The 56,497-nt window shown below is 64.1% G+C and carries 54 protein-coding genes (2 of these 54 only partly in view); 29 read left to right on the top strand and 25 right to left on the bottom strand.

The window, feature by feature from the left end:
- Both WG900_RS07945 and WG900_RS07940 read right to left on the bottom strand, forming a co-directional pair.
- Positions 1–1,989: the 5' portion of a TonB-dependent receptor gene (locus WG900_RS07945; protein ID WP_339966159.1), read on the bottom strand. 381 nt of this gene lie to the left of the window's left edge; the window shows 1,989 of its 2,370 coding nt (coding positions 1–1,989); its start codon is at positions 1,987–1,989; its stop codon lies beyond the left edge, outside the window.
- 217 nt (positions 1,990–2,206) lie between these two features.
- Positions 2,207–3,325, bottom strand: coding sequence for an FAD-dependent oxidoreductase (locus WG900_RS07940; protein WP_339966158.1), 1,119 nt, complete (start codon positions 3,323–3,325; stop codon positions 2,207–2,209).
- Between the two features lie 134 nt (positions 3,326–3,459).
- Between WG900_RS07940 and WG900_RS07935 the strand changes: the two genes are divergently transcribed.
- The 4 genes from WG900_RS07935 to WG900_RS07920 all read left to right on the top strand — a co-directional run bounded on the left by WG900_RS07935 (position 3,460) and on the right by WG900_RS07920 (position 7,725).
- Positions 3,460–4,812, top strand: coding sequence for an MFS transporter (locus WG900_RS07935; RefSeq protein ID WP_339966157.1), 1,353 nt, complete (start codon positions 3,460–3,462; stop codon positions 4,810–4,812).
- A complete protein-coding gene (locus WG900_RS07930; protein WP_339966155.1) occupies positions 4,809–5,762 on the top strand; it encodes a ThuA domain-containing protein in 954 nt (317 codons plus the stop codon). Before WG900_RS07935 ends, WG900_RS07930 begins: the two co-directional genes overlap by 4 nt.
- Positions 5,759–6,739, top strand: a complete 981-nt coding sequence (locus WG900_RS07925) for a nucleoside hydrolase (RefSeq protein ID WP_339966153.1) — start codon at positions 5,759–5,761, stop codon at positions 6,737–6,739. Before WG900_RS07930 ends, WG900_RS07925 begins: the two co-directional genes overlap by 4 nt.
- Positions 6,740–6,843: 104 nt before the next feature.
- The gene (locus WG900_RS07920) at positions 6,844–7,725 is read left to right on the top strand and encodes an alpha/beta hydrolase (protein WP_339966152.1); all 882 of its coding nucleotides are present in this window, start codon (positions 6,844–6,846) and stop codon (positions 7,723–7,725) included.
- Between the two features lie 42 nt (positions 7,726–7,767).
- Here WG900_RS07920 and WG900_RS07915 read toward each other — a convergent pair whose 3' ends face one another.
- From WG900_RS07915 to WG900_RS07900, 4 genes are read right to left on the bottom strand one after another with little or no spacing between them, the layout of a single operon-like run.
- Positions 7,768–8,538: a TIM barrel protein gene (locus tag WG900_RS07915; protein WP_339966150.1), complete on the bottom strand. Its 771-nt coding sequence runs from the start codon at positions 8,536–8,538 to the stop codon at positions 7,768–7,770.
- Between the two features lie 18 nt (positions 8,539–8,556).
- Positions 8,557–10,116, bottom strand: coding sequence for a carboxylesterase/lipase family protein (locus WG900_RS07910; RefSeq protein ID WP_339966148.1), 1,560 nt, complete (start codon positions 10,114–10,116; stop codon positions 8,557–8,559).
- 11 nt (positions 10,117–10,127) lie between these two features.
- Positions 10,128–10,958, bottom strand: a complete 831-nt coding sequence (locus WG900_RS07905) for a nuclear transport factor 2 family protein (protein WP_339966147.1) — start codon at positions 10,956–10,958, stop codon at positions 10,128–10,130.
- The gene (locus tag WG900_RS07900) at positions 10,955–11,350 is read right to left on the bottom strand and encodes a DoxX family protein (protein WP_339966146.1); all 396 of its coding nucleotides are present in this window, start codon (positions 11,348–11,350) and stop codon (positions 10,955–10,957) included. The genes WG900_RS07905 and WG900_RS07900 overlap by 4 nt, the downstream gene beginning before the upstream one ends.
- Positions 11,351–11,588: 238 nt before the next feature.
- Here WG900_RS07900 and WG900_RS07895 point away from each other — a divergent pair, with 238 nt between their 5' ends.
- Genes WG900_RS07895 through WG900_RS07885 form a run of 3 tightly spaced genes read left to right on the top strand, consistent with a single transcriptional unit; the run spans position 11,589 to position 13,441 of the window.
- A complete protein-coding gene (locus WG900_RS07895; protein WP_339966145.1) occupies positions 11,589–12,605 on the top strand; it encodes a sugar phosphate isomerase/epimerase family protein in 1,017 nt (338 codons plus the stop codon).
- A 12-nt stretch (positions 12,606–12,617) separates the two neighbouring features.
- Positions 12,618–12,995: a C-glycoside deglycosidase beta subunit domain-containing protein gene (locus WG900_RS07890; RefSeq protein ID WP_339966144.1), complete on the top strand. Its 378-nt coding sequence runs from the start codon at positions 12,618–12,620 to the stop codon at positions 12,993–12,995.
- The gene (locus WG900_RS07885) at positions 12,992–13,441 is read left to right on the top strand and encodes a nuclear transport factor 2 family protein (RefSeq protein WP_339966143.1); all 450 of its coding nucleotides are present in this window, start codon (positions 12,992–12,994) and stop codon (positions 13,439–13,441) included. Before WG900_RS07890 ends, WG900_RS07885 begins: the two co-directional genes overlap by 4 nt.
- A 2-nt stretch (positions 13,442–13,443) precedes the next feature.
- On the opposite strand, the gene WG900_RS07880 is transcribed toward WG900_RS07885, so the two are convergent.
- Positions 13,444–14,445 carry an aromatic ring-hydroxylating dioxygenase subunit alpha gene (locus WG900_RS07880; protein ID WP_339966142.1) on the bottom strand — a complete coding sequence of 334 codons (1,002 nt, stop codon included), beginning with the start codon at positions 14,443–14,445 and terminating at the stop codon, positions 13,444–13,446.
- A gap of 103 nt (positions 14,446–14,548) precedes the next feature.
- Between WG900_RS07880 and WG900_RS07875 the strand changes: the two genes are divergently transcribed.
- From WG900_RS07875 to WG900_RS07855, 5 genes are all read left to right on the top strand, one after another.
- Positions 14,549–15,751: an MFS transporter gene (locus WG900_RS07875; RefSeq protein WP_339966141.1), complete on the top strand. Its 1,203-nt coding sequence runs from the start codon at positions 14,549–14,551 to the stop codon at positions 15,749–15,751.
- A 137-nt stretch (positions 15,752–15,888) separates the two neighbouring features.
- Entirely contained in the window at positions 15,889–16,563 is a 675-nt protein-coding gene (locus WG900_RS07870; RefSeq protein WP_339966139.1) for a TetR/AcrR family transcriptional regulator, read from the top strand.
- Positions 16,564–16,642: 79 nt separating this feature from the next.
- Positions 16,643–18,112, top strand: a complete 1,470-nt coding sequence (locus WG900_RS07865) for an MFS transporter (protein WP_339966138.1) — start codon at positions 16,643–16,645, stop codon at positions 18,110–18,112.
- Between the two features lie 41 nt (positions 18,113–18,153).
- On the top strand, positions 18,154–20,043 hold the full coding sequence (locus tag WG900_RS07860) for an ABC-F family ATP-binding cassette domain-containing protein (RefSeq protein ID WP_339966137.1): 1,890 nt from the start codon (positions 18,154–18,156) through the stop codon (positions 20,041–20,043).
- 10 nt (positions 20,044–20,053) lie between these two features.
- A complete protein-coding gene (locus WG900_RS07855) occupies positions 20,054–20,530 on the top strand; it encodes a GreA/GreB family elongation factor (protein ID WP_339966136.1) in 477 nt (158 codons plus the stop codon).
- 14 nt (positions 20,531–20,544) lie between these two features.
- Here the strand turns inward: WG900_RS07855 and WG900_RS07850 are convergent, their stop codons facing one another.
- The 4 genes from WG900_RS07850 to WG900_RS07835 are packed head-to-tail and all read right to left on the bottom strand — an operon-like array spanning position 20,545 to position 26,421.
- A complete protein-coding gene (locus WG900_RS07850; RefSeq protein ID WP_339966135.1) occupies positions 20,545–20,988 on the bottom strand; it encodes a (2Fe-2S)-binding protein in 444 nt (147 codons plus the stop codon).
- Positions 20,985–23,183: a xanthine dehydrogenase family protein molybdopterin-binding subunit gene (locus tag WG900_RS07845; protein ID WP_339966134.1), complete on the bottom strand. Its 2,199-nt coding sequence runs from the start codon at positions 23,181–23,183 to the stop codon at positions 20,985–20,987. Before WG900_RS07845 ends, WG900_RS07850 begins: the two co-directional genes overlap by 4 nt.
- A 3-nt stretch (positions 23,184–23,186) precedes the next feature.
- A complete protein-coding gene (locus WG900_RS07840; RefSeq protein WP_339966132.1) occupies positions 23,187–25,001 on the bottom strand; it encodes an SUMF1/EgtB/PvdO family nonheme iron enzyme in 1,815 nt (604 codons plus the stop codon).
- 52 nt (positions 25,002–25,053) lie between these two features.
- Positions 25,054–26,421, bottom strand: coding sequence for an MFS transporter (locus WG900_RS07835; RefSeq protein WP_339966131.1), 1,368 nt, complete (start codon positions 26,419–26,421; stop codon positions 25,054–25,056).
- A 137-nt stretch (positions 26,422–26,558) separates the two neighbouring features.
- Between WG900_RS07835 and WG900_RS07830 the strand changes: the two genes are divergently transcribed.
- The 5 genes from WG900_RS07830 to WG900_RS07810 are packed head-to-tail and all read left to right on the top strand — an operon-like array spanning position 26,559 to position 31,291.
- Positions 26,559–27,818: an MFS transporter gene (locus WG900_RS07830; protein WP_339966130.1), complete on the top strand. Its 1,260-nt coding sequence runs from the start codon at positions 26,559–26,561 to the stop codon at positions 27,816–27,818.
- Entirely contained in the window at positions 27,815–28,501 is a 687-nt protein-coding gene (locus WG900_RS07825) for an isochorismatase family protein (RefSeq protein WP_339966129.1), read from the top strand. Before WG900_RS07830 ends, WG900_RS07825 begins: the two co-directional genes overlap by 4 nt.
- The gene (locus WG900_RS07820) at positions 28,498–29,370 is read left to right on the top strand and encodes a polysaccharide deacetylase family protein (RefSeq protein WP_339966127.1); all 873 of its coding nucleotides are present in this window, start codon (positions 28,498–28,500) and stop codon (positions 29,368–29,370) included. The genes WG900_RS07825 and WG900_RS07820 overlap by 4 nt, the downstream gene beginning before the upstream one ends.
- The gene (locus WG900_RS07815; RefSeq protein WP_339966126.1) at positions 29,367–30,284 is read left to right on the top strand and encodes a polysaccharide deacetylase family protein; all 918 of its coding nucleotides are present in this window, start codon (positions 29,367–29,369) and stop codon (positions 30,282–30,284) included. Before WG900_RS07820 ends, WG900_RS07815 begins: the two co-directional genes overlap by 4 nt.
- Positions 30,281–31,291: a zinc-dependent alcohol dehydrogenase family protein gene (locus WG900_RS07810; RefSeq protein ID WP_339966125.1), complete on the top strand. Its 1,011-nt coding sequence runs from the start codon at positions 30,281–30,283 to the stop codon at positions 31,289–31,291. The genes WG900_RS07815 and WG900_RS07810 overlap by 4 nt, the downstream gene beginning before the upstream one ends.
- On the opposite strand, the gene WG900_RS07805 is transcribed toward WG900_RS07810, so the two are convergent.
- Genes WG900_RS07805 through WG900_RS07775 form a run of 7 tightly spaced genes read right to left on the bottom strand, consistent with a single transcriptional unit; the run spans position 31,288 to position 36,884 of the window.
- A complete protein-coding gene (locus tag WG900_RS07805; protein WP_339966124.1) occupies positions 31,288–32,013 on the bottom strand; it encodes a DUF3108 domain-containing protein in 726 nt (241 codons plus the stop codon). The two genes, WG900_RS07810 and WG900_RS07805, sit on opposite strands and share 4 nt — an antisense overlap.
- A 16-nt stretch (positions 32,014–32,029) precedes the next feature.
- Complete coding sequence (locus WG900_RS07800; protein WP_339966122.1) at positions 32,030–32,692, bottom strand: hypothetical protein; 663 nt, start codon at positions 32,690–32,692, stop codon at positions 32,030–32,032.
- Positions 32,693–32,695: 3 nt separating this feature from the next.
- Positions 32,696–33,529 (bottom strand): alpha/beta fold hydrolase, encoded by an 834-nt coding sequence (locus WG900_RS07795; RefSeq protein ID WP_339966121.1) that lies wholly within the window; start codon positions 33,527–33,529, stop codon positions 32,696–32,698.
- On the bottom strand, positions 33,519–34,406 hold the full coding sequence (locus WG900_RS07790; RefSeq protein WP_339966120.1) for a VOC family protein: 888 nt from the start codon (positions 34,404–34,406) through the stop codon (positions 33,519–33,521). Before WG900_RS07790 ends, WG900_RS07795 begins: the two co-directional genes overlap by 11 nt.
- Positions 34,403–35,761, bottom strand: coding sequence for an MmgE/PrpD family protein (locus tag WG900_RS07785; protein ID WP_339966118.1), 1,359 nt, complete (start codon positions 35,759–35,761; stop codon positions 34,403–34,405). The genes WG900_RS07790 and WG900_RS07785 overlap by 4 nt, the downstream gene beginning before the upstream one ends.
- On the bottom strand, positions 35,758–36,579 hold the full coding sequence (locus WG900_RS07780) for an SDR family NAD(P)-dependent oxidoreductase (RefSeq protein ID WP_339966117.1): 822 nt from the start codon (positions 36,577–36,579) through the stop codon (positions 35,758–35,760). Before WG900_RS07780 ends, WG900_RS07785 begins: the two co-directional genes overlap by 4 nt.
- On the bottom strand, positions 36,576–36,884 hold the full coding sequence (locus WG900_RS07775) for an REDY-like protein HapK (protein WP_339966116.1): 309 nt from the start codon (positions 36,882–36,884) through the stop codon (positions 36,576–36,578). The genes WG900_RS07780 and WG900_RS07775 overlap by 4 nt, the downstream gene beginning before the upstream one ends.
- 71 nt (positions 36,885–36,955) lie before the next feature.
- Here WG900_RS07775 and WG900_RS07770 point away from each other — a divergent pair, with 71 nt between their 5' ends.
- From WG900_RS07770 to WG900_RS07725, 10 genes are read left to right on the top strand one after another with little or no spacing between them, the layout of a single operon-like run.
- Entirely contained in the window at positions 36,956–38,179 is a 1,224-nt protein-coding gene (locus WG900_RS07770) for a class I SAM-dependent methyltransferase (protein ID WP_339966114.1), read from the top strand.
- Complete coding sequence (locus WG900_RS07765) at positions 38,176–38,535, top strand: hypothetical protein (protein WP_339966112.1); 360 nt, start codon at positions 38,176–38,178, stop codon at positions 38,533–38,535. Before WG900_RS07770 ends, WG900_RS07765 begins: the two co-directional genes overlap by 4 nt.
- Complete coding sequence (locus tag WG900_RS07760) at positions 38,535–39,923, top strand: FAD-dependent oxidoreductase (RefSeq protein ID WP_339966110.1); 1,389 nt, start codon at positions 38,535–38,537, stop codon at positions 39,921–39,923. Before WG900_RS07765 ends, WG900_RS07760 begins: the two co-directional genes overlap by 1 nt.
- A 51-nt stretch (positions 39,924–39,974) precedes the next feature.
- Positions 39,975–41,567, top strand: a complete 1,593-nt coding sequence (locus WG900_RS07755; protein ID WP_339966108.1) for an FAD-binding oxidoreductase — start codon at positions 39,975–39,977, stop codon at positions 41,565–41,567.
- Entirely contained in the window at positions 41,564–42,577 is a 1,014-nt protein-coding gene (locus tag WG900_RS07750) for a zinc-binding dehydrogenase (protein WP_339966105.1), read from the top strand. The genes WG900_RS07755 and WG900_RS07750 overlap by 4 nt, the downstream gene beginning before the upstream one ends.
- Complete coding sequence (locus WG900_RS07745) at positions 42,574–43,944, top strand: 3-isopropylmalate dehydratase large subunit (RefSeq protein WP_339966104.1); 1,371 nt, start codon at positions 42,574–42,576, stop codon at positions 43,942–43,944. Before WG900_RS07750 ends, WG900_RS07745 begins: the two co-directional genes overlap by 4 nt.
- A complete protein-coding gene (leuD, locus tag WG900_RS07740) occupies positions 43,941–44,531 on the top strand; it encodes a 3-isopropylmalate dehydratase small subunit (protein WP_339966102.1) in 591 nt (196 codons plus the stop codon). Before WG900_RS07745 ends, leuD begins: the two co-directional genes overlap by 4 nt.
- Entirely contained in the window at positions 44,528–45,448 is a 921-nt protein-coding gene (locus WG900_RS07735; protein WP_339966100.1) for a hydroxymethylglutaryl-CoA lyase, read from the top strand. The genes leuD and WG900_RS07735 overlap by 4 nt, the downstream gene beginning before the upstream one ends.
- Positions 45,445–46,623, top strand: coding sequence for a CaiB/BaiF CoA transferase family protein (locus WG900_RS07730; protein WP_339966098.1), 1,179 nt, complete (start codon positions 45,445–45,447; stop codon positions 46,621–46,623). Before WG900_RS07735 ends, WG900_RS07730 begins: the two co-directional genes overlap by 4 nt.
- A 17-nt stretch (positions 46,624–46,640) precedes the next feature.
- Positions 46,641–47,540, top strand: coding sequence for a DUF1838 family protein (locus tag WG900_RS07725; protein WP_339966097.1), 900 nt, complete (start codon positions 46,641–46,643; stop codon positions 47,538–47,540).
- A gap of 90 nt (positions 47,541–47,630) precedes the next feature.
- Here WG900_RS07725 and WG900_RS07720 read toward each other — a convergent pair whose 3' ends face one another.
- From WG900_RS07720 to WG900_RS07710, 3 genes are read right to left on the bottom strand one after another with little or no spacing between them, the layout of a single operon-like run.
- Positions 47,631–48,305, bottom strand: a complete 675-nt coding sequence (locus WG900_RS07720; RefSeq protein WP_339966096.1) for a hypothetical protein — start codon at positions 48,303–48,305, stop codon at positions 47,631–47,633.
- A gap of 21 nt (positions 48,306–48,326) precedes the next feature.
- On the bottom strand, positions 48,327–49,070 hold the full coding sequence (locus WG900_RS07715) for a maleate cis-trans isomerase family protein (protein ID WP_339966093.1): 744 nt from the start codon (positions 49,068–49,070) through the stop codon (positions 48,327–48,329).
- Between the two features lie 27 nt (positions 49,071–49,097).
- Positions 49,098–50,300, bottom strand: coding sequence for an FAD-dependent oxidoreductase (locus WG900_RS07710; RefSeq protein ID WP_339966091.1), 1,203 nt, complete (start codon positions 50,298–50,300; stop codon positions 49,098–49,100).
- A gap of 218 nt (positions 50,301–50,518) precedes the next feature.
- On the opposite strand from WG900_RS07710, the gene WG900_RS07705 reads away from it, so the two are divergent.
- Positions 50,519–51,661, top strand: a complete 1,143-nt coding sequence (locus WG900_RS07705; protein ID WP_339966090.1) for a serine hydrolase domain-containing protein — start codon at positions 50,519–50,521, stop codon at positions 51,659–51,661.
- On the opposite strand, the gene WG900_RS07700 is transcribed toward WG900_RS07705, so the two are convergent.
- Genes WG900_RS07700 through WG900_RS07685 form a run of 4 tightly spaced genes read right to left on the bottom strand, consistent with a single transcriptional unit; the run spans position 51,615 to position 55,736 of the window.
- The gene (locus WG900_RS07700; protein WP_339966089.1) at positions 51,615–52,586 is read right to left on the bottom strand and encodes an alpha/beta fold hydrolase; all 972 of its coding nucleotides are present in this window, start codon (positions 52,584–52,586) and stop codon (positions 51,615–51,617) included. The genes WG900_RS07705 and WG900_RS07700 overlap by 47 nt on opposite strands.
- The gene (locus WG900_RS07695; protein WP_339966087.1) at positions 52,583–53,764 is read right to left on the bottom strand and encodes an LLM class flavin-dependent oxidoreductase; all 1,182 of its coding nucleotides are present in this window, start codon (positions 53,762–53,764) and stop codon (positions 52,583–52,585) included. The genes WG900_RS07700 and WG900_RS07695 overlap by 4 nt, the downstream gene beginning before the upstream one ends.
- Positions 53,761–54,405: an LLM class flavin-dependent oxidoreductase gene (locus WG900_RS07690; RefSeq protein WP_339966086.1), complete on the bottom strand. Its 645-nt coding sequence runs from the start codon at positions 54,403–54,405 to the stop codon at positions 53,761–53,763. Before WG900_RS07690 ends, WG900_RS07695 begins: the two co-directional genes overlap by 4 nt.
- 38 nt (positions 54,406–54,443) lie before the next feature.
- Positions 54,444–55,736, bottom strand: coding sequence for a M24 family metallopeptidase (locus WG900_RS07685; RefSeq protein ID WP_339966085.1), 1,293 nt, complete (start codon positions 55,734–55,736; stop codon positions 54,444–54,446).
- A gap of 117 nt (positions 55,737–55,853) precedes the next feature.
- On the opposite strand from WG900_RS07685, the gene WG900_RS07680 reads away from it, so the two are divergent.
- On the top strand, positions 55,854–56,497 hold the 5' portion of the coding sequence (locus tag WG900_RS07680; RefSeq protein ID WP_339966083.1) for an alpha/beta fold hydrolase. 217 nt of this gene lie beyond the right edge of the window; only the first 644 of its 861 coding nucleotides appear in the window; the start codon lies at positions 55,854–55,856; the stop codon falls past the right edge of the window.

Genomic DNA, 56,497 nt, shown 5'->3' with positions numbered 1-56,497 from the left:
GGCCTGCGTCGGGTTGAGGTCGCCGATGCCGTTCAGATCGGTGCCGGTACCCGGGACCGTGTAGACGTTGAACTGGGCAAGCAGTTCGCCGTACTTTGCCTTCAGGTAGTTGAACGACGCGTGGAACGTATCGTTATCGCTCAGCTTGATGTCAGCCGAAGCTTCGATGCCCCAGATCTTTGCGCTACCGGCGTTGAACGTCTGCCCACCGATGGTCGTGTCCAGCAGGACCGAAACCTGCAGGTCCTTGTAGTCGTAATGGAACGCGCCAAGGTTGAACTGGTGTTCGCCAGCCGGACCGAAGCTCTGCTTCCAACCGGCTTCAATCGCCGTATTCGATTCAGGCTTGTAGTTGCCGACCGAGTCAAAGCCGCCACCCTTGAAACCGGTCGACGCCTTGGCAAAGAACAGCGTGTCAGAGTTGGGCTTGTAGTTGATGCCTGCCAGCCAGGTCGTCTTGCTTTCCGACATGGCAAGGTTGAGCGTCGACAAGAACTTCAGCGACGAGAAGGCCTTGCGTGCGAGACCTGCTCCCAGCAGAGCCGAGTCCGGGGCGCCCGGGCCAAACGGCGAAGCGTTCTTATAGACCGCCTTGCGGCTGTTGTCGGTGTAGCGAAGGCCGCCGACGAGGGTAAGCGTTTCACCCAGCGGAACCTCGACCTGGCCGAATGCCGACTTGGATTCGCTGCTCACGTCACGTCCGAAGTACGAAAGGCAGGTGCCCGCCGGGCCCCCGATGGGCAAGCCAAAGCAGGATTCACTGTAGACGTCTTCCTTGAAGTAGAAGCCGCCGACCTGGTAGATGATGCCGCCGATGTCACCGTTCAGGCGCAATTCGTGGCTGTGCGTATCAGCCGTGAACTCGTAGTTGATGGAGCGGTAGGAAATCGGCAGCGTGCGCAAGCTGTTCGGATCACCCTTCAGTTCGCGATAGCCGCCAGTGTAGGTCAGCGTTGCCGCATCGCTGAATTCGTAGGCCAGACGGCCACGAAGCGCCCAGGTGCTGTCACCGACCTTGCCGAGACCGAAGCCGGGTGCGGCATAGGAGGCACGATTGATCGATGCGAGATAGTTGGTGCTGTTGGGAATGCACAGCGTCTGAGCATAGGCGGTTGCAACGCGAGTATAGCCGTTCAAGTTGCAGCCCGGACCAGCCGGGGCACGGCCACCGGAATTGAGGTCGGCAGCAGCGAAGACTTGCGGGGTATATTCACGGTCAGCATATTCAGCGGCGATATTGATCGACAGCTGGCTAGTGGGATCGAAGCGCAGCGAAACGCGACCACCATAGGCCTTGTTGTCATCGGTACGGCCGGCTGCATAGGCCGGGAACGGACCGAAGCCACCGCCTGCGGGGTGCGAGACATAACCGTCGTGGTCATCATAGAAACCAGCAACACGGATCGCTGCGGTTTCGCCGAGCGGCAGGTCGACGCCGCCATCAAAGCGGATCGCGTTGTAGTTGCCATAGCTCGCCGTCGCGTTGACGCCGAAATCGTTGCCGGGCTTGCGAGTGATGAAGTTGATCGCACCGCCGGTCGAGTTACGACCATAGAGCGTGCCCTGCGGGCCGCGCAGCACTTCGACGCGGTCCATATCAAACAGCGAGATGCCCAGCGCCTGCGGGCGGTTGATATATTCACCGTCGATGTTGACGACGACCGAGGTGTCCTGCGCTTCGTCGTTGGAATTGGTGCCCACGCCGCGGACGGTCACCTTCACAGTCCCCTGATCCTGGTTGAGCTGAACTACCGGCGAGATCTTGGTGATGTCGTTCATCGACCCGAAGCCAGCCTGCTGCAGCTCTTCGGCACCGACCACGTCGATGGCGATGGGAACGTCGTTGACGTCCTGCGCGCGGTTCTGGGCGGTGACGACAATGACGTTTTCGTCGACGGTTTCCTGAGCTTCCTGAGCCCAAACCGGCGTGGCGGTTGCTGCGCAGCAAACGCTGGCAAGCAAGACGCGACGGAACAGTGATTTTTGCATTCTGGTATCCTCCCCTTGTCGACCTGTGCACCTATCTTGGTGCCGCAGCGTCAAATTAGAACGCTAGAAATTAGAATGACGGTTTCATGTATGATAGCGCAGAAGTCAAGGCTTTCGCATCGAAAATGGCGATACGCAGCTATCTGATCCATCAATGTGACCATGGCGCGGACGGCCAAAAGTCACGCTCATGTTCATGATTTAAAGCAGTTATTTCCTATATCGGCTGAGCCGTCACTTCGAACATCTCGCGCGTCACCTTGGTCATGTCCACAGGAGGGCCGCGCCCGATCTGGCCGAAGCAGATGGCAAGGCTGGTGCTGACGATATAGTCGCAGCGGTCGAACCGGCGCTGGCGATAGGCGGCGAAAGCCTGCTCGATGTCGGCGTGGGCATCGACTTCCTCGGCCAGCACGATCGAATCCTCGATCGCCATGCCGCCGCCCTGCCCCAGGTGCGGCGTGGTGGCGTGGACGGCATCTCCCAGCAGCACCACGCGTCCCTTGTGCCACGGTCCGCGCACCATCATCCCTTCTAGCGGGCGATAGACGACGCCGTCGTTGTCAGTAATCTGTTCGGCCAGAGAGGTGATGTAAGGCGCGGTCCCGGCGAGCTTGGCGCGCATCGCCGCCGCCAGTTCCTCATGGGGATAGCGCGGATTGCCCGGCTCGGGCGTGGTAACGAACATGTACATCACGTCCGGGTTCATCGGCACGAGGCCGATCCCGGTCGGGCCGTTGAAGGCGCGCAGGCAATCGACCTCGGGATCGCGCGGGAAGTTGTACCGCCACACGCCCTGCCCGGTGAACTCTGGAGTTTCGGAATCGGGCAGGATCGCCGCACGGGTCTGCGAATAGACGCCGTCCGCCCCGACGACAAAATCGTATGTGCCTGAGGTGCCGTTCGAGAAGTCCACGTCCACCGCCGCGCCGGTGTCAGTGATCCGGTCAGCCGTAACGCCCAGCCGCACCTCGGCCCCAACCGCCTGCGTCCGCCGCGCGAGCAGGTCATGCAGCGCCGGTCGACCCATGCCGAGGTTCGGCGGATAACCCTCAGCCAGCCGGGGCGACGGCACACGCGCCACCCGCGTACCGTTGGGCGCGTAGATCTCCACCGCGTCAAAGCCGAAGCCCGCCGCGAGGTAATCGTCGCGGATGCCAAGGTCCGCCACGGCGCGCACCACGTTGGCCTGCTGGGTAATGCCCACGCCATAGACCGACCATTCGGGGTCGCGCTCGATCACCGTCACCCGGTGGCCGTGCTGGCCAAGCGCGATGGCGCTGGAAAGCCCACCGATCCCTCCGCCGATGATCAGGACATCCTTTGGCACGTGCATTTCCCCTCACCATTCACGGTCAGCCTTGACGGCTCCGCGATTTAATAGAATATCTGTTTTAATAAGTAGCGGACGTCAAGCCGCAAGGCGCTTCGCGGCAGGGGCTGCGCAAGAGCCGACCATGGGAGCGGGTGATGTCACCAGCAAACGCGATACCGGTCAGGCTGACCCTGCGCGAGCGGCTGAGCTACGGCTTCGGCGACCTCGGTTTCAGCCTGCCTTACAACATGGTGAGCGGCACGTTGCTGTTCTACTACGTCAACGTCATCAAGTTGCCCGCCGCCGCCGTCGGCACGATCTTCCTGATTGCGCGGCTGATGGATGCGGTGATCGACATGGGGGTGGGCATTGCGGTCGATCGCACGCGGACCCGGTGGGGGAGAACGCGGCCCTATTTCCTGTTCATGGCCCTGCCCTATGCCGCCGTTTACGTCGCGCTGTTCTCGATGCCGGACTGGAGCCAGCAGGCGCAGCTTGTCTATGCCTTCGTCACCTTCAAGGCGCTGGGCATCCTGATGTCGATGGGTGCGATTCCCTACACCGCGCTGATGCCGATGATGACCAACCATACGGGCGACCGGCTCAAATTGAGTGGCATGCGCTCGCTCGGCACTTCGGTTTCCGTAGTACTGGGGACGGCCGCAGTTGCGCCGCTTCTTGCCGCATTCGGAGGGGAAGCCAACGCGGACGGCTATCGCAAGGTAGCGATGATCTTCGCGGTCATCTCGCTCGTCTCGATCCTGTCCCTCTACGCCAATTGCCGCGAACGGATCGTCGAGGAGCGCAAGGAATCCGCACCGCTTCTGCCCGCCATTGGCGAGATGTTGCGCAACCGGGCATGGCTGGTCACGTTCTTTTCGTGCCTCGCCTATTTCGTGCGTTTCGGCGGCATGATGGCGGTAACTTTCAACCTGGCCATCGACACGTTCCGCGAACCTTGGTTGATCGGCTGGATGCTGCCGGGGGTGGCGGGAACCTTGCTGCTTTCCGCCTTCGTTGCGCCGCCCATCCTGGCGCGCACCGGCATTCGCAAGGGATCGCTCGGCGCGGTATTGCTGGCCGCTGGGCTGTTCCTTGCCCTGCCATGGCTCGAGGGCAACTGGACGGCCTTCCTGATCGTCTATTTCGTCGCCTGCCTGACCACATCGATCACGATTACCGCTGCTTTCGCCATGATAGCCCTGACCGTGGACTATCACGAGTGGCGCTTCGGATCGCGCAATGAAGGCCTGCTTTCGGCCGGCGTCAGCCTCGCCACAAAGGTGGGCATGGCGCTGGGAACGGCGGGCGTAGCCTTCATGCTCGCGGCGTCCGACTATTCCCCGGAAGCCGTCAGCGAAACCGCGCGCCAAGCGATCCGCTGGACATACTATGGCGGCACGGTGGGCATGCTGCTGCTCCAAGCCCTGATTTTCTGGTTCTGGCCGATGGACGGCATGGAACAGCAGATCCGCGACGAAATTTCAGGCCGGGGAGCCAAATCATGAAGCGGCTGATCCTGATCATTTCCGTGACGCTTGCTGCCGCCCCTGCGCTCGCCCAGCCGATCATGGTCGTGCCGTACCGCCCGCCCGAGACGGTGCAGCGCATTGCCGTGCCGGTCGATCCCAAGGAGGATCGGCTCAAGCTGCTGATCATCTCCGGCCAGAATTCGTACGAGCATGACTGGACCGGGGTGAATAACCTGCTGCGCAAGCAGTTGCAGGATACCGGTCGCTTCGATGTGCGGGTGACCGAAGATTTCGACGATGGCACACTGGCCATGCTGAAAAAGTACGATGTCGTGCTTCTAAACTATTCCAGTCGCTGGAATTACGCGGATGAAAAGCAGCATCTGTGGTCGCCAGCCGCGTTCGAGGCGCTGTACCAATATGTGCGCGAAGGCGGCGGGCTAGTCGCTTACCATTCCTCGTTCACCTGGGGGCGCGACATTCCGGAATACAAGCGGCTGATCGGCGCGGTGATGCAGCCGGGCTTAAGCCGCCGCTCGCCGCCGGACAGCTTCATGTTCGAACTGACGGACCGCGAACACCCGATCACCAAGGGCCTGCGGCGGTTCCACTGGACCTTCACCGAAGACATGTACACGAACATGGTCTTCGCGCCCGATGCCAAGGTCCACGTGCTCGCCACCGCCTATGACGATGCCGCGGCCTATGCTCCCGAAAGGGCGGGCCCGAAGTACCCCGCCGCCGCCTATGCGCCTGACAAATTGAAGGCGATGAAGGGCATCAACGCCAGCCATCCGCAGATCTGGGTGCAAGACTATGGCAAGGGCCGCGTCTTCTCGTTCACGCTGGGCCACGGCCCCGACACGATGATGTACGACGGCGTGCGCACCCTGGTGGCGCGCGGCGCGGAATGGGCGGCGAGCGGCAAGGTGACGATCGCGCCGTTCGACAAGGCGGCGGACTTTCCCGTCGAGTCTGCCAAGTGATTTGGTCGCGGCGCGGAGCGGTTGGCGCGGGGATCGCCGCGGCACTGGCCACCGGAGCCCGGCTCTCAGCCGCTGCGCCCCGCATGATCCCGCAAAAGGTCGGCGCCCGCGTCATCGTCGATAATGACTTTGCCGGCGATCCCGACGGGCTTGTCGCTCTCGCCCACCAACTGCTCGCGCCGCGCTCACACGTCGTGCTGGTCACCAGTTCGTTCCTCAGCAGCGAGTTCAAGGACCCGGCGAAGATCGAAGGGCAGACCGCCCGGCAGGGCTACGATATCGCGCTGGAGACGATAAGCCGCCTCAAGCTGCCGCACCCGGTGCCGGTCGTCGGCGGCGCGGAAGGTCCCGTGTCTCCCACCCGCGAACCGAGCGTGGCCGCCTATGCCATCGTCGCCGAAGCCATGCGCGACCATTCCCTTCCCCTCATCTTCACCTGCGGCGGACCGCTGACCAACCTGGCCGAAGCCCTGCGGCAGGAACCAAAGATCGCCACACGGATGAAGGTCATCTGGATCGGCGGCGGCGGCTATCCCGACGGCGGCTGGGAATACAATCTGGCGATGGACGCGGAAGCGGCGCGCGAGGTGATTGAGCGGAGCAAGGTGCCGCTGTGGCAGGTGCCGCAGCCCGCCTATCGCCAGATGGGCTATTCGATCGCCGAAATGGCGGCGGACCTGCGCCCGATCTCGCCGTTCACGGAGTGGCTCTATGACCGGTTCACCACCCCGCCCGACTTCGTCGAACTAGGCGGCGTCTGGCCGATGGGAGACAGCCCGCTCGTCCTGCTCAGCGCGATCACCTCGGAAACCAGCCAATCGCACGAGATTCCCGCGCGGCGGATCGGCAAGGACCTGCGCTATGGGGAGGCCATCCCGGGCCGCACCATCCGGGTTTTCGATGTGCTCGATGCGCGCACCACCCATGCCGATTTTCTTGCCCGCCTGCGCTTGCATTCCGCCGCCAAAGTGAAATGACCTGCGGCACACGCTTACACGTTCCTGGGAGATTCGAACCGATGCGCCTTAAGACAATCGCTGCCACCCTTGCTTTTGCCATGGCCACCTGCTCGATTCCGGCAATGTCCCAGACACCTCCCGGTTTCGTGCCGCCCAAGCGGCTTGCCATCCAGCCTGAGCCCGACGCCATCCCGCTCTATTCCGGCGCCGCGCCGGGATCGGAAAGCTGGAAGCAGAAGGAAGTGTGGACCGGCATGGGCAACCAGGTCTGGATCCGCAATGTGACCAAACCGACGCTGACGCCGTTCCTGCCCAAGCCCGGCACGGCAACCGGCGCTGCCGTGCTGGTCGTGCCGGGTGGCGGCTTCCGCTTCGTTTCGGCCAGCAGCGAAGGCTGGGGCGTGGCGCGGTGGCTCGCCGATAATGGCGTGGCCGCTTTCGTGCTCAAGTACCGGACGATGGAAACGCCCGATTCCGAGGCGGATTTCATGGGATCGATGTCGAAGCTGTTCGCGCCGCGTGGCTCTGCCGATGTGGTCCCGCCTGACATGAACGCCGCAACCAATGTTGCCGCCGCCGACGCCCAGGTTGCGCTGCGGATGATCCGCGCCAATGCCGGCAAGTGGGGCGTCGATACGGGACGCGTTGGCATGATCGGCTTTTCCGCCGGCGCCATGACGACAATCCGCACCACTCTGCTCGATGCACCCGATGCCCGGCCCGATTTCGTCGCGCCGATCTATGGCTCGATGCAGGCGATCACGCCGCCCAAATCGCCGCAGCCAATGTTCGTCGCGCTCGCCTCGGACGATCCGCTGTTCAACAAGGAAGGCTTCGGACTGGTTGAATCGTGGCAGAAAGCCGGGGGTGCGGTGGAGCTTCATTATTATGCCAACGGAGGCCACGGCTTTGGCAGCCAGACTCAGGGCACCACCAGTGACTTGTGGTTCAATCAGTTCATGACGTGGATGAAGGCCAAGGGCCTGCTCAAAGCAAAACCGTAATGCCAATGGCCCCGGGCCTGCGTCCGGGGCCTTGGACTTTCTTCAGGCGCAAAGCTCGCGGATATAGGCGACCGCTTCGCTCGTTGGGCGGGTGGGTGAACATTCAAGACCGATGAGTCCGGTGTAACCAACCTGTTCGAGCAGGCCGAGAATTGCCTTCCAGTCGATCGTCCCAGTCCCCGGCTCGCCGCGACCCGGAGCGTCGGCGATCTGCACGTGGCCGACCATGTGCGCGATCGGCGGCAGGATGGTGAACGGATCCTCGCGCTCGGTGATCGAGTGATAGACGTCGTAAAGCAATTTGACCGACGGGCTGCCCACGCGCTCGATCACGCCAACCGCATCTTCGGTCATGGCAAAGAGCACACCGGGATGGTCGAAACGGGTGTTCACTGGTTCGAGCAGGATCGTCAGCCCATGCGCCTCTGCCACCGGCAGCACGCTGGCGATGGCCTTGGCGACGTTGTCCAGCTGCATCGGACGGCGCAGGAAAGGCACGGCGGCGCCTGAAGGCACGACCACGTTCTTACAGCCAAGAAACTCGGCATCCTTCGCTGCTTGCGCGAACATTTCGCGGAAAGCTTCGTGATTCGGTTCAAGGCAGATCTGCTGCCGCGGATCGGTGACCACACCGACCAGCGTGCAGCCGTTGTCATTCAGCGCCTTGCGCAGCGATGGTACGTCGCGGTTGGACGTGGTGAAGATCTCCACCTTGGTAAAACCCACAGCGGCGGCGGCGGCCATGCGGTCCTCAAGCCGTTCGCCGGCTTCAAGGAACATGTATTCAAGGTTGACCGAAATTTCGAAAGACATGGAAATTCTCCGTTGGGCCTACATGAGGCCGAGTGAACCGCCCGCCGCAGCATAGGCTCGGAATGCTTCGAAACGTGCGGGGGAAGATACGGCGGGCCGCATTCCCGGCTTGTCGCCGATCACCATGACGCTGGTGCTGGCGAGAGTAACGCGCGGCCAGGCGCCACCCTTGATCGATGGATTGCCGCTGCGCATGAAGGCGAGCAGCCGGTCCTGCCATTGGCGGGAGATGGCGGCATCGGCAGCGGTAAAGGTGCGCTCGCCGTGGCCAAGTTGGCCGAAGACATAGGGCAGCCCGGATGTATGGAACGCCCCCCAGGCCATGCCGCCGCGCGCTGGCGGATAATGATGATCGTAGAGATAGGCATGGACCGGCTGGCCAGAAGCCCGGGTGCGTGCCTGCGACCACAGGATCAACCCCGTCATATAGCGATCGCGGCTGATCAGCAGGTTGGAAGCGGCAACCTCGGCATCTGTTGCGTGCGGGTAGAGCGCCAAAATCCGGTCAGCCGACGGTCCATAGCGGCGCCGGACCGCTTTTTCGAAATCGGAGGACGTTCGAACCGAAAAGTCCGTCATCTCGTCAGCATTGTATCCGCCCAGCATCGGCACGGGCGAAGCCACCTTCGCAGTGCCGTCGTTCGCATCGACCGGAACCGCATAATCATCGCGGTGGGGCTTGAACAGGAACGGCGGGCGTCCGTCAGGCTGCGGCGGAACGTTGAAGGCCTCAGTCAAAAGCTTGTCGGAAGGCACTGCGCGCAACTCGGCCAAGCTTGCGGCGCCAAGTCGGCTGGCAAGGGCGGCTCCGTTGGCCTCGCCCTGCTTTAGCGCGGGCAGACCCATATCCATGGCCGGACCACTGAACGAAATGGCTTTGGCGAATAGCCCTTTCGCGAGCGGCGAGATCATCAAGTGGTTTACCGAGGCTGCGCCCGCACTCTCGCCGGAGATGGTGATGTTCGCCGGATTACCGCCGAAGCGCTCAATATTTTGCCGGAGCCAGCGCAGCGCTTCGATCTGGTCCAGCAGGCCGTAATTGCCCGACGTTTTATGCGTAGATTCGGCATTGAGGCCCGGAAGGGCAAGGAAACCGAATACGCCGACGCGGTAGTTGAGCGTAACCACCACCGCCCTGCGGGGGGCGAGCTTGCTGCCGTTGTAGATCGGCAGGCTCCCAGCGCCGCCCTGAAAGGCTCCGCCGTGGATGAAGACGAGGACCGGCAGGCCCTTTGCCTTGCCCGCCGGCTTCCAGATGTTCAGAGTCAGGCAGTCCTCGCTAAATGGCCCACCAGCGATGAACTCTGCCGTATAGGGCCCGAACGGACCGGGAGACCTTTGATAGCAGTCCGCACCGTACCGTGTCGCATCCCGCTCACCGGTCCAGGCCGTAACCGGCTGCGGATCGCGCCAGCGCCCCTCGCCCACCGGCGGCGCGGCATAAGGCACGCCGAGGAACGCCTCGGACCCGCCCTCAACCTTGCCGCGCAGCGTGCCCGACGCCGTCGAAACCACTGTGTCAGCCATGGCGGGCGAAGCTGCGAGCAAAGCCGCAATCGCCAGTGGGAAAATGCGCATCTTTCTGCCCCTCAGTACGCAAAGGTTTCGCTGAACGTGCGATAGGGAACCGGCGGCTTGAGATCGAGCGACTGGCCCTTGTCGGTGCGATAGGGGTTATGGCGAATCGTAGCCGGGCCATCGGGCCTGGGCATCATCACCGGCTTGCCGTCCTCGCCGAAGTACATCAGGTCATCGGCAAAGGGGCTGTCCTGCGCGGCGGCGGCGAAGGGGATCCAGCCGAGGCCATAGGGCGCACGGGCGACTTCGAAGCAGTGGAAGTGCCAGATTTTCCACTCGCCATCCTGCTTGATGAAATCGACGCCGTACTTGGCATAGACCGTGTGCATCCACACCTTCTTGCCATCGACCGTGACGTTCTTCTCATACATGAAATCGGGCGCGCCCTTGGCGGCTTCCGGTGCGGTCAGCCCACTTTCAAGGCCCGACATCAGCCACATACCCTTGGCCGTCTTGCCGTCGGCAGCAACCTCGATGATCGGGCTGGCGAGGAAGTGATAGATCAGCTTGCCCGGCGGGTTCGGACGCTGGGCATGGTAGGACATGATGTTGTCCCAATTGGTATAGACGCCGTTGTTCGAATACTGGGCACGCACATCGGGCGTGCCCTTCTTCACCCACAAGGGGATGATTTCCGGATCGCGGAAAGCGTTGTGCAGCGTCATGTAGCGGCCGAACAAGTTCTCAACGGCGGCGCGGTCATGCGCGCGGGTATTGTCGAGCGTCAGGACATTGAGCCGCGCCTCAAGCGCTGCGATGCGGGCATCGGCAGGTGCCTTTGCTGCGGCGACCTGCGGCAGAAACGCAAGGGCGGAGGCAAACAGCAGCGTGCGGGTTTTCATGGCATGGCTCCTCTGGCGAAATTCGGACGGGCAAAAATGGCGACGGCGAAAAGCAGCGCGATCAGCACGCCGTTCTGCGGCAAGGCAGCGGTCTCCCCGTGCGTCAGATGGACCAGCGCGGCAACGATCTGATTGGCGATGAGCAGGAGCGCCGACCAGCGCGCGACGGCGCGGCGGCGGGGCACGAAAATGGATAGCAAACCGGCGGCCAGCGCTATCTCGCTCCAGCCGACCACCCGTCCGGCCCATTCGGGCAGGAACACCGTCCACGCGCCATACCGCGCAAGGTCTGCGAGCGAGGCGAAGGCCTTGTTCCAGCCGACAAAGGCGAAGAAGGCGGCGAGCAGCAAACAGAGCGCCGCGATAAGCGCGCGGCACACAGCGGATGGCATTTCGGCGATTCTCTCCCGGCCGTTATCGCAACTAACAGTAATGGGAATTCTAATTCTGTCAATCGGGCAAGACTTGCGGTTTTCCGGCAAAAAATCCCCCTTGACCGGCCAGCACAATTATAAGAATATAGGTTCCAATTAGGGCCATGGCCCGAGGGGAGACGATGCCAGCCGGATGCAACCGGCCCACCGGATTCCCGCTCCCGACAGATGTGTTCCCCAAGTGGAGAGGTGATTCGTGACCAGTCAAATCAAGCGGGGCGTCAGCCTCTATTCCTTCCAGAACGAGACTTTCCAGGGCAAGATGACCCTTGAAGACTGCATCCGCACCTGCGCCGAACTGGGCGCGCGCGGCATCGAGGTTATCGGTGAGCAGAGCTTCTGGGGCTGGCCCGAAGTCGGCGTCGCGCAGGAAGACATCGCCAACTGGCACGCGCTGATCAAGAAGTACGACTGCGTCCCCGTCAGCCACGACTACATGCTCGACTACAAGCGCTACAAGGACCGGCCGATGCCGTTCGACGAGCAGGTCGCCAGCGTGAAGAAGGACATCGATTTCGGCGTGATGCTGGGCACCCCCTTCATCCGCAGCCTTGTTTCGATTGCGCCCGAAGTGCTTGTCGCCGCAGCGCCTTATGCCGAGGAAAAGGGCATCAAGATGCTCACCGAGGTCCACGCCCCGCTGCACTTCGACCACCCGTGGATCATCCGCATGGCCGAAATGTTCCAGAAGTCGGGCTCGCCGGCGCTGGGCTTCCTGCCCGACATGGGCATGTTCCTGAAGCACTACCCGCGCGTCTGGGCTGACAAGTTCATGCGCATGGGCGTGCCTGCGAACATCGCCGACTACATCATCAAGGCCTATGACGACCGCGTCCTGTCGGAATACGTCATCCTCGAAGTGCAGAACATGGGCGGCACCGGCCCGGCGATCGGCATGGCCGAGGCCATGCGCCACAACGCAGCTTTCGAGCCCAAGCGAATGCTCGATTACATGCCGATGATCCACAACATCCACGGCAAGTTCTACGAAATGACGGAGGACTATGTGGAGCCGAGCATCCCTTATGACGAGATCGTCGCGGTGCTCGATCAGGGTGGCTACGATGGCTACATCTGCTCCGAATACGAAGGCAACCGCTGGATCGAGGACGCCGAGGAACCGGATTCGGTCGAACAGGTCCGCCGCCAGCAAGTGATGCTTGCCCGCCTGCTTGGCGAACCCGAAAACCCCGCCCTCAAGGCCGCAGCGTAAGGAATCCGTGCCATGATGGACAAATTGATGATCGTCGAGGACAGCCTCGAAAACGTAGACGGCGGCTTCGCCTTCCTCGGCCGCCTGCCCTATTACCGCGGCCTTGGCCTGTCGATGGTTGAGGACATCCAGGTCACCATCGACGGCGAGAAGATCGCCCGCGAAGACGTGCGCTTCTCGGTGCGCGGCAAGACCTACACGCTCGACGAAATGGAAACCGTCTACGACGACCGCTGGAACTTCGGCGAAAAGGCGAAGATCACGGCGCTCAAAGCCGGCGGTCTGGCACCCGGCCAGCACAAGCTGGAACTCGCGGTACGCAACCGCGTGAGCTACCTACCCTTCGTGCCCACCACGAAGTGCGTGAAAGAGGTCGCTCTGGCTGCGTGAAGCGCGCGCTGAGCCTTCTGCTGCTTGCCCTCGTCCCCGTAATGGCGGCGAGCGGCAAGCCGCATGACAAAGGGCCGCATGACAACCGGGCGATCATCACCGAATTCGCCCGGTTGTTCTACACCGAGCGCGATGTTGCCGGCGCATTCGATAAGTACGTCGAGCCGGACTACATCCAGCATAATCCCGGACTGGCCGATGGCCGCGAGGCGGCCGTCGCCGCGCTGGCGCCGATGTTCGCCGACCGGGTGAAGACCTTCACGATCAAACGCATAGTTGTCGACGGTGATATGGCCGTGATCCACGTTCACGTCCGACCCACACCAGACTCGCGCGGCGCGGCGGTGTTCGACATGTACCGCCTGAAGAACGGCAAGATTGTCGAGCACTGGGACGCGATCCAGCCGATCCCGGCCGAATCCAAAAACCCGCACCCGATGTTCTGATTTCAGGCGGCCGCCTCCGCGCGGCGCATCTGCATCAGCTTGCGCCGTGCGCGGATGGCAGCGGCATCGCTTGGCAGGATGACCGGGCGCGCTTCCCAGAAGTCTTGCCCAGCCATTGCCTCGGCCTGCGCAGCGACCATCGGTTCGTCTTCTTCCAGGAACACCCGCCGCGCCTGCCTTGCCTCTTCCTCACCCGGAGGATGCGTGAAGAAGTAGTGCGTCGACGTCTCCGTCTCGGGCGTCAGGATGTGCGGATTGGCCATCGGCGGGAACATCGGCTCAAGCTGCGTGCACGCGCGTGCGATGCCGATGAACAGCGCCAGACTGGCCGGCGCGTGCCAGCGGATGTGCAGCCACTGATCGACCCGCTCACCCTCGCCCAGCATCGGCGTGGCCCAACCCGGAGGCACGGCATTGGTGATGTCCCAAAGGTTCCAGACGGCGCCGTCCTCATCCTGCTTCACCGTCTGCTTGCCGTGGGTGTGCAGCGAGCCGTTGGTGCCAAAGCTTTCGACATGGAGATATTCGGCGTGGCTCAGGTCGAGGAGATTATCGGCGATCAGCTCGTAATTGACTGCCATGGTGTAGACTGCCCGTTCGCAGGGATTCCCCTCGTCGATAAAGGCGAAATCGGGGATCAACGCGGGGTCGGCGAGCTTTGCTTCACTTGGCCAGAACCATAGGCCGCCGTGCCGTTCCTCCACCTTTGGCGCGGCAAGACATGCAGCCTCGGGCGGTTCACCGCCGAAGGGGTTGTGCACGCATTTGCCGGAAAGATCGAAGCCCAGCCCGTGATAGCCGCAGAACAGCCGGTCGCCTTCGCGCCGCCCCTTGCTGAGCGGCACGAAGCGGTGCGGGCAGCGATCAGCCACCATGGCCGCGCTGCCGTCCGCGCAGCGCATCAGCAGCCATGGCTGGCCGAGCAGGCGCCGGGCGAGCCAGCCCTCCGACGGAACTTCAGTGCTCCATGCGGCAAGGTACCAGGCATTGCGAACGAAGCTCACCAAGCACTCTCCCGATGTTCTATTTGAAATGAAAGTTCTAGTCTGATAGGCGGGCTGAAATCAAGTGCGGAGAAGCCAAATGCTTGCCGCTGGGGAGAGAATGATGAACGCGGTGCGTGCCTTTTTCCATGACCTGACGTTGAAGCCGCAAGGCATGGTTGTCGTCATCGCGGCCTTCCTGCCGATCATCGCCATTGTCGCGATGGGACCGGCAGTTCCGGCAATGATCGCCCACTTTGCCAGCGACCCCGAAGCGCGTGCGCGCATCCCGGCGATGATCGGCGCGCCGGGCCTGACCATGGCCCTCCTCGCTCCCTTCGCCGGGCTGCTGGTCGACAAGTTCGGGCGGCGGCCTCTGCTGCTGGCGGGCACGCTGTCCTACGGCGTGTTCGGCGCGGCACCGCTGCTGCTCGACAGCCTCGACCACATCTATGCCTCGCGCCTGTTGCTGGGCGTGTCGGAAGGCATCATCCTCACTGTCGTCAACACTCTGATCGGCGATTACTGGGACGACAAGGGGCGCAGGAACTGGCTGTTCCTGCAAGGCCTGCTCGGCCCGTTCATCGCCGGGATCGTGGCGCTGATCGTCGGCTATGCCACAACATTGCAGTGGAACGGGGTGTTCTATGTCTATCTCATCGCCTTCCCGATCTGGGTGGCGATGGTGGTGTGGATTTTCGAACCGTCCAAGGCGCAGAGCCATGGCGCTTTGAATGCAGCCGGCACCGCTCCTGCAAAAACACCTTTCCCTTGGGGGCCGACGCTGACGATTGCCGTCGTCACCTTCTTCTTTTCGATGCTGTACTACGTGTTCATCATCAATGGCTCGCTGGTCTTTGCCGAAGTCGGCGTCACGGATTCCCGCGCCTATGCGGCCATCATCTTTGTGCCGCAGCTGTTCATCCTTGCCGGCGCGGTTCTGTTCAGGCTGATCGCGCACCGCAGCTACACGCTGCAGATCGGCGTTGTCCTTACGCTGCTGGGGAGCGGGCTCGCCGGCATGGGCTTGGCGACGACGCCAACGATGATGGCCGCCGCGCTGATTATCCAGCAGACCGCCGCCGGGATGACCGTGCCGACCCTGATCGGCTGGGCGCAGACCAAGTTCGATTTCCAGCACCGCGGCCGCGGCATGGGCATCTGGACGGCGGCGTTTTTCCTCGCCCAGTCACAGTCGCCGCGTCTGGTCCATGCGCTCGATACCTACGCCGGGTCGATGCAGGGGGCATTCCTCACCGCCGGGCTGGTTGGGTTGGCCGGCGCGCTTTGCACCTTTACCCTTTTGACCATGGGCAAGCGGGCTTGAACGCTGCACTTTCCTTGACGCTCGCAGCCGTGCTGGGGAGCAATTGGAGTTGATATTTGAATTCGTAGCAAAACCCGGTGTATCTTTGCTCATGGCTGGCGCATGGACGCGTCTGCAAAGGCTGGTGAGATAAACGCATGTCGACAGGATTGAAGAAGAAGGGCGCTACCCAGACTTTTGCTGTCGCCGATGTCAGCCGCAAGCCGCAGCAGGGCCGCTCCAAGGCTTCGCTCGAACGCATGCTGGTCGCCGCGCGCGAACTGATGCTGGAGCGCGGCAGCGAGGAGTTCACCCTCCAGGAAGTCAGCGAGCGCGGGCAGGTGTCGATCGGATCGATTTATCTGCGCTTTGAAAGCAAGGACAACCTGGTGCGCGGCGTCATTGCCGAAGTACTGGACAGCCTGCGCGCCGAGGAAACCGCGCTGCTCGCCAAGCTGGGCAAGGATTGCCCCGACCTCAACAGCTTCGTCCCCGCCTATGTCGAAGGCTATGCCGAACTGCTGCGCCGCCACGCCCCGCTGCTGCGCATGACCATGGAACGCGCGGCGTTCGATCCGCTGGTCTCCGGCCCCGGCAAGGAAAACGCCCTGCGCGCCGAAGCCGACGCGACCGAAGCTTTCCTCAAGCATTCCGACCAGTTCGGCGGCAGCGACCACCCGGTGAAGGCGCAGTCTGCCTACCATATCATCTTTGCCACCCTCGCCCGCCAGCTCAGTCTGGGTTCGACCGGCGAATCGGCACACGGCTATGACTGGAGCCTGCTCAAGCGTGAGCTCGGCCGCATGTGCCTCGCCTACTTTTACGCCGATTGACATTCGCCCGACCTCAATTAGAAATCATCATTCTAATTGAGGCGCCAAGGCAGCGCCCGTTCTACCGGGAGAGGCTGACATGGCCCAAGGAGCACCTCCACTCGCGCGCCTGACTTGGCCGGAACGATTGGCATGGATGGTCTGCGCCATGCCCGAACTGCTCAAATCGTTCGCCTGGGATGCCTTCGTCCTGTTCTTCTACGCGCAGGTCGTCGGCCTCAACGGCTGGCTGATCGGCTTGGCCATCAGCGTCATCGTGGTCTTCGATACGCTGGTAGATCCGTGGATCGGCGCACTGTCTGACCGGTTGACGGGAACCCGACTTGGCCGCCGCCACAGCCTTATGTTCGCCGCCATCCTGCCGTTCACCGTGGGCATCGCCATGGTCTTCGCCCCGCCCGCCGCAATGAGCCAGATGCAGATCCTCTCCTGGCTGCTCGGCTGGGGACTGCTGGCGCGCATCGGCATCTCGTTCTGGACGGTGCCGGCCTATGCCTTGGGCGGCGAACTTACCTCGAGCGAGAAGGAGCGCCGCCTGGTCGCCGTGCTGCGGAACCTTGGCAATCAGGCGATCATTCTCAGCGTGCCTGCCGTTGCCTTTGGCGTGTTCTTTGCCCACCGGCCTGGTTTTTCACGGCCGCAGCTTGATCCCGCACCCTACCCGTCATTCGGCCTGTTCGTCGCCGGACTTGGCGGGCTGCTGATGCTGATCGGCGCGCTGGGCACCTATCGCCGCGCGCGCATGATCGAGGCGGCGGAGCGCCCTTCGCCCGAAGCGAGTGATGCCGGCGCCGGGCCGCTCGCAGTCCTGCGTGCATTGGTCCAGTCGATCCGCATCACGCCAAATGTCGGCAAGCTGCTGGCGGTCGCTTTCCTCGTTCTGTTCGTCAATTCGGTGATCAACCAGTTGTCGCTGCACCTTGCGACCTACTTCTGGCAACTCGACCAGACCTGGACGCCCCGGCTGCTGATGGCGGCGACATTCGGCTCGATTCTCGCCATGCTGATGGCACCGCTGTTTCTCAAGCTGTTCAGCAGCCGGCGGGCCATGGTCATCGGCCTTTCCGCCTTCTTCACTTGTCAGGCGCTCGCCGTCCTCCTGCCGCTTGGCGGGTTCGCCCCGGCAGCCGGCACCGCCGCCATTGGCGTGCTGATCGCAGCGCTGCGTTTCCTTGGCGGGCTGGCTTACGGGCTCTATGTGGTGCCGTTCAACATCGTCACTTACGAGATTGGCGATGAACACGAATACAACACCGGCCGCCCGGCGCAGGGCACGGTTGCGGCGATGATGTTCGTCGGGCTGCAACTGGGCAGCGGCGCGGTGGCCCTGCTCGCCGGATCGTTCCTTGGCCTGATTGCCTTCCCGGTCGGCCTGTCGGTGGAGTCCATGCCGCAAGCCAAGGTCGAGGCTCTGGCCTGGTTCATCCTCGCGCTGATCGTCGTGGCTGGCGGCGCGATGGCCTGGCTGGTCAGCACTTTCCGCACCGACGCGGCCAAGATCGCCGCCATCCGCAGTCGGCGCGAAGGCAATTCACGCTCAGAAAGCTGATCGCGCTTTTGCTCGCCGCGCAGCGGTGCTAGGCGCGCGCCATGCTTAACCTGACCGGAATCACGGTTCGCCTTGGCGGGCGAACGATCATCGACGATGCGACCGCCAAGTTGCCGCCGAACGGCCGCATTGGCCTGATCGGCCGCAACGGCGCTGGCAAGTCCACGCTGGTGCGGGTGATCGCCGGCATGCTTGAGGCGGACGCCGGCGATGTCACCATGCCGCGCGGCAGCCGGCTGGGCTATATCGCGCAGGAAGCCCCCGGAGGTGATTCCACGCCGTTCGAGACCGTCCTCGCCGCCGACACCGAGCGCGCCGAACTGATGCTGAAGAGCGAAGACTGCAGCGATCCGCAAGCGCTCGCCGAAGTCCATGACCGTCTGATTGCCATCGACGCGCACTCCGCGCCGTCACGCGCAGCCCGGATTCTCGTCGGGCTTGGCTTTGACGAAGCGGCCCAGCACCAGCCGCTCGAAAGCTTTTCCGGCGGCTGGCGGATGCGCGTGGCGCTGGCCGCGCTGCTATTCTCGCAGCCTGACCTGCTGCTGCTCGACGAACCGTCGAACCACCTCGACCTTGAAGCCGTGCTGTGGCTTGAGGATTTCCTGCGATCCTATCCGGCCACGATCCTTCTGGTCAGCCACGAACGCGATTTCCTCAACAACGTCGTCGATCACATCCTGCATCTGTCGGGCGGCAAGCTGACGCTCTACCCCGGCGGCTACAACGCGTTCGAGCGCCAGCGTGCCGAACGGCAGGCGCAGATCGCCTCGGCCCGTGCCAAGCAGCAGGCGCAGCGCGATCACCTGCAGGAATACATCGCGAAGAACTCCGCACGCGCGTCTACCGCGAAGCAGGCCCAGTCACGCCAGAAGGCGCTGGCCAAGTTGCAGCCGATTGCCGAACTCATCGACGATCCCTCGCTCAGCTTCGATTTCCCGCCTCCCGACGAATTGCGCCCGCCGCTGATCACGCTCGACCTCGCCGCTGTCGGCTACAGCGAGACGCCGGTGCTGCAGCGGCTGAACCTCCGCATCGATCCTGATGACCGCATCGCCCTGCTGGGCCGCAACGGCAACGGCAAGACCACGCTGGCCCGCCTGCTAGCCGCTCAGCTGACACCGATGGAAGGCAAGATGGCCGCCAGCGGCAAGATGCGGGTCGGTTATTTCACCCAGTATCAGGTTGAAGAGCTGGACCGCTCGGAAACCCCGCTCCAGCACATGACGGTTGCGATGCCCGGCACCAGTCCGGGCGCGGTGCGCGCGCAGCTTGGCCGGTTTGGCTTTGCTGGGCCCAAGGCGATGACCGAAGTCGGCAAGCTGTCCGGCGGCGAACGCGCCCGACTCGCGCTGGCGCTGATCACCCGCGACGCACCGCACATGTTGATCCTCGACGAACCGACCAACCACCTTGACGTCGATGCTCGCGAGGCGCTGATTCAGGCGCTCAACGACTACACCGGCGCCGTGGTGATCGTCAGTCATGACCGGCACATGCTGGAAATGACCGCCGACCGGCTGGTGCTGGTCGATCAAGGCACGGCGCATGATTTCGACGGTTCGATCGACGATTACATCGCCTTCGTCCTCGCCAAGGACCCGGCCTCTGCCCGCAAGGGCGGCGAGAACGGCGGCGAAAGTCGCGGGATCAACAAGAAGGAACAGCGCAAGGCCGCCGCAGCGGCGCGTGAAAAGGGACAAGAAATTCGCAAGCGCGCGAAAAGCGCCGAGGCGGAGCTGGCAAAGCTTACCCAGCAACTGAAGGCCGTCGATCAGGCCATGTTCGACCCCAAGAGCGCCGAGGCAGCGTTTGCCAAGCTCACCATGTCCGAACTGATGAAGCGCCGCGCCGAGATCGAAACTGCCATTGAAGCAGCCGAGGCGGCATGGCTCGAAGCCAGCGAAGCGCTCGAAATGTTCGCCGCGTGAGCACCTTCCGATGAGCGTAGCCTTCCGGCGCGAGGGGGACGAGGAGCACCTCGAGCCCAAGTTCGAAATCCCGATTCCGCCGGGACCGAACCTTGTCACGCCTCGCGGGTTGGCCTTGATCGGCGAACGTGTGGCAGCGGTCGAGGCGCAGGTTGCCGAACTGGCCGACCGCGCGGATGACGACCCGCAGTTGAAGTCCGCCAAGCGCGACCTGCGCTATTGGCAGACCCGCCAGATCACCGCAGAACTCGTCCCGGTGCCCTCGGGTGAAACTGTGGAGATTGGCACCCGCGTCACCTTTCGCATGAACGGCAAGGAGCGAACCCTCGGCATCGTCGGCGATGACGAGGCCGATCCCGCCAGCGGCCTGATCTCCTACTCCGCCCCCCTCGCCCGCGCTCTGATGGGCGCGGAAGCGGGTGAACTGCTCGATTTCTCGGGCAAGGACGGCGCGATCGAGGTTCTGGCTATCGCGCCCATCGCCTGAACCGGCGAAATAACCTAACCCGCAGCCTTGGCAATGGCGGCAACAATCCGCGGATAGGTCCCGCAGCGACAGATATTGGTGATCGCCGCGCGGATTTCGGTAACCGATGGCTTGGGATTGTTCTTGAGCAAAGCCGTGACCGCCATGACCATCCCCGACTGACAATAGCCGCACTGGGGCACCTGCTCGGCGATCCACGCCACCTGCACCCGGTTGAGGCCGCCGACGCCAAGGTCTTCGATCGTCGTCACCTTGCGCGCGCCGACGTCGCTCAGCGGCACCTGGCACGAGCGGACGGCCTCGCCATCGATATGCACGGTGCAGGCGCCGCAAAGCCCGACGCCGCAGCCGAACTTGGTTCCCGGCAGGCCAAGGTCTTCACGCAGCACCCATAGCAGCGGGGTATCGGTATCGGCTGTCACCTTGCGGGATTTGCCGTTGACGGTCAGCTCGGTCATGCCCGCGCCTCCTTGATGTCCAGACTGTTGGCGATCGGCAGCCGGCGGATGCGCGGCCCTCCGGCATCGGCGATGGCATTAACGAGCGCGGGGGCAATGGGAGGAACGCCGGATTCGCCAACGCTGCCGGGCCGCTCGGACCCTTGAAGCAGGGCCACGTCGATGCGCGGCACGTCGGCCAGCATGGCCATGCGATAGTCGGAGAAATTGGCGCTGCTCACCGCGCCATCGGCAAAGTGCACTTCGCCCCACAGCGCTGCCTGCAGCCCGAAAACGATCCCGCCTGACATCTGCGCCTCCACACTTGGCGGATCGATGGCAAGGCCGCAGTCAAAGGCGCAAGTGATGCGGTCAATGGTCAGCGCCTTGCCCGAAAGCGAAACTTCGGCAACCTGCGCGCACCAGGCATTGTCGGCATAGGACAGCGCCACCCCGCGCCCCTTACCTTTCGCGCGCTTTCCGGTCCAACCCGACATTTCCGCCACCTTGTCGAGCACGGCGAGCGCCCGCGGGTGCTTGGCGAGCATGGCCCGGCGATAGGCCAAGGGGTCGGCCTTCACGGCACGCGCAACCTCGTCAATCATCGATTCCGCAAAAAAGGCGTTCTGCGACAGGGTCACGCTGCGCCAGAAGCCGACCGGGATGGACAGGTCGGCCGGGTGATATTCGATCAGCTTGTTGGGGAAGTCATAGGCCGCATAGATCAGCATGGCGGCGGCGGAAGGATCACCCATTCCGGGCGGCCCCTTGCGCTTGTGGAAGCGGTTGATCGACTGGCCGGCGATGCGCGATGACATCGCCAGCAGCTTGCCATCCGTGCCGATCCCCGCCTTGTAACGGGCGACGAAAGCGGGGCGGAATTCGTCCTGCGCGAAGTCTTGTTCGCGGGTCCAGATCGTCTTCACTATCTGCCCCGGCGCGGCAAGCGCGGCCTGCACGGCAACCTCGACGAAATCCGTCGACCATTTGCGCCCGAACCCGCCACCGATGAAGGTCACCTCAACGCGGACCTTGTCGACCGGCAGGCCGGCGATGGCTGCGGCGAGATCGCGCGAGGCTTCAGGTGCCTGCAAGGGCCCGCGCACCAGCAGTTCGCCATCCTTGAACCGTGCAGAGCAGCAGAGCGGTTCCAGCGCCGCATGGGCAAGATAGGGCACGGCATATTCCGCCTCCAGCCGGCGCGGCGCGGCCGTCAGGGCAGCGGCTACCGCAGCCGGATCGCTGGGGGGGCCCCTGACTGGAAAGGACAGGACATCGATATTGGGGAACGGTTCGGCGGGAACCGCGTCGAAAGCCTTGGCGATGGTTGCCGCGACCATTGCGTCGTCGAGGCCGGCAATCGGCGATGCGCTGGCCGTGACTGTGAGCTTTGCGGCGGCCTTTTGCGCGCGCCAGTAACCGTCGGCGATCACGGCATAGCCGCCGTTGACCCGGGACACGGTTTTCACCCCCGGCATGGCCCTCGCCTCGTCGATTCCCGACGCCGTCACCTCGGCATGGCGGTGCGGCGCGAGGGCGAGCGCGGCGACCAGCATTCCCTCCTCGTGCACGTCGATGCCATATTCGGCAGCGCCGGTGACCTTGACGGCAAGGTCCTTGCGCGGCTTTTTCGCGCCGATCAGGGCGAAAGCGCTGGCCGGCTTCAGCGGCGGATCAGCGCGCAGCGGCAGGGCAGCGGCGGCCTCGGCAAGTTCGCCGTAACCCAGCGCTCGGCCGGACGCGGCGTGGCGCACTTGTCCCTTGGCCGTGGTCAGGTCCGCCGACGGAACGCCCAGCCTGTCCGCGCCAGCCTCGACCAATGAGGCGCGCGCTGCGGCTCCCAGCTTGCGGAGCGAAGGGAAATAGCCGGTGACGGTCATCGAATTGGCGGTCAATTGCCGCTTCGCCGCCGGATTGATGAATGCGCGGTCCGCCCATGGCTGGCGGATCGTCACCTTTTCCCAGTCGCAATCCAGCTCTTCCGCGATGATGCGGGCCAGCGCCTCCTGCGTGCCCTGCCCCATTTCAGAGGCAGGGCAGACGATCATCACCGACCCGTCGGCGCCGATGCCGAGGATCGCGCCGAACTGGCCCTTGCCCGATTGCGCGACTCCCGGTTGCGCGCGCGCCGGTCCGATGCCCAAGACCAGCGCGCCGGCGCCCAGTCCCAGCACTTGCAGCAGCCCGCGCCGGTCAATCCTCGAGAGGTCATCCATCACTTACCGGCCCTTCGCATCAAGATCGCGCGCCACGCGCATGCCGAAAATCCAGCTCACCTGATCCTCCGGATCGCGACCGCGCCAGGCCGGGCGGTTGCGGAACGGCACGGTCATCCAGCTGCCGCCGCGCACCGCCCGGCGCGCGCATTCGCCCTTCACCTGATAGGCGCTGCCATCGGTGGGCACGTCAGGCGCATAGGGCGCGGCGTAGCAATCCTCGGTCCATTCCCAGACATTGCCGGTCATGTCGTAAAGCCCGAAGGCGTTGGGCTTGTAGCTGCCCACCGGCGCGGCACCCGCTTGTGCATCGTCGCAGCGGGCGTGAGCAGGCTCGCCCGCTTTCTCCTGAAAGGCGGGCAGCATGCCCGATGCGATCGCGCGCCTGTCCAGCGTGTTGGCCCAGCCGCAACCGGCGGCAGGGTCCTTGCCCCAGGCGTAGTCCTCTGGCGATCCGGCGCGAGCGGCATATTCCCACTCGGCCTCGGTGGGCAGGCGATAGGGTTTGCCGGACTTCTTCGCCAGCCATCCAACATAGGCCTTGGCATCGCGCCACGAGACGCAGACCACGGGAATCTGCGGCGCGCCATCACCTGCACCAATGCCGGGCTTGCGAAAATCGGCGTCGGCACCTTCGCTCACGGAATTCGACTTGCGATCCCACGAACGGCAGCTCTTGGTCGGTACGCGGCCGGTATCGGCGATGAAACGCTCGTATTGCGCGTTGGTCACTTCGAAGCGGCCGAGCGCGAAGGGCTTGGCGATAGCGACATCGTGCGGCGGGCCTTCGGGCCGGCCCTCTTCGCCGCCGTCTGCGCCCATGCGGAACTTGCCGGGGGCGATGACGACCATCTCGGGGCAATCGAGCTTGCAGTCGGTGAAGGTCTTCGCCGCAGCAGGGGCTTTCAGGAAGCCGCGAGCCTCGATCCACCAGTAGAATTCGTCGATCCAGTAATCGCTGGTCAGTCCCTGCTTCTTCAGGACAAAGCCGTGACCGCCCTTTTCGTAAATGTGAGCTTCCGGCCGGTAGCCTGCCACGTAGAGGGCCTCGTAATAGTCCCGAAAGCCGTTCCCGACGGCGGTGTCATCCTGCGCGACGACCATGAAATGCGGTGGCAACGCACCCGGTGCCGGCGTCGCTGCGGGGCGAAGCCATGGCTCCTTGGGCGTGCCCGGAGGCCACGGCAGATTGGCCGGCGGCAATGGCGGCGGCGGGGTAAGGAAGGGCATGCCATAGATCAGCCCGACCAGATTGGGCCGCTCTGGTTCGGAAGCGAGCGCCATCATCCCGGCGACATGGCCGCCGGCCGAAAATCCGACAACGCCGATGCGCTGCGGATCGATCCCGTATTGCCCGGCGCGGGCGCGGATCAGGCGCAACGCCTGAATGCCATCCTCGGCAGCGCGCGTACCGCGATCCTCGCTGCGCATTGTGGCGTTGAGCCGGTCGCGCTGGGCCTCCGGGGTTTCGCCCGGCAGGCGAGTGACGAGCCGGTACTTGAGGACAAACGCCGCGACACCGCGTTCGACGAACCATTCGGCCACCTTCTGGCTCTTGGCCATGGAAAGCAGGCGGAACCCGCCGCCCGGCGCGATGATCATGGCGGCGCCGTTGCCCTTGCCCTTGGGCGGCAGGAAGGCCTGATAGCTGGGTGTCGTGACGTTCCACACGTCCACTGCGTTCGACTCTTCCTTGACCGGCTCGGCCCCGCCCGGAACCCCATTCGGCCAGACCAGCTCGGCAGGCAGGACTCGCGGCTTGGCCATGGCCGGCAGGGCCACCAACGCAAGCGCCGCAGCGAACAGACGCACAATCATGCTGTTACCTCTCCCGGCGCAAAGGCCGTCAGTTCATTCATGGGGAGCCCGATCATGCGTCCTCCAGCGAGGCAGGATCGAGATCGTATGTCGTGATGGAAAATATCGCGCAGAGCAGCGCGAGCGCGGGCACGACAGACACGCAGAGGCGTACGGCCAGCACGGCGGACTCGCTTTGTGCTGCCGCCGCGCCGCTGCTCGAAGCGACATAGCCCATGGCCGCGAGGAACCAGCCCATTGCCGCCAGCGCAATCGCGGCGGAGAGCTTGTCGAACAGGGTGGTGAAACCGGCGAATGCCCCTTCCCGGCGTTCCCCGCTCTGGATGAAATCATGGCGCACCGCGTCGGACAGCAGCGAATAAGCGCAGAGGATCATACCCGCCGCCGCCGTGCCGATCACAGCGGCTCGAAGGCCCAGCAGGATTTGCGATTCGCCTTCGTGCGCGGAAAGCCACAGCAGGTGCATCGCGCCATAGATCGCCATGGCAGACATGTAGCAGGCCTTCTTGCCGATCGTTCGCGACAGCCAGACCCAGGCCGGAGTTGTGACAAGGTTGGCAATCGTGGCGACAAGGAAATAGCTTCCCAGCCAGCCATCACCCGCCTTCAGTACATAGCGGCTGAAATAGGCCATCCCCGCCGATCCTGCCGCCGTCCCGAACAGCAGGAAGATATGCGCGAAGGCGAGCAGCCGGAATGGACGGTTGGCCCAAGCCAGACGCGCCTGCCGCGCAAGGCTGTAACGTTCCTTTGCGGCCTCCCCGGAAGAGGTGCGCGGGGCATCGCGCAGCAGCCAGACGGCGGCGAGCGTGGCTGCCAGCACAATGGCGCCAATCACGAGCGCCATGACGAAATGGCCGCTGCGAGTCGCCCCCGTGCTCGCCAGCAGCCAACCGGGCAGCGTGGTTCCGAGCATGGTCCCCGCAGAGTTGCCATAGACCCGCCACGCCATCAGCCGCGTGCGTTCGTGATGGTCCGCCGATGCCTCGACAACCATGGCAAAGCCAGGGATCGTCAGCAGCGTGAAACCGGTAGCGTGGATCGCGAGGGCCAGCGCGACGAACAGTTCCGCCAGCAGCAGCGATTCGAAAGATGGCGTGCCGAACAGCAGCGCCAGCCCAAGCGGCATCGCCAGCCCGCCAGCGAACAGAAACGGCAGTCGCCGCCCCCAATTGCTGCGGAACCGGTCGCTCCAAGCACCTACTGCGGGATCGAGCAGACCGTCGTAGATCTTCACCGCTGCAAAGATCGTGCCCGCGACCCCGGCGGAAATGGCCAGACTGTCGGTCAGGAACCGCAGGCCCAGCATGGTCACCACGTTCATCCCCGCAGCATGGGCCAGCGGCACCAGCAGCGAGCCGATGCGAATCCGCCAGGCGCGCGAATCAGGCGGGGAATGCGGGGTGGCGACAAGCTCCATCCCGGAAGTCTGGACCCGGCCACTGCGCGGACAATGCGGCGAGGTCCGCTATCCGCTGTGCGGATTGGCCGGCGGGCACGATTGTCTGAAGCGCGGCGCAGTCCTTGCTAACGGCAGGGATAAGGAACCACACAACCATGGCAACAGCAGCCGCAAGATCGATTGGTGAGCCCGGAGGCGAACGGGGCGAATTCGGCCATGGCTGGAAGGTCGTCACGGCGGCGCTGATCGGCATCGGCTGCGGACTTTCGCCGCTGCCGTTCTACACCATGGGCGTCTTCGCACCGCATCTGATCGCCGCGTTCGACTGGTCGGTGGCGGAAGTCATGGCCGGGCTAATGATCACGACCTTTTCGGTGGTAGTCGGCGCCCCGCTCGCCGGGGCCCTGTCGGAACGGTACGGCACCCGGCCGGTGGCGCTGATTTCGATCGTGCTTTTCAGCCTGTCGTTCATGTCGATGGCGCTGCTGCAAGGCTCGCTTGTGCAGTTCTATATAACCTGGGGCGTGATCGCGCTGGTCGGCTCCGGGACCCTGCCAATCACGTTCACCCGTACGGTCAACCGCTGGTTCGACAAACGGCGAGGCATTGCGTTGGGGCTGGCAATGTCAGGCACTGGAGTCTTCGGCATCCTGTGCAAGCCTTATCTCGCATGGGTGATCGGCGATTGGGGCTGGCGCGCGGGCTATGTCGCGATAGGCGCGATCCCGCTGGTTCTGGCGCTTCCGATTGCCTGGGCATGGTTCCGCGAACCGGCTGGCGAGGCGGCGGAGCACCTGACCGCCGCAGAAAAGCTGATCGGCGTGACCAAGGGCGAGGCGCTGAAAAGCTGGCGGTTCTGGACGATTGCGCTGGCCATGCTGATCGTTTCGTTTGCCCTTGGCGGACCGGTGCCGAACCTTGAAGGCATCCTCAAGGATCGGGGCCTCGATGCTGCGACGATCCTGTCACTGACGCCGCTGATCGGGCTTTCGGCCATCGCCGGACGCATTGTCGGCGGCCTGCTGCTCGACCGGTTCTGGGCTCCCGCCGTTGCCTTCGTCATCCTTGGCCTGCCGAGTGTGGCCTGCTGGGTCCTGTCGCAAGGCACTTACGATGCCTCGACTGCTGCCTTTGCCATCCTGATGATCGGCTTTGCCCTTGGTATCGAATACGATGTGCTGGCCTACCTCACCTCGCGCTATTTCGGGCTGAGGGCCTATTCCGGGCTCTATGCGATCCTCTACGTCTTCTTCGCTCTGGGATCGGGCATTGCGCCGCTGGTGTTTGGGCGGATCCGGGACGTGACCCAAGGGTTTGGACCTGCGCTGCTCACCTCCGCAATAGCCCTGCCGCTGGCCGCCGCGCTGTTCCTGCTGCTTGGCCGCTACCCCCGCTTTGAGGAGGACGCAGCATGAGCGAGATCATCGGCACCCGCATGGTCAGCGACGGCAAGACCGCGCGCCAGCTGTTCGAAGAAGTCATGGCCAATCCGGCGCGCACCAAGTTCGGGTTTGGCGAGAAGCTGGCCATCGTCAACGTCGACTTCCAGAACGCCTATACCCGGATCGACCGCTACAAGACTGCCTACGAGACCGATCCGCGCCAGATCGAGCACACCAACACGATCTCCGCGCTCGCCCGGGCGCGCGGTATGCCAGTGATCTGGACTCACGTTGCCTATGCCGAGGACGCATCGGATGCCGGCGTCTGGGGCACCCGCACCAACACGCCGGATTCGCTGCAGAATATCAAGTACGACAGCGACCGCCACGCCTTTGACGAGCGCTGCGAGATCGATCCCGCCGACATGATCTATACCAAGCGCATGCCCTCGGCCTTCTTCGAAACGCCGCTACAAAGCCTGCTAGTTTGGCACAAGGTCGATACCGTGGTGATCACCGGCGGCAGCACATCCGGTTGCATCCGGGCAACGGCGGTGGATTCCCTCTCACGCGGTTATCGCACCATCGTCCCCATCGAGACCTGCGCTGACAAGCATGAGTCCTATCACTTCGCCAACCTCACCGACCTGCAGCTCAAGTACGCCGACGTTGAACCGGTGCAGACCGTGATTGACTGGCTGGAGGCGCGCCCGTGATCGAAGGCGCTGCCGATCCCGGCCTGTATGATTACGTGCCCTACCGGGGGCGCAAGCCGTTTGCATGGCCAGGCGGCAAGAAGGTGGCGGTCTGGGTTTCGCCGAACCTTGAATATTACGAGATCGATCCGCCGCTGAACCCCCACCGCAAGGCCTGGGCCATGCCGCACCCGGACGTGGTCGGCTATTCGCATCGTGACCATGCCAACCGTGTAAGCCACTGGCGCATGGCCGATGTGATGACACGCCAAGGCTTTCCCGGCTCGGTATCGCTGTCAGTGGCGCTGTGCCAGCACCACCCCGAAGTCGTCGCCGACGCCAATGCGCGCGGCTGGGAGTTCTTCAGCCACGGCATCTACAACACCCGTTATTCCTACGGCATGGACGAAGCGCAGGAGCGCGCGATCATCGAGGATTCGATCCGCACCGTGCGCGAGGCGACCGGGCAGGCAATCCGCGGCTGGCTCGCGCCTGCTCTCACGCATACCCCGCGCACGCTCGATCTGATCGCCGAATACGGGCTCGATTACACCTGCGACCTCTATCACGACGATCAGCCGTTCCGCGTGAATACGGCCAGCGGCGACCTGATTTCGATGCCCTACAGCCTGGAAGTCAATGATCACTACGGCTTCTTCATCTACAACATGAGCCCGCGCGAATATGCCCGTACGCTGATCCGCCAGTTCGAACGGCTGGCGGACGAGCCGAGCGGCACGGTGATGTGCATCCCGCTCCATTCCTACCTTATCGGCCAGCCGCACCGCATCGGCGCCTTTGAGGATGTGCTGCGCCACATCGCCGCCGATGGGCGGGCCTGGGCAACCACATCCGGCGAGATTGCCGACGCGTGGAGGGCTGCACAGTGAGCCTCGATCCCAGCTACCTCGAATACCCGCGCCGCCGCGCCGGATACGACCACAATCTCTATCCATACGCGCCGCTGCATCGCCGCCGGCCACTGCATTGGCCGGGGGGCAAGACCCTCGCCGTGTGGCTTTGCGTCAGCGTCGAGTGGTTCCCGATCACCCCGGCGGACAAGCCATTTCGCGCACCCGGCCACATGCAGACGGCCTATCCGGATTACCGCCACTATACCGCGCGCGACTATGGCAATCGGGTCGGCGTCTACCGCCTGCTTGATGCCTTCGCGAAAGCCGGAGTGACCGCGAGTTTCGCCGTCAACTCCGCAATTGCCGAGCGCTATCCGGCGCTGGTGCAGGACATTTCCGAAGCTGGGCACGAGATCATCGCCCACTCGACAGACATGAACGGCACGATCGCCTCCACTCTCCCCCGCGAGGACGAGGCCGCGCTGATCGCGCATTCGCTGGACACTCTGACAAAGGTCACCGGATCCCGCCCGCGCGGCTGGCTGTCCATTGCCCGATCGCAGAGCTTCGCCACGGCGGACCTGCTGAAGGAAGCCGGCGTCGAATATTGCTGCGACTGGGCGAACGACGAATTGCCGTGGACCTTCAACAACGGTCTGATCAACCTGCCGCTGAACCACGAATTGTCCGACCGGCAGATCCTGAACGTCCAGCAGCAGACCATCGACAGCTACGCCGAGCAGGTCCTCGACGCGCATGACTGGCTGTCGAACGAGGCCACGCAAAGCGGCGGCGGGCGGATGCTGCCGCTGCACCTCACGCCCTACATCACCGGCCTGCCTTACCGCATGGACACCCTCGAGCGCCTGCTGGCCGACATGGCAGCACGCAGCAGCACCTGGTTCGCACGCGGCGCGGACATCATCGACAGTTTCAGGAGCACCAAGTGAAAGCATATGAAATCGGCGCGCAGGACGGCATTTCCGCTCTGACGGAAGTCACCCGTCCCGATCCGGTCGCCGGCCCCGGCGAGGCGGTGCTCAAGGTGCGCCTGGTCGGCCTCAACAACCGCGATGTGCAAGTCATCGAGGGCCGCTATGGCGCGAAGAAGGCCCCCGAGCGCGTGCCACTGTCCGAAGGCGTCGGCGAAGTTGTCGCGCTGGGCGAAGGTGCGACAGGCATCGCCGTGGGTGACCGCGCAGTCTTCGCGCATTTCGCCACGTGGATCGATGGGCCGTTCGCCATGAGCGCTTTCGGTCACGACGTTGGCATCACTCATGACGGCTGGCTGGCCGACTATGTCAAGGTCCCGGCCGCCGCGCTGGTCAGCGTGCCCGAGGGCCTGTCCGACGAACAGGCCGCCCCGCTCGCCTCGGCGGCAGTAACTGCGTGGAATGCCATTGTGGCTGTCGGACAAGTCAAGCCGGGCGATCTCGTCCTCGCGCTCGGCACCGGCGGTGTAGCCATCTGGACACTACAGATCGCCAAGGCCCACGGCGCGCAGGTGGCCATCACCTCGTCCAGCGACGAGAAGCTGGAACTGGCCCGCAAGCTGGGCGCAGACTTTACCATCAACTATGCCGAGCACCCCGACTGGGCGGCAGAACTCTTGCGCCAGACCGGCGGACGGGGGGCAGACATTATCGCCGAAACCGGCGGTCAAGGCACGCTGCCGCTATCGATCAACGCCGCCGCTGCCAATGGCCGCGTGGTGCTGATCGCGGTCGGTTCCGCCGATGGCCCGCTGCCCAATTACGGCGGCATCATCGGCAAGAACCTGGCAATCAAGGGCATCACCGAAGGCAGCCGGGCGATGCTGGCCGGCCTTGTCGACTGTATCGCGGCGAACGGCATCCAGCCGGTGGTCGACCGGACTTTCGGTTTCGATGACGCACGCGAGGCCTATGCCTACCTGAAATCAGGCGGGCACGTTGGCAAGGTGCTGATCAAGCTCTAGCGCGTCAGCTCAACGAGCTCATACCAGGTCTGCATGTAACCGCCGACGCCGCCTTGCACGAACAGGGCATCATCGTCGGCGGTCACCCACATTTCATAGGGCGGATGCGCGCCGTTGGCATTGACCATGCCGCCATGCGGATCGCTCCATTCGAACTTCCAGCAATCGAAAGTTCCGGCGGCAACGGTCACCGTTTCCTCGCCGATATAGCCAAGCTGCATCAGCGATTCGGCGAGGAACGGCGGTGTTGCGCCGCGGTGATCAGGCGATGGCAGGAAGCAGCGGAACTTGCGCGAATGCGGCCCTTTGGAACGGTCGATCCGGCGTGCATTATAGGCGTCCGCCACGATGGGGTGCGTGCCGAACCCGTCGAACTCACCGATCACCGGCAGCTTCTGCGAAACACGGCCGATCGACGGCCCATAGCTTTCGCATTCGATGTAGTCGCCGGCATTTCGGATCCAGCCAGAGCCCATGAAGCGGTCGCCCACGGTAAGGCGCACAAACAGGTCCATGGGCACATCATATTCATCCAGCGAATAGACGATGTCGCGATGGACGGTGGGATCGGGCTCGTCGATCTCGCAGCGCGCGCGAAGGGTTTTCTTGCCATCGGAATGGTGCGTCCAGGTGAAGAACTCACGCCCGCGCTCCTCCCCTTCACGCCCCGGCTTGCGCGATGTGTAGAGGATGCGGCCGGTTACGGTGCGGTGTTGTTGCAAGGGTCTGACTCCGGATTCAAAGGGGTGTGGCTATGCCGGCAAGACTGGCGACCAGGACGATCACCCAGATGCACATGACGCTTCGGGTGGTGCGAGAAAGGACGCTGGCGATGGCGGCGTTCGTGCCCTCACTCGCCCCTTGCGCGCGCAAGGCTCCCACAGCGGGGAACAGCGGGGCAAGCTGACGGCGGATCAGCAGGCCCAGCGCGATGCCGCCGGCGAGCAGCAGCAGCTTGATGGCGATGAACTTGGGCAAGGCAACCACTCCGGCCAGCCCGGCAATTCCCGCAGCCAGCAGCGCGACCTGCACGCCATAGCGGATAACGAAGTCCACCTTGCGCCAGGGATTGGCCGCCGGGCCGTGCTTGAGGTGGATAGCCCAGGCAATCGCCAGCCATACGAGGCCTGCGGCCCATGCCAGCGCGACGCTCCAGCCCGGCGCTGCCAGCCAGCCTTTGGCCACGGCGAGGGCAAACCCGGTCGGGAAAGCAAGGATCAGCGCCGTGCGCGGGCCCATGTCGCAGTTGAGCAGGATCTTCAGCGCCAGCAGCCGCTCCTCGGGACTGTGCTTCGGATTTTTGAGCACCTGTCCGGCGAGGAACGTCCCAAGATCGCCGCCCAGCCAATAGATCGGCACGAGCAAGTGAAGCAGGGTCAGCAGGGCGAGAGAGTGGTCCATCGGTCAGGCTTCCGTGGCGAAGAATTGGATCATGGCGGCCTGTCGCGCATCGGCAAAAGCCGGATCGGTAAGCGGCGGCAGAGGGGCGAAGCGACTGCCGCTGGCAAGCACAGCAGTATCCTCGAACAAGGGATCGCTCTCGCTAGCCATGAACAACGCCGGGCGCGTCACCAGCGGCAGGCGTCCGCGCGCGTCCCACAGGAACGCGGCCCGGTAATTACAGTGAAAGGTGGTGGCGGCTTTCATGACCTCGGTGAACAGCCCGTGGAAATCCTCGGGCGGCGGCAGGCCGCCGGTGCGGCGGGCCTCCTCGGTGCGCCGATACCAGGGGTAGAACAGATACTGGTTCTGGCAGAATTCCAACACGCGCTTCAGATAGTCGCCTTGCGTGTCCGGCGTGAAGGGGTGGGCGTAATTGGCAAGGAAGTCGGCCAAAACCTCGCCTTCCCAGTGCCCCACGCCGTCGTAGACCAGCGAACGCACCCGGTCCGGTGCGAGCAATGCCAGTTCCGCGCCGATGGCCGAGCCGGTGTGGCTGCCATAGACATGGGCAGAAGCGATGCCCGTCCGGTCCATGAATTCGAGCGTTACGGCGGCGAGTTCGGCAATCGTCGGCGCATCTGTCGGCAGCGGTTCGCTATCACCATTGCCCGGTGTATCGGGCGCAACGACGTGCATGGTTGGGGCAAAGCGAGCGATCAGCCGCACCAGTTGGCGCGAACTACCAGGGGATCCGTGGAGCAATAGCAGCTTGTCGCCCTCACCCGCCTCGCGGTAGTGGACTTGCCCATACCTCAGATCGGCAAAGCGGCGGCGGATGGCGGGTTCAGGCGGCATCGATCACCTCCAGCAAGGCACCTTCGGGCGTTTGCAGGACGCCGACAGCACGGCCTCCATAAACTGGACCTTCGCGGCGAACCGGGGGCGATAGCCAATGCCCGGCCAGCCGCGCAATGTCGGGATGCAACATCGTGACAATCGCCACACCCGGCGGCAGCGCGCCGGGGTGCCTGGGGCGCTCGGTCGCGGCATCAGGGTACTGATCGAATTCGAGGAAAGTCTCGCCGCCCGGCCACTGCGCGGTGGTGATCGCCGTCTTGTCTTCGGGCGTCAGGTCAAAGGCGCGCTCGATCATGGTGTAGCGGATGGAAACCGGATCGATCGCCAAGAGTCCGAGCACATCGCGCAGCCATGTGAGGCCGGCGGAAAGGTGCTTGCTGGCGTGAACGATGATGAAGGGCCGGTCGATCAGCGTCTTCGGCCTTGGCAATGCGAGTGCCGGATCGTCGCCGGCAAATTCGGTGAGGTAGACGATCTCCGCATCGGGACCGCGCACCTGCATCGGCTTGATCGTGGCATAGCCATCGAGCATGCGCGGCGGACCAATGACATCGAAGGGGCTGGCGAGCATCCGCTGGTGGACCGCCTCGACATCGGTGACGCAGATTTCCGTGGCCGCCCAGCCGTAGGTGCGGATCGGCTGGTAGCCCGGCACCGGATCACCTTCGACAAAACGCAGGAAGACCGGCTCGCCGGATTGCGGCTGCATGACCGCATAGCGCCGCCCGGCGCTGGCGTGGGCCAGCCATGCAGCGGCAAGGTCAGTGGGAACTGAGCCGCTTTCGACCACGGAATAGTCCATCCACTCGGCATAGCGGGCCGTAGTTGCATCAAGGTCCTCGACGACCAGAGTGGCGCAGCGCAGCAGGGTCATGCGATCACCCCGCTGGCGCGAATTGCGGCGAGCGCATCTGGCGCATCGGCAAGGGTATCGACGGCGTGAAGCAGGCTTTCCAGCCGGTCGCCAAGCCCGGCGTATTCGAGACAGGCAGCGGCTTTGGCTTCCTGCTCGGCGCAGGTCAGAGGGTGGCTTGGCGATCCGAGCAGCGCTGGCACGGCTTCGGTTAGCGTCGTCCCGTTGGAGAGCTGCGCTGTCGCCACGGCTGGCACAAAAGCGGCCTGATCCGGATTGCCATCGTTCAACACCGCTACCTTTGCGGCGAGCGCCAGAAGTTCACGATCTTGCAGCCAATCTGCCCCGAAATCCGCCAGCGAAACCGTGCCCCGCGTCAAGGTAACGGCAGCCAGATAGGACAAGCAAAGCCGCGCATATCCGGGAGCCATGTCGCTATGCGCGGGCCGTCCGACAAGCCGCTTGATCAGCGGCGGCGCGAGGTATTCAAGGCTGGCAAGATTGCTGGCAGTGAGTCCCTTTGCCATCAGCTTCTGCACCGCCCCAATTCCGCCGTGGCCGGCGCGCCCGGTGGGGAACGGCTTCCAGCTAACCTCCTCGATCCGGTGCCCCTGCCCCAGTTTCGCGAGAGCAGGGGCCAGCGCGGCTTCGCCTTCGAGCAGCGAGAGGTAGCCGAACGCCCCCTCTACCGTGCCACGAATTCCGGGCATTCCAGCGCGCGCCAGATCGACTGCAACCAAGGCCCCGCGCGCCGCATTGGCGACCTGCACCGGCAGGGCCGGCTTGCCCTCGAAATGGGCCTGCATCGTGCCCGAAGCAAAGGCGAGCGCATGACCAAATGCGTCGAGCGCCTGCTCACGCGGCATCGCGCGCAGGCTGGCAATGGCCGCAACGCAGCCGAAAATGCCGGCGGTTGCGGGGCGGAAGAATGTCAGCGCTCCGGGCGCCGCGAGGCCTAGCGTCACGGCCACATCGACACCCGCAACGATAGCGGTGAGAAAGGTTTGTCCGTCCACCAGTTTTCCCCGCGCCAATTCGGCTAGCAGGGCGGAGAGGACAGTCGCCATCGGGTGCAACACCGCCGCCTCATGCACGCAGTCGTATTCCTGCCCGTGTATCTGGAAGGCGTTGACGAATGCAGCGGACGGCGCAGGCAGCGTCTGGTGCGGCCGGCCCAGCACCCCCGCCGCGCCGCCTTCGCCCCAGCCTTGCACCATGGCCAGCACGCCATCGGCATGAGCAGCATTGCGGCCCGCCGCGCCAACCGCGAGGCTATCCAGCAGGAAGGCCTGCGCCGATTGCCTCGCGCGCTCAGAAATCGCATCCCAGCGCAGGCCCAGCGCGTGATCGATCAGGCGTTCGGCGGCGTCGCTCAATGCGGTTCTTCCCCGCCAGAGACGTTCATGCTCTCACCCGTGATATAGGCGGCATCGTCCGAGCACAGAAAGGCCACCGCCGCCGCCGTATCACCCGGCAGGCCCGGTCGGCCGAGCGGAATCCGCGCAGCCATATCGGCCATGTACTGGTCCACAGTCTTGCCCTGCAGTTCAGCGAAGTGGGCATTCTGCCAGGCGCCGAGTCCGGTAGTCACATGGTTCGGGCAGACATTGTTGACGGTAATGCCGTGTGCGCCAAGTTCTATCGCGGCTGATCGCGTCAGGCCGACAAGCCCGTGCTTCGAGGCCGTATAGGCCTGCGCGTGGGGAAAGCCGCTCTTAGCCGCCTGGCTGGCGATATTGACGATACGCCCGCCCCGCCCTTGCCGCGCCATGACCTCAGCTGCAGCCTGCAGGCCGAACCATGCCCCGGTCAGGTTCACGTCAATCACCGCGCGCCAATCGTCGGGCGAGACATCCTCGAGCGGCTTCATGATGTAGCCGATGCCGGCATTGTTCACCCATATGTCCAGCGAACCATGCGCCACCACTGCATGATCGGCGAGCGCCTTTACCGATACGGGATCGCGCACGTCGCAAACGAAAGTCGATCCGCCATGGGGGAGCGAGGCGGCGATCGCCTGCATTTCCGCCGTGCCGCCGATCATATCCTCCGGGGTTGCCGCATCGCGCGGGGCCCCGATGTCGGAAATGACCACCGCGGCGCCTTCTGCCGCCAGCCGCCGCGCAATTGCCGCGCCAAGACCCGCCTCGCGGCCCGCACCAGTGACAACTGCAACCTTGCCCGCCAGCCTCATGCGGTGATTTCCTCCGTGGGGATGAAGATCACGTCGGCCATCGCCTGAAACTTGGCGGCAATCGCCTGCATCGTCTCGCTCGACGCATCGCGGCCGAACTGATCCATGTCATTTATGTCGATGATTTCTATGTGCGAATAGGGCGGCGCGCCGTCGCTGAACAGCAAGCCGGTGCTGCGGAAAACGCGGAAGGCATCGATCGAAGGCAGGGCATTGACCGTGGGCAGGTCAAGCTCCCGCGCGAAGGCCAGATATTCGTCTGGCGAGACTTCCGGCTTCAAATTGAACAGTGCGATGACCCGCATGGTACCTCCCCTTGTGGTTGCCGATACCGCACTAGAAACAGCTGCAATGCAGACAATCGAGGAGCCTCACAGTGACCGCCGTTCGGAAAAATAACCCGGCAGCCGGCTATGACGGACCGCCAGACTACCGCGTCATCGGCCGCCATGACCTGTTTCCGCAGACCAGCCACGACGAGATCGAGCGGGTCAATTACCTCGCCCAGATGAACCGCCACCTCGCCGCACGGGTCGTCCCCGGCGTGCGCGCGGCCTATGAATCGCGGGTCGAACCGCGGTTCGAAGCCGCCAATGGCCGCAAGATCGGCAACCGCAACGAAGCGCGCAAGGCGATGCTGGAGGATCCGGCATTCCAGACCTGGTCAGCGCTGCGCCGCTTGACGATGGAACAGCGCCAGCAAGCCGGCCGCTGGACAGTGATCCGCCAGCGCGAGGAACTGAACGAGAAGGCCCGCGAACTGACCGAGGGTGATCCCCGACTTGTTCTCAAGCCCGGCCTTGCTGTGCCGCGCTATGTTGCCGCGATTGACCATCACTGCATGCCCGGCGGCTATACCAGGGAGTATTGTCCCGGAGACGTCACTAATGGCGCGAACTACGATCACGCCGGCTTCGTCACCACCAGCGGGCTGCTGGGCGCCTATTCGGACGGCGGCGGCATGGCCGTGGTCAACTGGGTGAAGCGCAACCTGCCCGACTTCAAGCCGAAAAAGATCCTCGATCTGGGCGGCACGGTCGGCCATTCCACCCTGCCCATCGCCCGCGCTTTTCCCGATGCCGAAGTGACCGTGCTCGATCTCGGCGCACCTGTCCTGCGCTATGGTCTTGGCCGCGCCAAGTCGCTGGGCGTGGACAATGTCCGTTTCGTCCAGGGCGACGGTGAGAACATGGCGGAATTCGCGGATGGCAGCTTTGACTGGATCCAGACGACGATGTTCCTGCACGAACTGTCGTTCAGCGCTATGCGGCGCATCTTCGCCGAAACCCGCCGTCTTGTCAGCCCCGGCGGCGTGGTCATCCATGTCGAGCAGCCGCAGTACACCGCCGACATGCCCTATTTCGAACAGGCGATGCGCGATTGGGACGCGTTCTACAACAACGAGCCGTTCTGGAGCCGGATGCACGAAATGGACCTCGATCAGGCCATGATCGAAGCCGGGTTCAAGCGCGAATGGCTGGTCCACGGCGATGTCTTCGGCGTGGTTGACCGCGACATCTTCCCTGACGCGCAGGAAGACGAAACCGAAGACTATGGCCGTAAGGCCGCCTGGCACGTGATCGGAGCTATCGTACCATGAGCTTTAACGACGCCCTAAACGAAGCCGGCGCCAAGCCCGCCGGCAAGCGCCCGTGGTTCCTTGATAACCGCGAAGCCGAACGCGTGCTCGCCATCACCATGGCCGTGGCGCAGGAGCTGGCCGTTGCCCGCCAGCGGGTCGATACGCTGGAACGGCTGCTCGCCGCCAAGGGGGTGATCGAACCCGGCGAGATCGACGCGTTCCGGCCCGATGGCGACGCGATGACCGAGCGCGCGATGTGGAATCAGGAATACATCGCCCGCATCCTGCGCATCGTCCAGCAGGAGAACGAAGCGGCGGTCATGCCTGACGAGGCAAACTCGGGCGAACTGGTTGAGGAACTGGCGGTCACCTGATGACGTTCGAGTTCTCTGTACCCGTACTGGTCGTGGGCGGCGGCGCATGTGGATGCGTCGCCGCTCTGGCCGCGCGCGATGCCGGCGCCGAAGTGCTCCTGATCGAGGCCGACGCCCGCCCGCTGGGCTCCACCGGCATGACCTTGGGGCTGATCTGCGCGGCGGATACAAAGGCGCAGGCCAAGGCCGGAATTGAAGACAGCGCCGAAGCCTTCTTCGAGGATATCATGGCCAAGTCACGGGGAGGTGCGAACCCGGTGGTCGCGCGTGCGCTGGCCGAAGGGTCCGGCCCGGCGCTCGACTGGCTGGCCGAGACGCATGATTTCCCGCTTGAACTCGATCTCGGGTTCCGCCCGGCTTACGGCAACCGCACTTACCGAATGCACGGCTGGCCGGGGCACGGCGGCGAAGATCTGGTCGGGCTACTGCATCGCCGGCTCGCCGAAGCCGGTGTCGATGTCCTGCTTCAGGCGAAGCTTGCCGATATAATCGCGGACAAGAACGGCACAGTTCTGGGCGCGGTGATCGAGCGTCCAGACGGCGATCTGGAACGCGTCGGCTGCGACACGCTGATCCTTGCCTGTGGAGGATTTGCCGCCAACCGCGCCATGTTGGCCCGCTACATTCCCGAGATGGCAGGCGCACGCAACAATGGCCACGAAGGCAGCCAGGGCACCGGCATCCGCATTGGCGAGGCGCTGGGCGCAGCCATTGGCGACATGGGTTCCTATCAGGGCTATGCCATGCTCACCGACCCGCAGGGCATCAGCGTTTCGCCGCAGGTTCTGGTTGAAGGCGGGGTGCTGGTGAACTCGGCAGGCCGCCGCTTTACTGACGAGACCGAGGACATCGCCGGCATGGTCCATCCGGTCATGGCGCAGGATGACGGCACGGTCTGGACGATCTATGACGCGCGGATCGAGGCAGCAACGGCCTATACACCAGATATGAAGGCGCTGAACGACATCAACGCGGCCAAGCGCGCCGAGAGCGTCGAGGCCCTCGCCGCCCAGATCGGCGTGCCGGCAGATGCCCTCGCCGCCAGCCTGGCCGACGCCTGCTCGGCCCGCAATCGCGGGGGAGCCGACTCCACTGGCAGGATCTGGGGCGAGGAATTGCCGCCGCACGGCTCCCTGCGAGCGCTCAAGGTGGTCGGCGCGATTTATCACACGCAGGGCGGGCTGGAGGTCGACGCTCAGGCGCGTGTCTTGCGGCCCGATGGCACGCCCCTGCCCAACCTGTTCGCCGGCGGCGGTGCGGCGCGCAGCGTTTCTGGGCCATCCTCATGGGGATACTTGCCCGCGATGGGCCTGTGCACCGCCGTCACGCTCGGCCGGATCGCCGGAATGACGGCTGCGCAGCAGGCACTTCATCCGACAGACAGATAATCGCACGCCAATTGCGGTCATTTTGCGTTCGTCGTTCCAAGCCGGACCGCGATGACAATCCTCTCTCCCTGCCCGCCCGCCCTGCGTGACCGCTTTGCCCAGCTTGTCGGTTCCGAGAATTGCCGCGACGACGAAGCCAGCCTTCGCCTGTTCAGCGAGGATATCTGGGCCGCCAGCGACCATGTCGCCGTGCTGATCGTCGCGCCTGAGACGACCGAACAACTGGCCGCCGTGGTCGCCCTCGCCCATGCGGAAGGCCTGCCGATCGCCCCGCGCGGTGCCGGCATGGGCTATACGAGTTCCTACGTGCCGGCCGCGCCGAACACGATTTCCATCGACACGACCCGCATGGACAAGGTGCTGGCGATCAGCGCCGAGGACATGACGGTGACTGTGCAGGCGGGCTGTTCGTGGCTGGCGCTTAACGAAGCGCTGAAGCCGCACGGTCTGCGCACGCCGTTCTGGGGACCGATGTCGGGCATTACCTCGACGATTGGCGGGGGCATCTCGCAGCTCAACGCCATGTTCGGCGCGGGGCATTACGGCACGTCGAGTGAATCGATGATCGCTATGACCATGGTCCTGGCCGATGGCCGGATCCTGCGCACCGGCGCGCGCGGGGCGGATGGCGATACGCCGTTCTATCGCCATTACGGACCTGACCTCGCCGCGCTGTTCTGCGGGGATAGCGGCACGCTGGGCATCAAGGCCGAGGTCACCCTGCGGCTGATCCGCACCCCCGCATTCGAGGACTGTGCCAGCTTCTCGTTCGGCAACGGCGAAGCCATGCTGGAGGCTCTCGCCGAGATCGCCCGCGCTGGCCTTGCCGCCGAAACCTGCGGGTTCGATCCCGGCCTCGCCCGCGTGCGCATGAAGCGCATGTCGCTAACCCAGGACGTGAAAACGCTGGGCAAGGTAATCGCCAAGGAAAAGAACCTCGGCAAGGGCCTGCTTGCTGCCGCCAAGGTGGCCTTTGGCGGGCGCGATTTCATCGATGACGGCGACTATTCGATGCACATCACTTGCGAGGGCCGCAGCAAGGCCGGCGTGGCGGATGACATCGCGCAGGTCCGCGCCATCGCCGCGCGCTTTGGCGGCACGGAAACGGCGAACACCATCGCCAAGGTCATCCGCGCCATGCCCTTTCCTCAGCCCAATTCGATGCTCGGCCCCGAAGGCGAAAGCTGGGCGCCGGTCCACGGGCACGTATCGCTGTCCAACGCGCCTAAATTGCTTGGCCGGATCGAGGCCTACTTTGCCGAAATGCAGCCGCGCTTTGATGCGATCGGGATTTTCACCGGCTTCCTGTTCACTTCGCTATCGACCAATGCGCTGACGATCGAGCCGGTGTTCTTCTGGCCCGAAGGCTACCGCCCGGTCCACGCCGCCATGGTCGAACCTTCGCACCTTGCCCGCCTGAAGCAAATGGGCAGCGCGCCCGAAGCAACTGCTTTGGTCACCGAAGCGCGCGAGCATATCAAGGCGATCTGCGCCGAATTCGGTGCCGCCCATTTCCAGATCGGCCGCGCCTATGATTGGCGCGGCAGCCGCGACGAGGCGTTCCGCGACGTTATCGACGCAGTGAAAGCGGTCGTCGATCCCAAGGGCCTGTTCAACCCCGGCGGACTGGGCTTCCCGAAATGAGCGAGACCTACCGCGCGCTGAGGATGGATCGGCACGCCGACACGTTCCGCGCGGCGACCGACATCGTCACCCTGCCCGTCACCGCGCCCGGCCCCGGCGAAGTGCGGGTGCGCAACCTGTGGTGCGGGATCAACGCGATCTTTGACACGCAGATTGCACGCGATGCCGTGGACTACGTCAAGATCGGCCTGCCTACCTTCACCGGGGTCGAGGCGCTCGGCATGGTCGAGGCCGTGGGCGCTGGCGTTGAAGGGCTGAGTGTTGGCGATGCCGCGGTCACAACGCGCTTTACGGGCGGCTACCGCGAGGAAAACACCGGTCCCGCCGCGAACTTCGTGAAGGTGCCGGATGCGCGACCCGAATGGCTGGTCCTGGCCTCGACCGGCGTTTCGGCGCTGGTGGCGATGGAACAGATCGGCGAGATCAGGGACGGCGAAACGGTCGCCGTTTCGGCGGCGGCGGGGGGGCTCGGGCACCTTCTTGTCCAGCTGGCCGTGCTGCGCGGTTGCCATGTTATCGGCATCGCGGGTGGGCCGGAGAAGTGCGAATTCGTCCGCGCACTCGGTGGCGCGCGGGTGATCGACTACCGCTCGGAAGACGTCGCGCAGGTATTGGCGAGCGAGTACCCCAAGGGCGTCGATCTCGCGTTCGACACGGTCAGCGGCGCGATCCACGATGCCTTCCTGGCCAACATCGCCAACCATGGCCGGCTCGTCGTCGCCGGTGCCGCCTCGGACCTCGATGGCAAGCCCGAACTGGTAACAGCCCCGCGCATTGCCCACGCCATCTACTACAAGAGCGCATCGGTGCGCGGCTTCATGAACGGGCTGCTCACCACGCACTGGCCCGAAGCCCGCGCGCGGCTGTTCGATATGTTCCGGCAAGGCCAGATCAAGGTCTGCCTCGATGCAGGCCAGTTTGACGGCCTTGAAGGCATACACGATGCGGTGGAGCACCTGCTCTCGGGCAAGTCGATGGGCAAGGTCCTCGCCCGCATCGCAGCGCCATGACCGGCCCTCGCACCCTGTTCGACAAGATCTGGCAAGCGCACGAAGTCTGCGTAACCCCGTCCGGGGCCAGCCTGATCGCCATCGACCGGGTTTTCCTGCACGAACGCACCGGCGCGGCGGCGCTCAAATCCATGGCTGTTGCTGGCCGTCTGGTGCGTGATCCAGCGCGGGTCTTCACGGTCATGGACCATATCGTCGATACCCGGCCGGGGCGCGGTGATCAGACACTGATGGCCGGCGGACAAGCCTTCATCACCGAAACGCGCGAGGCCGCCCTTGCCGCCGGGATCACCCTGTTTGATGTGACCGATCCCGATCAGGGTATCACCCATGTCATTTCGCCCGAACTCGGGATCGTCCTGCCCGGCGTGACGCTGGTGGCGCCGGACAGCCACACCTGCACGCAAGGGGCGCTCGGCGCGCTGGCCTGGGGTATTGGATCGAGCGAGGCGGAACACGCCATGGCCACCGGCGTGCTGCGGCTGAGCCATCCCGGTACGATGCGGGTCAGTTGGACCGGAGTGCTCGCGCCCGGGGTGAATGCCAAGGACATGGCGCTGCACCTGATCGCCAGCCACGGCACTGCCGGCGGCGGCGGTCGGGAACTGGAATTTGCCGGCATTGCCGTGCGCGCGCTCGACGTCGAAGCTCGGATGACGCTGTGCAACATGGCGACGGAATTCGCTGCAATGAGCGCAATCATCGCACCCGACGAAACCACCTTCGCCTGGTTGGCTGGCCGGCGTTATGCTCCGGCATCCTTCGATCACCCCCATTGGGCCGGCCTCGTTTCTGACGACGAAGCGCGCTTCGACGCCGAGATTGCCATTGATGCCAGCACTATTGCGCCGATGGTCACATGGGGCACCAGTCCTGAACAGGCGATCGCGGTAGACGGCACGGTCCCGCAAGGACCTGCACGGGCGCATGACTACATCGGCCTTGCCGCCGGCCAAGCGATCAAGGGCGTTCCCATCGACGCGGCCTTCCTCGGCTCATGCACCAACGCCCGCCTATCGGACCTGCGCCGTGCCGCCATGCTGCTCAAGGGTCGGCGGATCGCGCCATCGATCCGCAAGGCGCTGGTCGTTCCCGGCAGCTCCGCAGTCAAACGCGCGGCTGAGGCCGAAGGGCTCCATCACCTGTTCGAGGCCGCCGGATTCGAGTGGCGGGAAAGCGGCTGTTCGCTCTGCTTCTATGCCGGGGGCGAAGGCTTTGATCCCGGCAGCCGAACAATCTCCAGCACCAACCGCAATTTCGAAGGCCGCCAAGGCCCCGGCATCCGCACCCACATCGCCAGCCCCGAAACCGTCGTCGCCTCGGCACTGGCCGGCGCGATTGCCGATCCGCGGGAGCTGGCCGAATGACGCCCTTCACCAAGCTGACCTCGCGCGCCATTCCGATCCTGCAGGGCAATATCGATACCGATACGATCATCCCCAGCCGCGAGATGAAGAGTACCGGCCGCACCGGTCTGGCGGACGGGCTGTTCGCACCGTGGCGCTACATCGAAGGCCGCAAGCCCAATCCCGCCTTTGCGCTCAACCAGCCGGAATATGCGAGCGCTCAGGTGATCGCTGGCGGCGCGAATTTCGGCTGCGGATCGAGCCGCGAGCACGCCGTCTGGGCGCTGGCCGAATGGGGTATCCGTGCAGTGATCGCCCCAAGTTTCGCACCAATTTTCGCGGGAAATTGTCTGCGTAACGGCTTGCTGACCATCGCTCTTCCAGCCGAGGCCGTGGCAAAGCTGGCCGGACAAGCGGTGACCATAGATCTGGCTGCCCAGACCGTGACCTGCGCCGGCGAAACCTGGCAATTCGCCATCGGCGAAGAGACCAAGGCCATGCTTCTGGAAGGTCTCGACGCTATCGACCTGACGCTCAAATCTCTCCCTGAAATCGAAAGCTGGACCGCGCGCGATCGCGCCGCGCGTCCGTGGGTATATCTGACATGACCGCAATCCTCGTTTCCGAAGTCGGCCCGCGCGACGGGCTGCAATCTATCGACCGGGTCATGCCGCTCGAAGCCAAGAAGGCGTGGATCGCCGCCGAAGCCGCCGCCGGTGTGCGCGAGATCGAAGTGGGTAGCTTTGTCCCCCCATCGCTGCTGCCGCAGATGGCTGACACCGCCGCGCTGGTCGAATTCGCGCGAACCATCCCGGGGCTGAATGTCGTCGCACTGGTGCCGAACGCCAAGGGCGCGGCGCGGGCAGTTCAGGCCGGCGTCCATGCCATGTCGATCCCCTTTTCGATGAGCGAGACCCATTCCTTGCGCAATGTGCGCAAGGATCATCCCGCCATGCTCGCCGAAATTGCCGAGGCTGCTTGCATCGCCAAGGATGCCGGCGTTCACTTCGCTGTCGGCCTCGCCACGGCCTTTGGCTGCACCATCGAAGGGGCTGTTCCGGAGGCCACCGTCCTGCGCCTTGCCGAAGCCGCCGTTGCAGCGGGTGCGCAGGAACTGAGCCTGTCGGACACCACCGGCTATGCCGATCCGGCGCAGGTCAAACGACTGGTGCGCGCGGTGAAGGCGGCCGTAGGCGGGGACATGCTGACAACGCTCCACCTGCATAACACGCGCGGGCTTGGTCTCGCCAACGCGCTGGCGGGGCTGGACGAAGGCATTACCACGATTGACGCCTCGCTCGGCGGACTCGGCGGCTGTCCATACGCGCCGGGGGCCTCGGGCAATCTGGTAACTGAGGACCTCGTGCTGATGCTCAATTCGATGGGGATCGAGACCGGGATCGATCTGGACAAGCTGCTCGCGGTGCGCGGCATCCTCGAACAAGCCCTACCCGGCGAGCCACTCTACGGCTTCACCCCGCTGGCCGGCCCGATGCTCGACTATCCTGAAAGGATCGCCCGATGACCGCCCCCACCCCGCTCGCCGGCATCCGGGTGGTCGAGTTCACCCACATGGTCATGGGGCCAACCGTGGGCCACATCCTCGCCGGCCTGGGTGCCGAAGTGATCCGCGTCGAACCCATCGGCGGCGATGCCACACGGCGGCTGCTCGGCTCGGGCGCAGGCTATTTTTCGATGTACAACCGGGGAAAGCAATCTGTTTGCCTCGACCTCAAGTCGCCCGAGGGTCTGGCCGTGGCCCGGGATCTTGCCGCCGGGGCCGACGTGCTGGTGGAGAACTTCCGCCCCGGCGCGCTCGACCGGCTGGGGCTTGGCTGGGATGCGCTTTCAGCAATCAACCCGCGGCTGGTCTATTGTTCGGAAAAAGGCTTTCTCCCCGGCCCTTATGAAGAGCGCACCGCGCTCGATGAAGTGGCGCAGATGATGGGCGGGCTTGCCTATATGACCGGCCCTCCGGGTCGCCCGCTGCGCGCCGGTGCCAGTGTGGTTGACGTCACCGGCGGTATGTTTGGCGTGATCGGTGTGCTCGCCGCGATCGAGCAGCGCCACCGCACCGGCAAAGGCCAGAAAGTCGTCGCCAGCCTGTTCGAAACGACGATCTATCTCGTCGGCCAGCACATGGCGCAGTTTGCCGTCACCGGAAAAGCCGCCGCGCCAATGCCCGCGCGGATTTCGGCCTGGGCGATCTATGACGTGTTCGAAACGCGTGACGAGCCGGTGTTCATCGGCGTCGTCACCGATGCGCTGTGGAAGAAGTTCTGCGAGCTGTTCGCGCTTGATGACCTGTGGGCCGATGAAAGCCTGCGCGCCAACAACCAGCGTGTGCTGGCCCGTGATCGTATTCTGCCGCAGATCCGCACGATAGTTGGCGCCATGACTCGCGACGAGGTCGTGGCCAAGCTGGAGGGCACCGGACTTCCGTTCGCCCCCATCGGCAAGCCCGAGGATATGTTCGACGATCCGCAACTGGCGAATGGCGGGCTGGAACCGGTCAAGCTCGACACGGGCGAACAGACCCGCCTGCCGACAATCCCGCTGGAAATGGACGGCAAGCGGCCCGGCAGCGAAACCACCCTTCCCTTGCCCGGTGCGGACAGTCGCAGCGTGCTGCAAGGCCTTGGTTATGCTCCAGAGAAGATTGACGCCCTGCTGTCCAGCGGAGCCGTGCAATCGACCTAATCACAGGGAGAAATGCGATGACCGATAGTAACGACGAAATGTTCATGCTGGGTCGCCGCGCCCTGATGATGGGGTCCGTCGCCGTGGGAGCAAGCGCGGCGATGCCGTCGCTCGCGGCCGCCCCGGCCACTTCGGGCCTTATCCGCGAGCAAGGCATCCCGACGGATCCGGCAGCGCGGATCGCGATGATCCGCCGCATGCGGCTGCGCACCGATCCCGGCTACGTCTACTGGTGGTTCCGCGGTCGCAACTATGCCCAGCAGGGCGCGAAGCTGACGCCGCTGTGCGAACTGGTGTTCGGTGCGGTGATGAAGATCAAGCCGCTGCCCGACGGCAGCATGGTACTGACGTCCTACGAGCTGGGCTTCCGCACGGCGCCCGGGAGCAACGAGTGGTCCAAGCAGCTGCGCAACCCGCTTACCGGCGAAATGGTCGACGTTCCCTTCGTCCCCGTCGGGCCGACAGTGGTGCGATACAGCCCGGCGAATGACCTGATCTTCGATGGCAAGATCGGCAACACCACATTCACGGCCGAACACGTGCCAGAGCTGTTCTATCACATGGGTGACCAGATCTGCTTCCAGCAGCACACGGCTGCGGACACCGAAACGCCGGGTCTGCCGAACAGGCGCCTCAACGACATGACTATGATCACCAGCCCCACGCGCGAGGCGCTGAACCCCCGCGTTCACTGCGCCAACGCTACCGGCTATGGCACCGACCTTTCCGACTATGCGCGGTGGTGGAAGATGCCCGCCGGCATGGGCACCCAGTGCCTGCGAAGCGTCGGGCGCAAGGAATTGAACTATGCCAAGATGCCGAAGGACTGGCTGGCCATGCTCGCCCGCGTCAACCCGGACGGCGCGAACGATCCTCGCAAGCTGTTGACGCTGAAACAGGAAGAATACCGCAATTGACCCCGCCAGTCGCTTGGGCAGGCGGCGGGCCAAATGAAAAGGGCGGCCAGATTGGCCGCCCTTTCCTATTTCCAGTCGCTGGCCTCTTGCTCAGATCGGCTTGACCGTGCCTAGGAAGCAGATCCCCGAAATGGTGATCCAGTACACATAGGCCATCAGGCGACCGTAAAGGAATTCCCGCTCCAGCGCGGCTTCCACCGCCGGGTTCGGGCCTTGTGCGAGCACACGGAACCGCGCGGTCCACTGGCGCATGATCCAGCGCAGGCCAAGGCCGATGCACAAGGTGAAGCCGTAAAGTGTGAACTTGAGCGAATACCAGCGCATCCCCTCGCCCGCCTCGAACGGGCCATGGCCCATCAGCGAGGAAATGCCGACGACGAAGATCGTCGGGATCAGCACCCAGCGAATCTTCTCGTCAAGCTTGGTCAGCATGATGCCGGTATCGGTTTCGCGCTTGAGGAATGCGCCCCAACACAGCGCCAGCCAGCCGGCAACGAACAGCCACATGAAGGTCAGGAACGATCCGCCATAGGGTTGGATGCCGTAGATGTTGCCCATGTGCAGCCCGAGCGGCAGCAGCAGGATGATGCCGGTGCGCGCCAGCACGTCGATGCGATAGGCGGTTTCCATGTGGCGCCGACGCTCTTCCATGGTGAGCGAGCGGTTGATCACATTATAGCTGGTCTGGAACACACCCCATTCGCCGCCCAGCCAATAGACCATCGCGATGATGTGGACCCAGCGCAGGATCAGTACTTCTTCCATTACCGTTTCCCCGTTGTCTTGTCAGAATTCCGCGAGCAGGCGGCCAAGCCCCTGCACCTTGTCGTCGATCCCGCAGGCGCGAAGGCCGTGCCAATAGGTCGCCGTGTTGATCGCAATCACCGGCTTGCCGAGGGTTGCTTCCTTCTCCGCAGCGAGCCTGACCATCGACATATTGGTGCCGACCTGGACGATGGCATCCACTTCGGGGCCATCGAGGTGATCGATAACCTCGCGCAGGCGCTGCGGTGTGACCTTGGCAATGTCCGTCCAGCGCTTGCACTCCAGCGGCACGTCGCGCACCACGGAGAAGCCGGATTCCTCAAGGAAGCGCCGCACTTCGGCGTTGGCTACCGGGTAATAGGGCGAGACGAAGCTCACCGTCCTGACGCCATAGGCCTTGAGCGCGGCAGCCACCGATTCCGCGCCGGTCGATGCGCCGACACCGGCGACATCCTCAACCTTCTGCTTGAAATCGAGCGAGCCCTGAACGCCGCCGTAGAACGTGATCGCCGACATGCCGAGCACCAGATAGTCAGGGCGGCAGGTCATCACCGAACGCACCGCGTCCAAGGTGTTTTCCGCAATCGCCGTGGTCCCGGCGATGAAATCCTCGTTGTTCAGCGCAACCGGATCTTCAACGAAGATACGCGAGAAATGGTTGGTCACGCCTTCAGGGCGCATCCATTCCATTTCCGGCTGGACGGTCGTGTTGGTCGAAGGGGCAATAACCCCAAGCAGCCGGCGGTAGCCGAGTACGTCACCCATTTTTGAGATTCCTTCCCTTTCGGGCGATCACTGAATAGCCGCGGCTTGCGCCAGACTTTCGAACATCGCCTGCTTGAGCATGTATCCCCGCCGCCGTTCATCATCAGCCTTGATCGCCAGCATGGCCTCGCGGCGCTTCTTGTGCGCTTCGTCGGAGCCGCCCGAAATATAGGCCATGTTCTCGATCGTCTGCGCCTGGGTGAAGGCGTGAGTCACCGTGCGGCGCTGGCGGTCGTAGAGTTCCAGCGCGCCATTGGGCTTGCCGGCCCGCAGCGATGGTTCAAGCTTTTCGAACAAGTTGAAGGCATCGTGGACGCCCGAATTCATCCCGAAGCCGCCGAGCGGATTGTTGAGGTGCGCGGAGTCTCCCGCCAAGATCACCCGTCCAGTCAAGAACGACTTCGCCACCCGCTGGTGGACGCGATAGAGCGTGCGGTGCTGGGTCTGAACCGCAGCGCCATCGCCGACAAGCCGGTCAAAGATACCGTTCTTGACCTTGTCTGAACGCAGCTCGTCATCGCCCTGCGAAGCGTCGGTCGGCACCAGTACGCGCCACACCGAAGGCACGCGCAGCAGCACCAGCCATTCTTCCGGATCGCTGACGTAGTTGACGTAGGCGAGGTTCTTCAGGTGGTCCGCCAGCTCGTATTCGGTCGACAGGCAAAGGAACCGCTCGGGATAGGTAAACCCGTCGAATTCGATGCCCAGCCACTTACGAACAATCGAGTTCGCGCCGTCAGCAGCGATCAGGTAATCGCAGCGCAACTGGTCGATACCGGTCATGGTTTCGACCCAAAGGTCAACACCGTTATCGTCCTGTTCAAACGTCAGCAGTCGGCTGTTGAAACGCACCTGCGCGCTCTGGTGCTTGGCCAGACCATCAGCCAGCGCCCGCGACAGGTGATACTGTTCGCACTGGATGCGGAACGGATAGCGCGTGATGTCGCTGAGCTCGCTCATGTCGAACTCGATCACTTCGCCCGACTTGCGGTCACGCCAGTGATAGATTGGCGCCTTCAGCCCGCGATCGAGCAGCATCGGCGTGATGCCGATCTGGTCGAGCATCTCGAGCGTTGGCGGATGGAAAGTCGATGCACGCAAGTCCTGCGCACAATTTTCCCCGGCTTCGAGCACGACGACATCGTACCCTGCTTGTGCGAGCAAAGTCGCAACCACGGTTCCGACGGGTCCTGCCCCGACAATCGCAACCTGGCACCTATCAACTGACATTCAGGCGAACTCCACCCAACTCTTTCTCGATCGGCTATGAACCGGCCTCTCCAAGGGGGATGGAAGAAGGGAGAACTATCCGCCTTGCGGTGAATGAAGCTTCCGAAGCCCGAAATTTGACAGGGCCAAGGCAAGGAATAGACCCGATTATCCGCCTGCCGGAGAGCACCATGCGACGCTTGCTGATTGCCCCCCTAGCCCTCCTGTCCTGCGCAGCGATGGCCGAGCCTTCGCCAGAGGATATCTATCGCGAACGGTTCGCAACTTTCCTCAAGGATCCGGGAAATTTTCCTTATGCCCCGATGGAGCCACTCGCCGGGGTGAAGAATTACCGGGCCTTGCCGGTCGCAGCGCGCAAGACCATTGCGCCCACAGCGCTCGACAAGGCGCGGGCCTATGCTGCCGCTAACCGGTCGACCGCATATCTGGTGTGGCGTAACGGCAAGATCGAAGATTCGTGGTTCGGCTCGGGTATCAGCGGGAGCACGCCGCTGGTGTCGAAATCGCTGTCAAAGCCGCTGACGGCCATCGCTGTCGGCCGGGCGATACAGCTTGGCAAGATCAAGTCGCTCGACCAGCCGCTTGCGGAAATCATGCCCGAACTGGCGGGCAAGCAGAAGGGCCGCATCCTCGTGCGCCACCTGCTCGATATGCGCTCAGGCATGCTCGATCAGGGATTTTCGCCCGACCCCGACCATCCGCTCAACCGCTGCTACCTCAGCACCGACCATGGCCGCTGCATCGTCGAAGACTATCCGATGATCGCCGAACCCGGCACGCGCTATGCTTATGCCAATGCGCCGAGCGACATGATCGCGCTGGTGATCGAGCGGGCGACTGGGCGGCGCTATGGCGAATTCATCTCCACCGAAGTGGTCAAGCGCATCGGCGCGCAGGGCGGCACAATCTGGGTCGACCGGCCCGGCGGTCTGGCCCATTCGGGCTGCTGCACGCTGATGCCGGCGGAAACGTGGTTGCGCCTTGCGGTGCTGCTGGTCGATGACGGCAAGTGGAACGGCAAGCGCCTGCTGCCACAAGGCTATGTTGCCGAAATGCGCAAGGGATCGCCGCAGAACCCCAATTTCGGTCTCGGCATCTGGATCGGCGAGCCATACCGCCAACGCCGGGGCTTTGGCGCGCCGGGGGCGCCCGGCCCGCAGGTGCTGCACTCGCAGCCCTATCTCGATCCGGACATGTTCCTGTTCGACGGCAATTCGAACCAGACGATTCACGTGTCGCCAAAGCATCGCCTCATCGTCCTGCGAATGGGGCCGACACCGCCGACCAGTCCGGAATGGGACAATTCGGTCCTGCCTAACCTGCTGTTGCAGGGGCTGCCTGCCGGTCAAGGAAAGCCTTGAGGTCGCGGGTGAAAAGCTCCGGGTTTTCCCACATGGGGAAATGACCTAGTTGAGGATATTCAATCAGTTCGACCTTGGTGTTGGTAAAACGCTTTACCGACGCTTGCGCCCCTTGCGAAATCACCGTGTCATAGCTGCACCATTGCAGAAGCACCGGCACACGAACACTTTCCGCCACGGCGCCGACATCGCTGGTCTTGAACAGCTTGGCATTGGCCGCGATGTACTGCGCCTGCCGGTCTAGCGCGCCGGGCAGGTTGTTCATGTCGCGCATCCGCTCGGCAATCTCGGGCCGGGGAGTAAAGCTCGGCGGGGTCGTATCCTTCAGCACCAGACGCCAGAATTCCTTGTGCCGCCAATCGGGAACAAAGTTCTTGTGAAAGGTCAGCATCGCCTTCAGCCGCCAATCGATCTTGCGGGTCTGGCTCGGTCGTTCGAGCGGCAGCATCGAAAACGCCATCGCCGTGGCATGGCCGGGATAGCGCCGGTTGTATTCCAGCGCGACATTGCTGCCGTTGGAAGTGGCGACGACGGCGAACTTGTCATGCCCCAGCGCCTTCATCAGCCCGTCCATCAGGTCTGCAGCGCGCGGCGTGGTGTATTCGCCCTTAGGGTCCGGCCCCGATAGGCCATAGGGCGGCCAGCTGAACCGCACCACGCGGTAACTGCCCTTGAGCCGCGCCGCGACATCGTCCCATTCGGCCAGATCGACAATGCTGCCGTGAAGCAGGACGACAACCGGCCCCTGCCCTTCCTCAACGACATGGATCGGCACGCCGTCCACCTCGACGAACCTGGAAGGCGGTCCGGCCCAGCGTTCTATCGCCGCCGCCCGGTCCGTCTCGCCAAGGCCGGCGCGCAGGGCAAGGACGCTCGCCCCCGCGATCAGCAACAGAGCAATTATTAGCCGGCCCAGCCACTTCATTCCGGCAGGCCCAATGTGGCCCGCAGGGTGGTCCCCGGGTAGGATTTGCGCAAGCGGCCGCGCTCTTGAAGGATCGGCACAACCTGATCAACGAACAGCGCCAGCTCACCCGGCATATAGGCGGGTTGCAGCGTGAACCCGTCACAGGCGCCGGCGTCGATCCATTCGATCATCGTCGTCGCCAGTTGCTCGGGCGTGCCGCGGAACACATTGTGGCCGCGCGGGGTGCGGACATACCGGGCGGCGAAAGCGCCAAGGCCCAGTCCCTCGCTCACCGGTCCGGCCAGAGCGCGGGCGATGTCTTCCTTTGGCAGCAATGTTCCGGCGAGGATTTCCGCTTCGGGAATGGGTCCATCAGGATCGAACGACGTCAGGTCAAAGCATAGCGATTCCGAGAGATATTCGATGCACAATGCCTCGTCGGCGAGCGCCAGAAGCGCCTCATCCTTGGCAATCGCGGCTTCCTCGCTGTCGGCCAGAATGAACGACAGCCCCGGCATGATCCGCACCCCATCGGGATCGCGGCCAGCCTCGGCAATGCGGCGGCGCAGGTCTGAACGGAAGGCGATTCCCGCCTCGATCGTCGCTGCCGGGCAGAAGATCGCTTCGGCTGTGCGCGCAGCAAAGTCCCGCCCGTCGCCGGACTGGCCGGCCTGCACCAGCACCGGGCGGCTCGCCGCATCCCAGGCATCGCAGCAATCGCTGACCACCTGCGCGGCGTGGGCATAACGCACCGACTTGTCGGGCAGGTCCGGCTCGCCGAAATTCGGCGCGGTCGCCGGGTGAGCGGTGGTGACGATGTTCCAGCCGGCGCGACCGCCGGTAATGCGGTTGAGCGTGCCGAAACGCTCGACCAGTTCTGGAACATCGTTGTAAGTCGTTGAAACAGTAGCAACCAAGCCAATATGTTTGGTCCCTGAACCGATTGCTGCGAGCAGGCTGACGGGATCGAGCGTTGGCATGGCCAGACGCTCCGGTGTGCGTCCGCCCGCCCCGCGCGATTGCAGCTGATCGCCATAGACAATCGCGTCGATCATCCCACGCTCGGCCAGCGCACCGACCTTGCGGTAATAGTCCATGGTGAAAACCCCCGCCGGGTCCGCGTCGTCATGCCGCCAGCCGCTGGGGTAATGGCCGATGCCTTGCAGGAAGGCCCAAAGGTGGATCTGCGCGCTCATGCCGCTACCTCCGCAAGGCCAAGACTGGACCGGAGGCCGGTAAACTCCCCGCGCGGCGGGCCATCGGCCATGGCCGAAAGTTCGGCGAGCGGATCGACCAGATCAATGTGACTGGCGCTCAGCTCAAGGTCGAGATCGACGTCCGGGATACCCGGAATCGCTCCCGGCAGCCGCACAAGCAAGGGATGGCCCTGCGGCGGCCGCATAGCGTTGACCGGTCCTGCGACCTCGAAAAATGGCCCCTTGTAGTTCGGCACCATCACTTTCGAGGAGTCGAGATAGCGGCCGCTGGCCTTGTCGATGATCAGCGTATCGGTGCCCCAGCCATCCCACAGCGCCCGCGCGGCAAGCACCATATCCTCAGCCATGCCCGCTGGCGCGCCCGCTGCGACCGGAGCCCAGCCCGACAGGCCAGCGCTGAGGAAATCGATGGCGGAAAGCGCGCGCGCGACGTGAAAGGGATGCGATAGCTTGGCCGGGACGCAGGCGACAATCCCCATGGTACGTACGCGCGGTGCGGCCCATGCGGCGATGACCAGCGGATCGAATGGCAGTGCGCCTTCGCGGCCCAGCACCAGCAGGTCCAGCCCGGCCGCCTCCGCTCGCTCAAGCACATCGCCGGCATAGGCCGGATCGTTCATCCGCGCGTCGCTTATGCAAGCGCTGCGTATAGGTCTGGTCATATCACGATCACCGTTTCATGTTCTGAATGAATGCATTGTGCGCCGTCTTGCGTAATCAGCATGAGGTCTTCGCAGTGCGCCGAACCACCGATGCCGGTATCGAGCACCGGGCAATCGACCGAGAGGACCATGCCCGCTTCGAGCACCAAGTCCGGCTTGCGCCAGAACCCGCCGTGGTCCTCACCCGGCTCATCAGTATGCGCGAGGCCGACCGAGTGCGGGCCGAAACCGATCTGGGTTTCAAAGCCGGCGCAGCGCACCGCCTTCTGCCCGATCTCGACGATTTCCGAATAGCGTAGACCGGGCTTGAGCTTTTCGCGTATCGCCCGCCATGCCAGTCCCGAAGCCTCGGCGGCACGGCGAGCGCTCTTGGGCGGGTCGCCGATAAACAAGGTGCGGGCAAAGTCGCCATGATAGTGCAAAAAGTGGCTGACCCCGTCGAGGAACAGCGTCTGCCCATCGGCCAGTTCGGCGCGCGACAGGTCGGATGAGACTCGGTCGACATTGAGGAACACCGAGGTGTTGCCGCGCTTCGCCGCCTCTGCCCGGAACAGTGCCTGCAGCTCGCAATGCCGCGCCCCTGCCCGCGCTGTCTGCGCCGCTGCGATAACGGCCTGCGCGTTGGCCTCGGCGGCGCGCGCCATCAGCGCCTGTTCGAGCGGCGACTTGATGAGGCGTATCTCGCGCACGATGTTGTCAGCCGGAACTGCGGCGCCCGGATATTCGTGGCGGGCCATCACCGCGGCTATCACCGGATCGTCAAAGCCCACTCGCCCGCGCCAAAGACCCATGCCTTTCATCGCATTCACCAGCGCCGCGCCGACATCGCGGAAGTCACCGCGCCCCGGATCAACCATGGCGAGGGCGTCAGCCCGGTGCCTTTCAAGCGCACTGAGCGCTACCTCGCCGCTGTCAGGGCACATCGGGAAGGGATTGCCGGGTTCAAGGTCGCCCGCGTCACCGAGTTCACCATAGAGCCAAGGCTGCACATCCCCGCGCTGCCGACCGTCCGCCCAGGTGTAGTAATAGAGGAACCGGCTGGTCACGAGACCCCATTCCCCGAGCCGCTCCCGCGTCAGCAGGGCAAATACACCCGGCGGCTGACCTATCCGGGTGCGGGCAATCGCCGGCCAGTGTCCGAGCGCGTGGAACACGTTGACCGGCTGGCCCAGCACCAGCCCGTCAAGCCCGTGCCGCTCCATCACCTCGGCCGCGCGGGCGAGGTTCATCGGCCCCTCGCGCTCAAGGGCGGCGTATAGAGCTTCGTCCGTGGAGAGGAGGCCGGTCATGTCCGCACTATCACGCCGGCCCGGCGCGCCTGACTGCGCGGGCCGCGCGGCTATCCGCCAGATGGACAAGCCCGCCAGCAGCCCCTCTCCCCCCGGTCCTTTGGGTAGCCTCCAACCATGAGCGATAGTGCGAGCAGCGCAGAGATCGAACGGGCCTTCGTACGGCTGGACGAAGGCCAACTCCATTTGCGGTGCCTGCCCGCCAGCGGACCGGGAACGCCGCTGGTGATGCTCCATGCCTCGCCAGCGTCTTCGTGGTTCATGCAAGGGCTGATGCTCGCGCTGCGGGCGGCGGGCCATGACGGCGAGATCATTGCGCCCGACACGCTGGGTAACGGGGACTCACCTACGCCCAAAATCACAGACCCCGACATTCCCTATTTCGCCGGATCAATCGCTCGGCTTTGTGCAGCGCTCGGGCATGACCGCGTCGACGTTTATGGCACCCACACCGGCGCGCGGATCGCCTGCGAACTTGCTGCTGCCCACCCCGGCATGATCCGCCGCGTAGTGCTCGACGGGATCACCGAATATCCCGACGAATTCCGCGAGGAAGTCATCGCCAATTACGCCCCCACCGTGGAGCCTGACGAATACGGCCGCCATCTGATCTGGGCGTTCAACTTCTGCCGCGATCAGGCGCTGTACTTCCCGCATTTCCGCAAGTCGCCCGAAACCCGGCTGGGCGGAGTCATGCCGCCGCCCGAGGTGCTGCACCGGATCACGCTCGACGTGCTCAAAGCGCTGGGCACCTATCCGCT

The sequence above is a fragment of the Novosphingobium aquae genome (assembly GCF_037572715.1).
Lineage (GTDB): Bacteria > Pseudomonadota > Alphaproteobacteria > Sphingomonadales > Sphingomonadaceae > Novosphingobium > Novosphingobium aquae.
Note: the sequence above shows the minus strand (reverse complement) of the source record. Positions and strands in the feature narration are given on the sequence as shown.

Bases quoted from the DNA above. Each gene is read 5' to 3' on its own strand.
- WG900_RS07865 (WP_339966138.1), top strand. From the start codon at position 16,643: ATGGCCCAAGGAGCACCTCCACTCGCGCGCCTGACTTGGCCGGAACGA.
- WG900_RS07790 (WP_339966120.1), bottom strand. From the start codon at position 34,406: ATGACCCTGCTGCGCTGCGCCACTCTGGTCGTCGAGGACCTTGATGCA.
- WG900_RS07755 (WP_339966108.1), top strand. From the start codon at position 39,975: ATGACAATCCTCTCTCCCTGCCCGCCCGCCCTGCGTGACCGCTTTGCC.
- WG900_RS07690 (WP_339966086.1), bottom strand. From the start codon at position 54,405: ATGAACGATCCGGCCTATGCCGGCGATGTGCTTGAGCGAGCGGAGGCG.
- WG900_RS07875 (WP_339966141.1), top strand. From the start codon at position 14,549: ATGAACGCGGTGCGTGCCTTTTTCCATGACCTGACGTTGAAGCCGCAA.
- WG900_RS07750 (WP_339966105.1), top strand. From the start codon at position 41,564: ATGAGCGAGACCTACCGCGCGCTGAGGATGGATCGGCACGCCGACACG.
- WG900_RS07940 (WP_339966158.1), bottom strand. From the start codon at position 3,325: ATGCACGTGCCAAAGGATGTCCTGATCATCGGCGGAGGGATCGGTGGG.
- WG900_RS07870 (WP_339966139.1), top strand. From the start codon at position 15,889: ATGTCGACAGGATTGAAGAAGAAGGGCGCTACCCAGACTTTTGCTGTC.
- WG900_RS07705 (WP_339966090.1), top strand. From the start codon at position 50,519: ATGGCCGAGCCTTCGCCAGAGGATATCTATCGCGAACGGTTCGCAACT.
- WG900_RS07900 (WP_339966146.1), bottom strand. From the start codon at position 11,350: ATGCCATCCGCTGTGTGCCGCGCGCTTATCGCGGCGCTCTGTTTGCTG.
- WG900_RS07715 (WP_339966093.1), bottom strand. From the start codon at position 49,070: ATGGGTGACGTACTCGGCTACCGCCGGCTGCTTGGGGTTATTGCCCCT.
- leuD (WP_339966102.1), top strand. From the start codon at position 43,941: ATGACGCCCTTCACCAAGCTGACCTCGCGCGCCATTCCGATCCTGCAG.
- WG900_RS07700 (WP_339966089.1), bottom strand. From the start codon at position 52,586: ATGAAGTGGCTGGGCCGGCTAATAATTGCTCTGTTGCTGATCGCGGGG.
- WG900_RS07710 (WP_339966091.1), bottom strand. From the start codon at position 50,300: ATGTCAGTTGATAGGTGCCAGGTTGCGATTGTCGGGGCAGGACCCGTC.
- WG900_RS07695 (WP_339966087.1), bottom strand. From the start codon at position 53,764: ATGAGCGCGCAGATCCACCTTTGGGCCTTCCTGCAAGGCATCGGCCAT.
- WG900_RS07720 (WP_339966096.1), bottom strand. From the start codon at position 48,305: ATGGAAGAAGTACTGATCCTGCGCTGGGTCCACATCATCGCGATGGTC.
- WG900_RS07730 (WP_339966098.1), top strand. From the start codon at position 45,445: ATGACCGCCCCCACCCCGCTCGCCGGCATCCGGGTGGTCGAGTTCACC.
- WG900_RS07840 (WP_339966132.1), bottom strand. From the start codon at position 25,001: ATGATTGTGCGTCTGTTCGCTGCGGCGCTTGCGTTGGTGGCCCTGCCG.
- WG900_RS07845 (WP_339966134.1), bottom strand. From the start codon at position 23,183: ATGGATGACCTCTCGAGGATTGACCGGCGCGGGCTGCTGCAAGTGCTG.
- WG900_RS07920 (WP_339966152.1), top strand. From the start codon at position 6,844: ATGTCCCAGACACCTCCCGGTTTCGTGCCGCCCAAGCGGCTTGCCATC.
- WG900_RS07760 (WP_339966110.1), top strand. From the start codon at position 38,535: ATGACGTTCGAGTTCTCTGTACCCGTACTGGTCGTGGGCGGCGGCGCA.
- WG900_RS07835 (WP_339966131.1), bottom strand. From the start codon at position 26,421: ATGGAGCTTGTCGCCACCCCGCATTCCCCGCCTGATTCGCGCGCCTGG.
- WG900_RS07930 (WP_339966155.1), top strand. From the start codon at position 4,809: ATGAAGCGGCTGATCCTGATCATTTCCGTGACGCTTGCTGCCGCCCCT.
- WG900_RS07825 (WP_339966129.1), top strand. From the start codon at position 27,815: ATGAGCGAGATCATCGGCACCCGCATGGTCAGCGACGGCAAGACCGCG.
- WG900_RS07850 (WP_339966135.1), bottom strand. From the start codon at position 20,988: ATGACCGAGCTGACCGTCAACGGCAAATCCCGCAAGGTGACAGCCGAT.
- WG900_RS07795 (WP_339966121.1), bottom strand. From the start codon at position 33,529: ATGCCGCCTGAACCCGCCATCCGCCGCCGCTTTGCCGATCTGAGGTAT.
- WG900_RS07830 (WP_339966130.1), top strand. From the start codon at position 26,559: ATGGCAACAGCAGCCGCAAGATCGATTGGTGAGCCCGGAGGCGAACGG.
- WG900_RS07855 (WP_339966136.1), top strand. From the start codon at position 20,054: ATGAGCGTAGCCTTCCGGCGCGAGGGGGACGAGGAGCACCTCGAGCCC.
- WG900_RS07935 (WP_339966157.1), top strand. From the start codon at position 3,460: ATGTCACCAGCAAACGCGATACCGGTCAGGCTGACCCTGCGCGAGCGG.
- WG900_RS07910 (WP_339966148.1), bottom strand. From the start codon at position 10,116: ATGCGCATTTTCCCACTGGCGATTGCGGCTTTGCTCGCAGCTTCGCCC.
- WG900_RS07860 (WP_339966137.1), top strand. From the start codon at position 18,154: ATGCTTAACCTGACCGGAATCACGGTTCGCCTTGGCGGGCGAACGATC.
- WG900_RS07745 (WP_339966104.1), top strand. From the start codon at position 42,574: ATGACCGGCCCTCGCACCCTGTTCGACAAGATCTGGCAAGCGCACGAA.
- WG900_RS07890 (WP_339966144.1), top strand. From the start codon at position 12,618: ATGATGGACAAATTGATGATCGTCGAGGACAGCCTCGAAAACGTAGAC.
- WG900_RS07765 (WP_339966112.1), top strand. From the start codon at position 38,176: ATGAGCTTTAACGACGCCCTAAACGAAGCCGGCGCCAAGCCCGCCGGC.
- WG900_RS07775 (WP_339966116.1), bottom strand. From the start codon at position 36,884: ATGCGGGTCATCGCACTGTTCAATTTGAAGCCGGAAGTCTCGCCAGAC.
- WG900_RS07780 (WP_339966117.1), bottom strand. From the start codon at position 36,579: ATGAGGCTGGCGGGCAAGGTTGCAGTTGTCACTGGTGCGGGCCGCGAG.
- WG900_RS07685 (WP_339966085.1), bottom strand. From the start codon at position 55,736: ATGACCGGCCTCCTCTCCACGGACGAAGCTCTATACGCCGCCCTTGAG.
- WG900_RS07915 (WP_339966150.1), bottom strand. From the start codon at position 8,538: ATGTCTTTCGAAATTTCGGTCAACCTTGAATACATGTTCCTTGAAGCC.
- WG900_RS07725 (WP_339966097.1), top strand. From the start codon at position 46,641: ATGACCGATAGTAACGACGAAATGTTCATGCTGGGTCGCCGCGCCCTG.
- WG900_RS07905 (WP_339966147.1), bottom strand. From the start codon at position 10,958: ATGAAAACCCGCACGCTGCTGTTTGCCTCCGCCCTTGCGTTTCTGCCG.
- WG900_RS07800 (WP_339966122.1), bottom strand. From the start codon at position 32,692: ATGGACCACTCTCTCGCCCTGCTGACCCTGCTTCACTTGCTCGTGCCG.
- WG900_RS07735 (WP_339966100.1), top strand. From the start codon at position 44,528: ATGACCGCAATCCTCGTTTCCGAAGTCGGCCCGCGCGACGGGCTGCAA.